Annotated in this window: 48 protein-coding genes and 2 pseudogenes (2 of these 50 running past the window's edge); 27 read left to right on the top strand and 23 right to left on the bottom strand. The window is 72.8% G+C overall.

From position 1 onward, the window contains the following. Window positions 1-627: the 3' portion of an N-acetylglucosamine kinase gene (locus IE185_RS20625; protein WP_138895575.1), read on the top strand. It extends 408 nt beyond the left edge of the window; the window shows 627 of its 1,035 coding nt (coding positions 409-1,035); the start codon falls outside the window, past its left edge; its stop codon occupies window positions 625-627. A gap of 95 nt (window positions 628-722) precedes the next feature. Then, window positions 723-1,646, top strand: coding sequence for a sirohydrochlorin chelatase (locus tag IE185_RS20620; RefSeq protein ID WP_138895576.1), 924 nt, complete (start codon window positions 723-725; stop codon window positions 1,644-1,646). 88 nt (window positions 1,647-1,734) lie between these two features. Here the strand turns inward: IE185_RS20620 and IE185_RS20615 are convergent, their stop codons facing one another. From IE185_RS20615 to IE185_RS20600, 5 genes and pseudogenes are all read right to left on the bottom strand, one after another. Beyond that, window positions 1,735-2,793: a lactonase family protein gene (locus IE185_RS20615; protein WP_229843612.1), complete on the bottom strand. Its 1,059-nt coding sequence runs from the start codon at window positions 2,791-2,793 to the stop codon at window positions 1,735-1,737. A gap of 124 nt (window positions 2,794-2,917) precedes the next feature. Continuing rightward, on the bottom strand, window positions 2,918-4,441 hold the full coding sequence (locus tag IE185_RS20610; RefSeq protein WP_138895578.1) for an FUSC family protein: 1,524 nt from the start codon (window positions 4,439-4,441) through the stop codon (window positions 2,918-2,920). A gap of 230 nt (window positions 4,442-4,671) precedes the next feature. Beyond that, window positions 4,672-5,089, bottom strand: a pseudogene (locus IE185_RS20605) (gas vesicle protein K). Continuing rightward, window positions 5,086-5,226, bottom strand: a pseudogene (locus IE185_RS33225) (gas vesicle protein); the annotation flags it as partial. The pseudogenes IE185_RS33225 and IE185_RS20605, both read right to left, overlap by 4 nt. Window positions 5,227-5,414: 188 nt before the next feature. Next, entirely contained in the window at window positions 5,415-5,717 is a 303-nt protein-coding gene (locus IE185_RS20600; protein ID WP_229843608.1) for a gas vesicle protein GvpO, read from the bottom strand. A gap of 136 nt (window positions 5,718-5,853) precedes the next feature. On the opposite strand from IE185_RS20600, the gene IE185_RS20595 reads away from it, so the two are divergent. The 3 genes from IE185_RS20595 (at window position 5,854) to IE185_RS20585 (ending at window position 9,194) form a co-directional block, all read left to right on the top strand. Next, on the top strand, window positions 5,854-6,336 hold the full coding sequence (locus IE185_RS20595) for an Lrp/AsnC family transcriptional regulator (protein ID WP_189715697.1): 483 nt from the start codon (window positions 5,854-5,856) through the stop codon (window positions 6,334-6,336). Window positions 6,337-6,600: 264 nt separating this feature from the next. Then, window positions 6,601-7,479 (top strand): D-alanyl-D-alanine carboxypeptidase family protein, encoded by an 879-nt coding sequence (locus IE185_RS20590; protein ID WP_138897042.1) that lies wholly within the window; start codon window positions 6,601-6,603, stop codon window positions 7,477-7,479. 104 nt (window positions 7,480-7,583) lie between these two features. Continuing rightward, window positions 7,584-9,194 carry an alpha-amylase family glycosyl hydrolase gene (locus tag IE185_RS20585; protein WP_138909083.1) on the top strand — a complete coding sequence of 537 codons (1,611 nt, stop codon included), beginning with the start codon at window positions 7,584-7,586 and terminating at the stop codon, window positions 9,192-9,194. Between the two features lie 18 nt (window positions 9,195-9,212). Here the strand turns inward: IE185_RS20585 and IE185_RS20580 are convergent, their stop codons facing one another. Further along, the gene (locus tag IE185_RS20580) at window positions 9,213-10,397 is read right to left on the bottom strand and encodes a zinc-dependent alcohol dehydrogenase (RefSeq protein ID WP_138897043.1); all 1,185 of its coding nucleotides are present in this window, start codon (window positions 10,395-10,397) and stop codon (window positions 9,213-9,215) included. A 181-nt stretch (window positions 10,398-10,578) separates the two neighbouring features. Between IE185_RS20580 and IE185_RS20575 the strand changes: the two genes are divergently transcribed. Further along, window positions 10,579-10,851: a WhiB family transcriptional regulator gene (locus IE185_RS20575; protein ID WP_138897044.1), complete on the top strand. Its 273-nt coding sequence runs from the start codon at window positions 10,579-10,581 to the stop codon at window positions 10,849-10,851. 30 nt (window positions 10,852-10,881) lie between these two features. Here the strand turns inward: IE185_RS20575 and IE185_RS20570 are convergent, their stop codons facing one another. Further along, window positions 10,882-13,464: an AMP-binding protein gene (locus IE185_RS20570; protein ID WP_138897045.1), complete on the bottom strand. Its 2,583-nt coding sequence runs from the start codon at window positions 13,462-13,464 to the stop codon at window positions 10,882-10,884. A 266-nt stretch (window positions 13,465-13,730) separates the two neighbouring features. On the opposite strand from IE185_RS20570, the gene IE185_RS20565 reads away from it, so the two are divergent. The 3 genes from IE185_RS20565 to IE185_RS20555 are packed head-to-tail and all read left to right on the top strand — an operon-like array spanning window position 13,731 to window position 17,397. Beyond that, window positions 13,731-14,750, top strand: a complete 1,020-nt coding sequence (locus tag IE185_RS20565) for an iron ABC transporter substrate-binding protein (RefSeq protein WP_138897046.1) — start codon at window positions 13,731-13,733, stop codon at window positions 14,748-14,750. A 5-nt stretch (window positions 14,751-14,755) separates the two neighbouring features. Next, on the top strand, window positions 14,756-16,354 hold the full coding sequence (locus tag IE185_RS20560) for an ABC transporter permease (RefSeq protein WP_189715695.1): 1,599 nt from the start codon (window positions 14,756-14,758) through the stop codon (window positions 16,352-16,354). Continuing rightward, the gene (locus tag IE185_RS20555) at window positions 16,351-17,397 is read left to right on the top strand and encodes an ABC transporter ATP-binding protein (RefSeq protein ID WP_138899170.1); all 1,047 of its coding nucleotides are present in this window, start codon (window positions 16,351-16,353) and stop codon (window positions 17,395-17,397) included. Before IE185_RS20560 ends, IE185_RS20555 begins: the two co-directional genes overlap by 4 nt. A 65-nt stretch (window positions 17,398-17,462) precedes the next feature. On the opposite strand, the gene IE185_RS20550 is transcribed toward IE185_RS20555, so the two are convergent. Beyond that, window positions 17,463-18,014: a DoxX family protein gene (locus tag IE185_RS20550; RefSeq protein ID WP_189715693.1), complete on the bottom strand. Its 552-nt coding sequence runs from the start codon at window positions 18,012-18,014 to the stop codon at window positions 17,463-17,465. A 191-nt stretch (window positions 18,015-18,205) separates the two neighbouring features. Here IE185_RS20550 and IE185_RS20545 point away from each other — a divergent pair, with 191 nt between their 5' ends. After that, window positions 18,206-18,628 (top strand): secondary thiamine-phosphate synthase enzyme YjbQ, encoded by a 423-nt coding sequence (locus IE185_RS20545; protein ID WP_138897106.1) that lies wholly within the window; start codon window positions 18,206-18,208, stop codon window positions 18,626-18,628. Window positions 18,629-18,781: 153 nt separating this feature from the next. Here IE185_RS20545 and IE185_RS20540 read toward each other — a convergent pair whose 3' ends face one another. After that, a complete protein-coding gene (locus IE185_RS20540; RefSeq protein ID WP_138897107.1) occupies window positions 18,782-19,072 on the bottom strand; it encodes a hypothetical protein in 291 nt (96 codons plus the stop codon). A gap of 75 nt (window positions 19,073-19,147) precedes the next feature. On the opposite strand from IE185_RS20540, the gene IE185_RS20535 reads away from it, so the two are divergent. Continuing rightward, window positions 19,148-20,317 carry an FAD-dependent oxidoreductase gene (locus IE185_RS20535; protein ID WP_138897108.1) on the top strand — a complete coding sequence of 390 codons (1,170 nt, stop codon included), beginning with the start codon at window positions 19,148-19,150 and terminating at the stop codon, window positions 20,315-20,317. 42 nt (window positions 20,318-20,359) lie between these two features. Here the strand turns inward: IE185_RS20535 and mltG are convergent, their stop codons facing one another. Together mltG and IE185_RS20525 are read right to left on the bottom strand one after the other, a co-directional pair. Next, complete coding sequence (gene mltG, locus IE185_RS20530) at window positions 20,360-21,181, bottom strand: endolytic transglycosylase MltG (protein ID WP_138897109.1); 822 nt, start codon at window positions 21,179-21,181, stop codon at window positions 20,360-20,362. A 369-nt stretch (window positions 21,182-21,550) separates the two neighbouring features. Then, entirely contained in the window at window positions 21,551-23,362 is a 1,812-nt protein-coding gene (locus IE185_RS20525) for an ABC transporter ATP-binding protein (protein ID WP_138897110.1), read from the bottom strand. Window positions 23,363-23,470: 108 nt separating this feature from the next. Here IE185_RS20525 and IE185_RS20520 point away from each other — a divergent pair, with 108 nt between their 5' ends. The 4 genes from IE185_RS20520 to IE185_RS20505 all read left to right on the top strand — a co-directional run bounded on the left by IE185_RS20520 (window position 23,471) and on the right by IE185_RS20505 (window position 28,511). Continuing rightward, the gene (locus tag IE185_RS20520) at window positions 23,471-23,923 is read left to right on the top strand and encodes a MarR family winged helix-turn-helix transcriptional regulator (RefSeq protein WP_138897111.1); all 453 of its coding nucleotides are present in this window, start codon (window positions 23,471-23,473) and stop codon (window positions 23,921-23,923) included. 15 nt (window positions 23,924-23,938) lie between these two features. Then, window positions 23,939-26,869, top strand: coding sequence for an FAD-binding and (Fe-S)-binding domain-containing protein (locus IE185_RS20515; protein WP_189715691.1), 2,931 nt, complete (start codon window positions 23,939-23,941; stop codon window positions 26,867-26,869). 86 nt (window positions 26,870-26,955) lie between these two features. Next, entirely contained in the window at window positions 26,956-28,035 is a 1,080-nt protein-coding gene (locus IE185_RS20510) for an NAD(P)H-dependent amine dehydrogenase family protein (protein ID WP_138896124.1), read from the top strand. Then, window positions 28,032-28,511, top strand: coding sequence for a carboxymuconolactone decarboxylase family protein (locus tag IE185_RS20505; RefSeq protein ID WP_138896125.1), 480 nt, complete (start codon window positions 28,032-28,034; stop codon window positions 28,509-28,511). Before IE185_RS20510 ends, IE185_RS20505 begins: the two co-directional genes overlap by 4 nt. 49 nt (window positions 28,512-28,560) lie before the next feature. Here the strand turns inward: IE185_RS20505 and IE185_RS20500 are convergent, their stop codons facing one another. Both IE185_RS20500 and IE185_RS20495 read right to left on the bottom strand, forming a co-directional pair. Next, entirely contained in the window at window positions 28,561-30,204 is a 1,644-nt protein-coding gene (locus tag IE185_RS20500; RefSeq protein ID WP_138896126.1) for a GMC oxidoreductase, read from the bottom strand. A gap of 62 nt (window positions 30,205-30,266) precedes the next feature. After that, window positions 30,267-31,952, bottom strand: coding sequence for a peptide-N4-asparagine amidase (locus IE185_RS20495; protein WP_229843607.1), 1,686 nt, complete (start codon window positions 31,950-31,952; stop codon window positions 30,267-30,269). 155 nt (window positions 31,953-32,107) lie between these two features. On the opposite strand from IE185_RS20495, the gene IE185_RS20490 reads away from it, so the two are divergent. Then, complete coding sequence (locus tag IE185_RS20490) at window positions 32,108-34,021, top strand: ABC transporter transmembrane domain-containing protein (protein WP_138896131.1); 1,914 nt, start codon at window positions 32,108-32,110, stop codon at window positions 34,019-34,021. Next, window positions 34,018-35,799 carry an ABC transporter ATP-binding protein gene (locus IE185_RS20485; RefSeq protein ID WP_138896127.1) on the top strand — a complete coding sequence of 594 codons (1,782 nt, stop codon included), beginning with the start codon at window positions 34,018-34,020 and terminating at the stop codon, window positions 35,797-35,799. The genes IE185_RS20490 and IE185_RS20485 overlap by 4 nt, the downstream gene beginning before the upstream one ends. Before the next feature lie 102 nt (window positions 35,800-35,901). Here IE185_RS20485 and IE185_RS20480 read toward each other — a convergent pair whose 3' ends face one another. The 5 genes from IE185_RS20480 to IE185_RS20460 form a co-directional block, all read right to left on the bottom strand. After that, a complete protein-coding gene (locus IE185_RS20480; protein ID WP_189715705.1) occupies window positions 35,902-37,398 on the bottom strand; it encodes a SulP family inorganic anion transporter in 1,497 nt (498 codons plus the stop codon). Window positions 37,399-37,415: 17 nt separating this feature from the next. Further along, the gene (locus IE185_RS20475; protein ID WP_138896129.1) at window positions 37,416-38,024 is read right to left on the bottom strand and encodes a carbonic anhydrase; all 609 of its coding nucleotides are present in this window, start codon (window positions 38,022-38,024) and stop codon (window positions 37,416-37,418) included. Between the two features lie 113 nt (window positions 38,025-38,137). Beyond that, window positions 38,138-38,524, bottom strand: a complete 387-nt coding sequence (locus IE185_RS20470) for a hypothetical protein (protein ID WP_189715689.1) — start codon at window positions 38,522-38,524, stop codon at window positions 38,138-38,140. 224 nt (window positions 38,525-38,748) lie between these two features. Further along, window positions 38,749-40,713: an L-glutamate oxidase LgoX gene (gene lgoX / locus IE185_RS20465; RefSeq protein WP_189715687.1), complete on the bottom strand. Its 1,965-nt coding sequence runs from the start codon at window positions 40,711-40,713 to the stop codon at window positions 38,749-38,751. A 69-nt stretch (window positions 40,714-40,782) separates the two neighbouring features. After that, window positions 40,783-41,574, bottom strand: a complete 792-nt coding sequence (locus tag IE185_RS20460) for a metal-dependent hydrolase (protein WP_189715685.1) — start codon at window positions 41,572-41,574, stop codon at window positions 40,783-40,785. A gap of 121 nt (window positions 41,575-41,695) precedes the next feature. Between IE185_RS20460 and IE185_RS20455 the strand changes: the two genes are divergently transcribed. The 3 genes from IE185_RS20455 to IE185_RS20445 are packed head-to-tail and all read left to right on the top strand — an operon-like array spanning window position 41,696 to window position 45,657. Further along, window positions 41,696-44,209, top strand: coding sequence for a DEAD/DEAH box helicase (locus IE185_RS20455; protein ID WP_138898936.1), 2,514 nt, complete (start codon window positions 41,696-41,698; stop codon window positions 44,207-44,209). Window positions 44,210-44,257: 48 nt separating this feature from the next. Further along, the gene (locus tag IE185_RS20450; protein WP_138906656.1) at window positions 44,258-45,136 is read left to right on the top strand and encodes an acyl-CoA thioesterase; all 879 of its coding nucleotides are present in this window, start codon (window positions 44,258-44,260) and stop codon (window positions 45,134-45,136) included. Window positions 45,137-45,192: 56 nt separating this feature from the next. After that, a complete protein-coding gene (locus IE185_RS20445; protein WP_138899564.1) occupies window positions 45,193-45,657 on the top strand; it encodes a VOC family protein in 465 nt (154 codons plus the stop codon). A gap of 30 nt (window positions 45,658-45,687) precedes the next feature. Here IE185_RS20445 and IE185_RS20440 read toward each other — a convergent pair whose 3' ends face one another. Both IE185_RS20440 and IE185_RS20435 read right to left on the bottom strand, forming a co-directional pair. Next, a complete protein-coding gene (locus tag IE185_RS20440; RefSeq protein ID WP_189715703.1) occupies window positions 45,688-46,659 on the bottom strand; it encodes a hydroxyacid dehydrogenase in 972 nt (323 codons plus the stop codon). A gap of 191 nt (window positions 46,660-46,850) precedes the next feature. Then, window positions 46,851-48,107: a metal-dependent hydrolase family protein gene (locus IE185_RS20435; protein WP_138896658.1), complete on the bottom strand. Its 1,257-nt coding sequence runs from the start codon at window positions 48,105-48,107 to the stop codon at window positions 46,851-46,853. 239 nt (window positions 48,108-48,346) lie between these two features. On the opposite strand from IE185_RS20435, the gene IE185_RS20430 reads away from it, so the two are divergent. Then, on the top strand, window positions 48,347-48,838 hold the full coding sequence (locus tag IE185_RS20430; RefSeq protein ID WP_138896659.1) for a glutathione peroxidase: 492 nt from the start codon (window positions 48,347-48,349) through the stop codon (window positions 48,836-48,838). Between the two features lie 61 nt (window positions 48,839-48,899). On the opposite strand, the gene IE185_RS20425 is transcribed toward IE185_RS20430, so the two are convergent. Next, on the bottom strand, window positions 48,900-50,126 hold the full coding sequence (locus IE185_RS20425) for an acyl-CoA dehydrogenase family protein (protein WP_138896660.1): 1,227 nt from the start codon (window positions 50,124-50,126) through the stop codon (window positions 48,900-48,902). A gap of 159 nt (window positions 50,127-50,285) precedes the next feature. On the opposite strand from IE185_RS20425, the gene IE185_RS20420 reads away from it, so the two are divergent. Further along, window positions 50,286-50,933 carry a TetR/AcrR family transcriptional regulator gene (locus IE185_RS20420; RefSeq protein ID WP_138896661.1) on the top strand — a complete coding sequence of 216 codons (648 nt, stop codon included), beginning with the start codon at window positions 50,286-50,288 and terminating at the stop codon, window positions 50,931-50,933. Between the two features lie 54 nt (window positions 50,934-50,987). Here the strand turns inward: IE185_RS20420 and def are convergent, their stop codons facing one another. Continuing rightward, on the bottom strand, window positions 50,988-51,533 hold the full coding sequence (def, locus tag IE185_RS20415; protein ID WP_138896662.1) for a peptide deformylase: 546 nt from the start codon (window positions 51,531-51,533) through the stop codon (window positions 50,988-50,990). A 149-nt stretch (window positions 51,534-51,682) separates the two neighbouring features. Here def and IE185_RS20410 point away from each other — a divergent pair, with 149 nt between their 5' ends. From IE185_RS20410 to IE185_RS20390, 5 genes are all read left to right on the top strand, one after another. After that, a complete protein-coding gene (locus IE185_RS20410; protein ID WP_138896663.1) occupies window positions 51,683-52,921 on the top strand; it encodes a Mur ligase family protein in 1,239 nt (412 codons plus the stop codon). Between the two features lie 31 nt (window positions 52,922-52,952). Then, window positions 52,953-53,681, top strand: a complete 729-nt coding sequence (locus IE185_RS20405; protein WP_138896664.1) for a type 1 glutamine amidotransferase — start codon at window positions 52,953-52,955, stop codon at window positions 53,679-53,681. Between the two features lie 137 nt (window positions 53,682-53,818). Next, a complete protein-coding gene (locus tag IE185_RS20400) occupies window positions 53,819-54,844 on the top strand; it encodes a 6-phosphofructokinase (RefSeq protein WP_138896665.1) in 1,026 nt (341 codons plus the stop codon). A gap of 107 nt (window positions 54,845-54,951) precedes the next feature. Beyond that, entirely contained in the window at window positions 54,952-55,911 is a 960-nt protein-coding gene (locus IE185_RS20395; RefSeq protein WP_138896666.1) for a cytochrome c oxidase assembly protein, read from the top strand. A gap of 79 nt (window positions 55,912-55,990) precedes the next feature. Continuing rightward, window positions 55,991-56,149 carry a hypothetical protein gene (locus IE185_RS20390; RefSeq protein ID WP_167518359.1) on the top strand — a complete coding sequence of 53 codons (159 nt, stop codon included), beginning with the start codon at window positions 55,991-55,993 and terminating at the stop codon, window positions 56,147-56,149. A gap of 64 nt (window positions 56,150-56,213) precedes the next feature. Here IE185_RS20390 and IE185_RS20385 read toward each other — a convergent pair whose 3' ends face one another. After that, a protein-coding gene (locus IE185_RS20385; RefSeq protein WP_138906665.1) for an SSI family serine proteinase inhibitor crosses the window boundary here: on the bottom strand, window positions 56,214-56,387 show its 3' end. It continues 228 nt past the right edge of the window; the window shows 174 of its 402 coding nt (coding positions 229-402); the start codon falls outside the window, past its right edge — the gene reads right to left on this strand; it ends in the stop codon at window positions 56,214-56,216.

Here is a 56,387-nt window from a genome sequence, read left to right as displayed (position 1 = left end):
CGGCCGGGGGCCGTGGTGGCGGCGGGCACCGGCATGATCGCGCTCGGTACGGACCTGGCCGGCTGGCGCAGGGCGGACGGCTGGGGCCATCTGCTCGGCGACTGCGGCGGCGGCGCCTGGATCGGCCGCGCCGGGCTGGAAGCGGCGCTGCGCGCCCATGACGGGCGCGGCGGGGGCTCGCCCGCGCTGCTGGCCCGCGTGGAGGCGGTGTTCGGTCCCGCGCCCGAGCTGCCCGGCCTGCTCTACCCGCGCACCGACCGCCCCGCCGTGCTCGCCTCGTTCGCTCCGGAGGTGGCCCGCTGTGCGACGGCCGCGCCGGGCGATCCGGTGGCGGCGGCGATCCTGCGGGAGGCGGCCGGGCACATCGCCGACGCCGCCGCCGCCGTCTGCCCGCCGTCCGGGGAGTGCGAGGTCGCCCTGACCGGTGGCCTGTTCACGATGGGGGACCCGCTGCTCGTCCCACTGCGGGCCGCGCTCGACGAGCGGCTGCCGCACGCGCGCGCCGTCCCGGCCGCGGGAGACCCGCTGGCCGGAGCCGTGCGCATCGCCGCCGCCCTCGCCACGGACGGCCTTCGGCTGCCCGCCGACGGCCGGCTGTTGCACGTACCGACAGAGCAGGGCAGTTGAACGCATAGCGACTCACGGGATAAATACGGACAGACACCGCTGCAATGCCCCCTCCCCGAACAGCCGAGCACACAAACCCAGTAGCATGCGGCGCCATGAGCTCCCCCACTGGGCCCGCATCCGGCCTGCCTGTACGAATGCCGCGACCACGACAGTCCGGACGGCACCGCCGGCCGGAGCCCGTGGTGGCTCCCGAGGGCGCGCCCGCGCTTGTCCTCGCCGTCCCCGGCACCCCGGGCAGCGCGTCGCGCAGCCTGGCGGAGGAAGTCGTCAGCATCGCCCGTTCCGAGCTGCCCGGCCTGGACGCCAGGATCGGGTACCTGGACGGCGACAACGACGCGTACCCCGCGCTGGAGAGCGTGCTGGCGCACACCGCCGCCGAGCGCACCGCCCGCTACGAGCAGGCGCTCGCCACGGGCCGCGAGGCCGCCGAGCCGCAGGGCCCGGCGGCGGTCGTGGTGCCGCTGCTCGCCGGCCCGGAGAACGCCCTGATGCGCCGGATACGGCAGGCGGTCATGGACAGCCGCGCCGCCGTCGAGCTGACCGACGTCCTCGGTCCGCACCCGCTGCTCGCCGAGGCGCTGCACGTGCGCCTGTCCGAGGCCGGCCTGTCCCGCGCCGACCGCGCCAGGCTGTTCACGGTCGCCACCGCGGCCGACGGCATCATCCTGGCCACCGTGGGCGGCGACGAGGCCGTGCAGGCCGCCGGCATCACCGGCATGCTGCTGGCCGCGCGGCTCGCCGTACCGGTGATCGCCGCCGCGCTCGACGAGGAGGGTTCGGTCGCCGCCGTGGCGGAGCAGCTGCGCGGTTCCGGCTCGACACAGCTCGCGCTCGCGCCGTACGTGATCGGCCCCGAGGTGCCCGACAGCCTGCTGGACGCGGCCGTCAAGGAGGCGGACTGCGCGACCGCCGAGCCGCTGGGCGCCTACCCGGCGATCGGCAAGCTCGCCCTGTCGCACTACACGACGGCGCTGGGCATCGCCCCGCAGCCGGCTCAGGGCATGCCCGCCCACTGAGCGGCCCCGAGCGACGCCCGAGGGCCCGCACCGGACGTCCGGTGCGGGCCCTCGGGCGCTTTCCGTGCGTCCGCCGCCCGGCCGGGTCTCAGCCGAAGACGACGCAGGACGCCGCCGGGGCCTCGAAGGCGCCCGCGCGGCGCGGTATGCCCGTCTCCGCGCCGATGTCGAACCACGTGACGTCCCCGGAGCGCTCGTTGGCGGCGTAGAGCCTGCGCCCCGACGGGTCGAGGGTGAGGTCGCGCGGCCAGTGACCGCCGCAGTCCACCGTCGTCACGAACTCCGCCTTCGCCCCGCTCTCGTCCAGCGCGAGCACGGCGATGCTGTCGTGCCCCCGGTTGGCCACCCACAGGAAGCGCCCGTCGGGGGAGACAACGGGCTCGGAGGGGTACGTCGCCGTGTCCGTCCCGGGCTCCACCACAGGCGCCTCACCGAGCGGTACGAGCACCCCCGACTCGGCGTCCCAGCGGCAGACGGTGACGGTGGGCTCCAGCTCGCCCAGTACGTACGCGTGCCCGCCCCGGGGGTGGAAGGCCAGGTGGCGCGGTCCGGTGCCGGGCCGCAGCGCGGTCTCGGTGTGCACCCGCAGGGTCCCGGTGGGCACGGCGAGGGCGCAGACCCGTACGGAATCGGTCCCGAGGTCGACGCTGAGCACCCACTGTCCCGTGGGGTCGGGCAGCACCTGGTGCGCGTGCGGCCCCGCCTGACGGTCCTGGTCGGGGCCGTTGCCCCGGTGGTGGAGTACGCCGGTGGCCGCCTCCAGGGCCCCGTCGGCGCCGACCGGGAGCACGGTGACGCTGCCCGAGCCGTAGTTGGCGGTGACCAGGTGCCCGGCGGCGAGCGCGAGGTGCGTGGGCGCGGCGCCGCCCACCGGGACCGGCTCGCCCGCCGGGAGCGGGGCGCCGTCGCCGGACACGTCGAAGGCCGCGGCGGCGCCGTCCTCGGTCTCGCTCACGGCGTACAGCACCGTCGCGCCGGGTGCGAGCGCGAGGAACGACGGGTCGGCGACGTCGTCGGCCGAGCCGAGCGCGGTGAGCGCGCCGGTCCGCGGGTCCACGGCGGCGGCGGTGATCCCGCGGCCGCCCGCCGAGGTGAACGAGCCGATGAACGCCCGGTGCGGCCGGCTGGACCTCCGCGCCCGTGGCACAACCGGTTCGGCCTCGTTGCTGCTGCTCACCGTGGAGCCCCTTTCCGCCATGCGATCGCGTACAGCCGTGCGAGCTGCGACAGCCTCGGTCACATTGTCCCGGGCGGCCTCGCGGCGTCGTGGGTCAGGACCGGACCAGCGGTGCGTCCGGGGCACTGTGCAGGGGCGTCGCCAGCTCGGTGAGCACCCGCTCCAGGCCGTGGAGGTGGCGCAGCGCGGCCTCCGCGGTCGGGTGGTGGTGCTGGGCGGACGCCGCCTGCGCTCCGGGGGCGGGGGCAGCGTCCGGCCGGCCGCCGGGCGAGACCAGGGCCTCGACCGCGGCCTCCACGCGCCAGCAGGCGGCCGCGAGACGCGCGTCGTGGGACGCCTGGGGGTCGGCCGCGACGGAGGCGAGTCCGCGCACCTCGCGGGCGCAGTCGTCCAGCAGGGCGAGGACCTGGCGGGCGCGGGCCTTGCGGGCCCGCAGCGGGTTCAGGGGATGCACCAGGGGGGCCAGGGAGAGCCGCGCCCGGCCGATCACCACCTCGAGCTGGGCGGCGAGCGGCGCCGGGTCGGCGTCCGGGTCGCCCGCCAGACGGCGCGCGGCCGTGGTGGTGCAGCCGTGCACGCAGTGCACGGCGCGCTCGATCCAGGCGTGGGTGGCGGAGTGCGTCGTGACCGGGAGGACGAAGGCGACGGCCAGCGCCGCGCCCAGGGCGCCGACGCCGGTCTCGGCGAGGCGCAGCGCGAGCAGGCTCGGCTCCAGGGCGCCCAGCAGCCCGTACAGCAGGGACACCATCAGGGTGACCGCGAGCATCATCCAGCTGTACGACACCGGGGCCGTGTAGAAGATCGCGAAGACGCACACCGCCACGAGCGCGGCCGTCGGGGCGAGCGCGCCGTGCAGCGGCACGGCGAGGAGCAGCCCGGCGACGATGCCGACGACCGTTCCCAGGACCCGGCGGAAGCCGCGGAGCAGGGTCTCACCGCGCGAGGCGGTGTTCACGAAGATCCACCAGGCGGCGCCGACGGCCCAGTACCAACGCCCCTCGGACAACACCTGGCCCACGACGAGGGCGAACGCGCCGGCGACGGCGACCTGGACCGCCTGGCGCGTCGTGATGCGCGCGAGGCCGGTGCCGCCGGGGAGCGCGGGGGCGGCGGGCGGTGGAAGGCGCCGCTCGTAGCACCACAGGCCGAAGCGGACCCCGGAGGAGGCGACCAGGGCCAGGGCGACAGCCGTGCAGAGGCCCGGCAGCTGTCCGGGGACGGTGTGCAGGAACTGCGCGACGAAGAACATCATGAAGGCGAACACGCCCAGGGCGTGGCCCCGGGGCCCCCAGCGCCTGGCGTACACCCCGAGCCCGGCGACGGCGAGGAACGCCACGTCACGCAGGACCGGGGTGTCGTGCAGCCCGGCCGCCAGAGCGAGGACCGGGAAGCCGACGGCGGGGAGCAGGGCGGTGCTGACCGCCTGGGCGCGGACGGTCGCGTCGGTGACGGTGAACAGGGCGAGGAGTGCCGCGAGGCCACCGGTGATGACCGCGGGGAGGGTGTGACCGGTGAGGCCGCAGACGGCCACGGCCAGGCCGACGCCGAAGACGGACCGGGTGGCGCTGCGCAGCCGCAGCCGGCCCGGGTCCGGCACCACGAACATCCTCTTCAGCACTGCTTTCCGCCCCGCCTTCGCCCTGACATCGTTCCGACATGAAAAAGGCGCCACGGAAGTCCGCGGCGCCATCGACCCACCCATCAGAACATCTGATGGGTGGGTGGCTCAAGTCGAGAGCCAGGTGCTGTGCCATTGGCACACTCGAGGCCGCCGATCTGCGTCCTGACCGGGGCCAACGGACCATGCCTCGGAAAGCACCCAGGGTGGCCGGGCCGACGCCTCCGCCGTCAGCCGGGCGGGTCGGCGGGCGGGAGGAGGGGGCCGAGGGGCCGAGGTCCAGGTTGAGGTCCCGCATGGTCAGGCCGTAGCGGGCGCAGAGGTCCGTCATCCGGTCGTGGAGGAGCATCAGCGTCACGCCCAGGCGTTCCTCCTCCCCGGTGAGGTCGCCGGCGTCCACGCGGTGCATGGCCTGGCGCTCCATGAGCTGGCGGAGGAGCTCGACGAGCGTGAGCACCAGCTTCATCAGGTCGCGCTCGACGGTGTCGGGGTCGGTGTTGATCCTGGCGCCCGGCCTCGGCGCGCGGTCGTGCCCCGGCCGGGGGAGGTCCTGCGGGGCCGCGGGAAGAGGCGGAAGGCGCGGCCGGCCGCGTCCGCCACTTCGTCGTAGCGGCTCCGGGGGTCCGGCGGTGTGGCGTCCGGTGTCATGACGGGGGGAGCCGGTCGCCGGGCGGCAGTACGGAGGCCGGACCGCCGCGCGGCCATGGAGCCGGCACCTCCGCGCTGATGGAGGTGATGAGCGCGCGCAGGGAGATCCGGACGAGGTCGATGTCGGCGATCGACAGGGTCGATCAGTTCGAGGACGTCGTACAACGATCCGGAACCGCCTCCGCCACCTTGGGCCACGCCGCCTCCGCCACCTTGCGGCACCACGGTCATGGCGCCTCCCTTCGCGGGCGACACCGCTGGTGCGCCCCGTCCCACCGTGTTCACCTGCACGGCACGGACACCGTCGGGCGCGATGGCCGGGCCGTCAGGCTCGTCGGTCGGTCTGACCGCGCGTGTACCGGCGGACCCGCTCGTACGACATGAGTTCACCCTCGGCGTCGAGCGTGACCCGGTAGCCGGCCATCACGCTCGTCGTCTCGGGAATGCGCTCGATCTCCAGTACTTCGACCTCGGCCTCCCACCCGTCGCCGATGGGCCGCACCGCCGATACGGACTCGGGGGCCCTGCCCAGCAGACCTTCCAGCTGATCCGTCGCCGACCGCATGACCCGGGGCGCCGAGAGCCGCTTCGGGCGCCTTTCGCGAGCGCCCTCGCGCGGGCGTTCCACGCCCTCGCCCCGTTCGTCCCGATCCCGCGCCACGCCCTACCCAAATCGGACATATGGGATCACCTGCTCGGCGGGAGCCGCTGCCGCTCTGTAGGGTCTACGGCCGGACGGCAGGGCCGGAAGGAGACCGACGGACATGGCAGTGGACGAGCTCGACACCCGCATCCTGCGGCTGCTCATCGAGCAGCCGCGCACGAGTGTGCGCGAGTACGCCCGTCTCCTCGGCATCGCGCGCGGGACGCTCCAGGCCCGCCTCGACCGGATGGAGCGCGACGGCGTGATCACGGGTACGGGCCCCACCCTCTCCCCCGCCGCCCTCGACCACCCCGTACTCGCCTTCGTCCACGTGGAAGTCACGCAGGGGCATCTGGACGCGGTGGGCGACGCGCTCGCGGCCGTACCCGAGATCATCGAGGCGTTCTCCATCACCGGCGGCGGCGACCTGATGACCCGGGTGGCGGCGCGCGACGCCGGGCACCTGGAGGACGTCATCCAGCGGCTGATCCAGATTCCCGGCGTCGTACGGACACGGACCGAGGTGGCCCTGCGCGAGCGGGTCCCGCACCGGCTGCTCCCGCTGGTGGAGTCGGTCGGCCGGTCGGCCGCGGCGCAGCGGTGACCCACCCCCTATTCCCGTGCGGCGGGGGCGAGTTCAGGACGCGGGCCGCACAGACCTGACTCCGGCCGGAACCGGGACGTGGGCGCGCCGCGTCCTTCCGCAGGCACCCGGCGGGGCGGGAACCGGTCACCACATGTTCACGCACACCCCACCGTTCCCGCACCGGGTACCTGATGCGAACATGCCGTTCGACAGTATTTGCGCGGTTGAGGGAATGGAGACACATACGTGAGACCTGGGGGCATAGCAGTCCGCCGATGGGGGATGACGCTGGTGGCGTCCACGGCGGCATTCGCGGTGGTCACACCGACGACGGTCGCGCAGGCGGCCACCGGTCCCACCGTCAGCGCCAAGGGCGCCTTCCTGCTCGACAGCAAGCCCAACAAGACGCTGTGGAGCAAGTCCGCCGACACCAAGCGGCAGATGGCCAGCACGACGAAGGTCATGACGGCCGTCGTGGTGCTGGAGACGAGCGGGGTCAACCTCAACAAGCTGGTCACCGTCAAGCAGAGTTACCGCGACTACGTCGCCCGTAACGGTGCGAGCACGGCCGACCTCAAGCGGGGCGACAAGCTCACGGTGCGTCAGTTGCTGTACGGGCTGATGCTGCCGTCGGGCTGCGACGCCGCGTACGCCCTCGCCGACACCTTCGGCACGGGCACCACCGAGACGGCCCGCAAGAAGTCGTTCATCTCCAAGATGAACAAGAAGGCCGCCTCGCTGGGCATGACGAACACCAAGTACGACTCCTTCGACGGCATCTCGGCGGCGGGCAACAACCTCACCACGCCCCGCGACTCGGCCAAGCTGGCCCGTCGTGCGCTCGGGAACTCGACCTTCGGGGCGGTCGTCAAGGCGAAGAGCACCAAGCAGACGGCCACCAACGGCCGGGTCTACACCTGGTACAACACGAACCAGCTCCTCGGTTCGTACAGCGGCGCCATCGGCATCAAGACCGGCACGGGTTCCGTCGCGGGTCCCTGCCTGGTGTTCGCCGCCAAGCGGGGCGACCGGACGGTCGTGGGGGTCGTCCTCAACGACGCGAACCGCTACACGGACGCCAAGAAGATGCTCGACTGGGCGTTCAACACCAGCACCACGATGAAGCTGCGTACGCTCCCCTCGGGCGCACAGCAGGACTAGTTCCAGGCGGTACCGACGCCCCGGCCGGGCACTTCCCGGCCGGGGCGTCGCGGTGTCATGGTCGGTGTCGGCGCACTGACCACGAGGGAAGGAAGCCCCGGCTCATGACATCGTTCCGACCCGCCCCGGCCTGGTTGGCCGACGCCGTCTTCTACCAGATCTACCCGCAGTCCTTCGCCGACTCCGACGGGGACGGCATCGGCGACTTCAACGGCATCACGCGGCACCTCGACCACCTCGCCTGGCTGGGCGTCAACACCGTCTGGCTGAACCCGTGCTTCGCCTCGCCGTTCCGGGACGCCGGCTACGACATCAGCGACTACTTCTCCGTAGCCCCCCGTTACGGCACCGAGGACGACCTCGCCGCGCTCGTCGAGGAGGCGCGCCGGCACGGCATCCGCGTCCTCCTCGACCTCGTCGCGGGGCACACCTCCGACCAGCACCCGTGGTTCACCGCCTCCGCCGACGATCCCGAAGACGACCGGTACATCTGGACCGACGGCACGCGGCCTGCCCCGGCGGGCTTCGTCGCGTCGCCCGGCGCCCGTCCCGGCGCGTACCTGCCGAACTTCTTCGACTCCCAGCCGGCACTCAACTTCGGATACGCCCGCACGCATCCGGCCGAGCCCTGGCGCCGGCCCGTCGACGCCGAGGGCCCCCGCGCGAACCGCGCCGCCCTGCGCGCCGTCATGGACCACTGGCTCGGGCTCGGCCTGTCCGGCTTCCGCGTCGACATGGCCGCCTCCCTCGTCAAGGACGACCCGGGCACGATGGAGACGTCCAGGATCTGGACCGAGACGCGCCACTGGCTGGACGCCGCCCATCCCGAAGCGGTCCTGCTTTCGGAGTGGGGCGACCCGGCGGTGTCCGTACCGGCGGGCTTCCACGGCGACTTCTTCCTGCAGTTCGGCGGCCCCACCGTGGGCCGCCCCCTGCGCTCCCTGTGGAACAACCGGGAGGGGACCGACGCCGACGAGTGGGACCCCGTCGACTGCTTCTTCGATCCCTCGGGCAAGGGCTCGCCCCGCCCGTTCCTCGCGGCGTGGCAGGAGGCGTCCGCCGTCGTCGCCGGGCGCGGTTTCGCCGCCCTGCCCACCGCCAACCACGACTTCGCCCGCCTCAACTGCGGCCCCCGCACCCGGCGGCAGCTCCCCGCCGCGTTCGCCTTCCAGCTGACCTGGCCGACGCTTCCCGCCATCTACTACGGCGACGAGATCGGCATGCGCTTCGTCCCCGGCCTCCCCGACAAGGAGGGCAGCGTCCTGGGCCCGCGCTACAACCGCGCCGGCTCCCGTACCCCCATGCAGTGGGACACCGGCCCGGGGGCCGGGTTCTCCACCGCCCCGGCCGACCGCTTCTACCTGCCGCTGGACCCCGACCCGGACCGGCCCACCGTGGCCGCCCAGCGGCGCGACGAGGACTCGCTGCTGCACCTGGTCCGCCGCCTGATCGCCCTGCGCCACGCCACTCCGGAGCTGGGCAGCGCGGGCACGGTGGCCGTCCTGCACGACGGCCACCCCCTCGTCCACCTCCGGGGCGGGCGCTATCTGGTCGTCGTCAATCCGCGGCGCGACACGGCCACCGTCGCCGCGCCCGCCGCCGTGCGCGGCGGTCCGCTCCGGCCCCTGGAGGTCTCGGGCGTACGCGTCGACGAGCACGTCGTCACGGCCGACGGATTCGGGTACGGCGTCTTCGACCTGGGCCCGCTCGCCTGAGAGACCGACGGCCGGCCCTCAGGGCTTGAGCAGCGTCTTCACCATGCCGTCCTGCTTGGCCTGGAACGTCTCGTACGCCTTCGGGGCGTCCTCCAGCGGCACGGAGTGGGTCGCGAACCCCTCGACGCCCAGCGGGTCGGTGTCGTCGAGGAGCGGCAGGATGTCGTCCACCCAGCGCTTGACGTTGGCCTGGCCCATCCGCAGCTGGATCTGCTTGTCGAAGAGGGTCAGCATCGGCATCGGGTCCGCCATGCCGCCGTAGACGCCGGACAGGGAGATGGTGCCGCCCCGGCGCACCACGTCGATCGCGGTGTAGAGGGCGTGCAGGCGATCGATTCCGGCGTTCTCCATCAGCCGTTGCGCGACGGCGTCGGGGAGCAGGCCGGTCACCCACTGGGCGGCCTTGGCGACGGGCGCTCCGTGGGCCTCCATGCCGACGGCGTCGATCACGGAGTCGGTGCCCCGGCCGTCGGTCAGGTCCCGAATGGCGTCGGGGAGGTTCTTTCCGTAGCTGCTCAGGTCGAGCGCCTTGACCCCGCGGGCCGCCGCGCGGCTCAGCCGCTCCGGCACCAGGTCGACACCGATGACCAGGCTCGCGCCCCGGTGCAGGGCGATGCGGGCCGCCATGTCGCCGATGGGGCCGAGGCCGAGTACGGTCACGGTGCCGCCGGGCGGGATCGCGGCGTACTCGACGGCCTGCCAGGCGGTGGGGAGCACGTCGGACAGGTAGACGAAACGCTCGTCGGGCGGTCCCTGCGGCACCTTGATCGGCAGGCTGTCGCCGAACGGGACGCGGAGGAACTCGGCCTGCCCGCCGGGGACCTGGCCGTACAGCTTGGTGTATCCGAAGAGCGACGCGCCCATGCCGCGTTCCCGGACCTGGGTGGTCTCGCACTGCGAGTGCAGGCCCTGTTCGCACATGAAGCAGTGCTGGCAGGAGACGTTGAAGGGGATCACCACCCGGTCGCCGGGCGCGAGTGCGGAGACGCCCGCGCCGACTTCCTCGACGATGCCCATGGGCTCGTGGCCGAGGATGTCGCCCGCGTCGAGATAGGGCCCGAGCACCTCGTACAGATGCAGGTCGGAACCGCAGATGCCGGTCGAGGTGATGCGTACGATCACGTCGGTCGGCTCTTTGATCTGCGGGTCGGGAACCGTGTCCACCCGTACGTCCCGTCGTCCGTGCCAGGTCAGTGCGCGCATCGTCGTCTCCTCCCAGCCGGGTCCCTACGACGCTCCGGGTCCCCCCTGCGGGGGCGGCCATTCCGATGTGGTCCCACAAACCACGATCACACGGAGACGCGCCCGCTGCGCGATGTGCCGGAACCGGGGGGATGCCGGGGAGGCCGGTTTGACCCCGGGCGGCCCGGGCACCCGGCGGCCCATGGATGTGCTCCCGTTGGACGAGAGGTGGTTGAGCAGGGCGGCCTGCGCGGACACCGACCCGGAACTGTTCTTCCCCGTCGGGGCCAAGGGCCCCGCCCTGGACGAGCAGGCCGCGGCGAAGGAGGTGTGCGGGCGCTGCCCCGTCACCCGGCAGTGTCTCGCGTACGCCCTGCGCTCCGGGCAGCGCTCGGGGGTCTGGGGCGGCCTGAGCGAGGAGGAGCGCTCGCCGCTGCACCGGGCCAGAGCCCGGTCCCTCCGCAAGGCGGGCTGAAGCCGGGGCCGCACCTTCGTCGGACCGCCGTCACGCCGCCCGACGGGCTCGGAGGGACGCCTTGCGGGCACGGTGCGAGGAGCGCCACCGGGTCGCGACCCGGGTCGCCAGGGCGGCGTACGCGATGCCGACCAGGAGCGAGGCGAGCGTGGCGAGCAGCTTCGACCGGTCTTCCAGGTAGGGGAAGACCTGCCAGTGCGTCACGTAGATGTAGAGCGAACTGCCCGCGAGTACGCCCGCGACGCGGTTGACGGAGGCGAGGCTCGGCAGGTTACGGACCCAGATCAGCAGGGTCAGGCCGGCCATGACGACCGCCTCACGGGCCGGCTCCCCGCTGAAGAAGCCGGGCACAGCGGCCAGGACCACGGCGTTCACCAGCAGCCGCTGCCGCACGGTGGCGGCCCTGGCGGCGGTCCAGCCCAGGGCGAAGAGCCAGAAGACCGTGGCGACCAGCGGGACGTGCATGCGGTCGTCGAGGCCGAAGAGGGCGTAGCGGCCGACGAGTCCCAGGGCCAGCAGGCCGGCGGGCAGGGCGAACGGGAAGCGGCGCTCGGCGCGGTCCATCCGGGGCACGGCGAGCAGCGCGGCGACGGCGAGCAGCATGTAGAGGAGGACTTCGATGAACCAGAAGCCGTCGTTGGGGCCGAGGAGGCTGGTGAGCAGCAGGACGCCGGTGAGGTCGTAGTCGTCGGTGACGAGCAGCATGAGCGCGAGCCACGCCGTGCTCGGCACGGCGATCCTCGCGGCGCTGCGGCCGACGTTGCGCAGGCGCTCGCGGCGGTCGGCGGAAGTGAGGTGGAAGCGGGCGAAGTTGTAGCCCGCGACACCGAGCAGGACATGGGCGCCGCCCTTGACCCAGAAGAGGTGGATGTGCGAGCCGACGATGAGCACGATGGCCACGGCGCGCAGCGCGACGCTCATCTCCAGCGTGCGGCGGCGAAGTCCGTTCCGGCGCCGGGCGGGTGGGGCGGAAGGTTGCCGGAGTTCACGTATGGGGAGGGTGTGCCAGTGGTCGGGCAGGCGCCCCAGCGCGTCTTCGAGGTGCAGTGACATCTCGACGTACGACAGGGAGTCGCCGCCGAGGCCGACGAAGCTGCTGTCCTCGGTGACGTCGTCCCGGTCGAGGAGCCGCGCGTACAGCCCGCACAGGTCGACGGCGGCGGGCACGGATGCCGCCGCGCCTGGGCCGGGGACGGGGGCCTCGGGCACGGGCCGGGTGAGTTCACGTATCGCCCGGTAGTCGGGCTTTCCCGTGGCGAGCCTGGGGAGTTCGGCCAGGACGCACACGCGTACGGCGCGCGCCGGCAGCCCGCATTCGGCGGTCACCAGCCGCCGCACCTCGGTGCGGCCGACGGCGTCCGGGGCGCCCGTGACCGCCACGACCAGTTCGTCGTCGTCACCGGCGCAGCAGGAGGTGACGCCGTGCTTCTCCAGCATCGCCTCCACCCGCTGCGGGTCGATCCGCAAACCGAGTATCTTCGCGAACCGGCTGCGACGGCCGATGAGTTCGTACAGGCCGTCGGGGGCGCGCCGGGCGACGTCGCCGGTGTGCAGCTCGTCGACGGTACGGCCGAGCCCGAGGTCCGCCGGGCATTCGGCGTAGCCGAGCATGACGTTGGGCCCCGTGTACACCAGCTCGCCGGTGGCCTCGCCGGGCCAGTCCGCGAGCGGCTGGATCCGGAAGGAGCCGCCGGGGACGGCGACTCCGGCCGCCTGGGGGCGGGTGGCGGCGAGTTCCGGCGGCAGGTAGGCCATGCGGGCGGTGGCCTCGGTCTGGCCGTACATGACGAACAGGTCCCAGCCGGCGGCCCGTCCCATGGCGGCGTACCGCTTGACCCGGTCGGGCGCCAGCCGTCCTCCGGCCTGGGTGACGTAGCGCAGGTGGGGCAGGTCCATCGCCTCGAAGCCGACCCGGTCGAGCAGGTCGAAGGTGTACGGGACGCCGGACAGGCTCGTCCCGCGGGCGGTGCGGAACAGCTCCCAGAAGCAGGCGTCGGTGACCGAGAGGCCGGTGAGGATCACGGCGGCGCCGCGCAGCAGGTGGCTGTGGACGACGGAGAGGCCGTAGCAGTAGTGCATCGGCAGGGTGGCCGCGGCGCGGTCGGTGTCCCGGATGTCGAGGTACGCGGCGATGGACTCCGCGTTGGCCTGGAGATTCTCGTGCGAGAGCCGGACGAGCTTCGGCGATCCGGTGGAGCCGGAGGTGCTCAGCAGCAGCGCGAGGTCCGGGTGCAGGGTGTGGGCGGAGGCGGGCCGCCGCTCGTCGAGCACCCACCGGCCGCCGTCGGCGTGCGCCACGATGTCGGGGTCGTACGCGCGGGTCAGCGACCGCACGGCCTCGGGGTGGTCGCCCGGCACCAGCAGCACGGGGTGGCCCGCCGCGAGGGCCGCGAGGTGGACCACGAGCGCGTCGACGGTGTTGGACGCGACGAGCAGGATCAGGCGCCGCTCCCTGCCGAGGCGGCGGGCGGTGGCGTCGACCCGTACGGCGAGCTCGCGGTAGGACACCGGGCCGTCGGCGGTGATGACGGCCGTACGGTCGCCGTGGGCCGCGAGGCCGACGGCGAACGGGACGCTCTTGGTGCCTGGGAGCAGGCCGGAAGGGGCTTTCACGAGCGCATCGTAGGAAAGCCTTACCTTCTTGGGTAGTCACAGGCACATCACAGGTGATCCACTGTGCGTGCACGGATAAGGGCCGGGTAAGGTCGGCTCCGCCGCACTCCCGGCAGGGCTGAAATGTTACGTACATCACCCTTGACGTTTAGGTAAGCTTTACCTTATTCATTGGGCGTCCCCAGGTCTCCCCGCGGCCCCGCTACGCCGCTCGCTCCCTGACGACGCGACACGCGGCGCAGGTGAGCCATGCAGAAAGGCTTCGCATGCGACGCCCCCTGATCCGACGTCTGACCGCGCTCGGCGCGGCAGCGGCCCTCCTCGCCACGGTCGCCGGCTGCGGCAACCCCGAGGACGACGCCGGTCTCGTGATCTACTCCGGTCGCAACGAGAACCTGGTCAAGCCGCTCCTGGAGGACATGGAGAAGGCCATCGGCACCACGATCGCCGTCCGCTACGGCGACAGCGCCGAGATGGCCGCCCAGATCCAGGAGGAGGGCGACCGGACCAAGGCCGGACTGTTCTTCTCCCAGGACGCCGGGGCCCTCGGGGCGCTGTCGAAGAAGGGGCTGCTGAAGAAGCTCCCCCAGTCCTCCCTCGACCGGGTGGACCCCTCCTTCCGCGGCGGCGCGGGCGACTGGGTCGGCACCTCGGGACGCGTGCGCGTCCTGGCGTACGACCCCGACCAGGTCACCAAGGCGCCGGACAGCGTGCACGAGCTGACGAAGCCCGCATGGAAGGGCAAGGTCGGGTACGTACCGACCAACGCCTCCTTCCAGGCCTTCGTCACCGGCATGCGCGTCCTGGAGGGCGACGACGCCACCCGCGACTGGCTCAAGGGTTTGAAGGCCAACGAGCCGAAGGTGTACGAGAACAACCTCAAGGTGCTGGAAGCGGTCGGCGCCGGCGAGGTCGCCCTCGGCCTCGTGAACCACTACTACTGGTACGAGCAGGTCGCCGAGAAGGGCGAGGACAAGGTCGGCGCGAAGATCCACTTCCTGCCCGGCGGCGACCCCGGCTCGCTTGTCAACGCGGCCGGAGTCGGCATCCTCAAGGGCAGCGACCAGGCCCCCGCGGCGCAGAAGGCCGTCGACTTCCTGCTGTCCGAGAAGGCGCAGAAGTACTTCGCCGACGACACCAAGGAGTACCCGCTGGCCGCCGGCGTGACCAGCACCGTCGAGGACCTGCCGCCGCTGGACTCGCTCGACGCCCCCAAGATCGACCTCGGCAGGCTGGAATCGCTTCAGGAGACCCTGAAGATGCTCCAGGACGTCGGGATGGTCTAGCCGTCATGACTGCCCCGGATCCCGTCGCACCGGCGGGACCGGGCGCCCTCCCGCCCCGCCCGTCCGGCCCGCACGCGCCGGCCGGGCGGCTGCGCGCCGAGCGCCGCCCGCCCGCCGTCCTCCTCGTTCCCGCCGTCGTCGCGGCGGTGTTCGCGCTGCTGCCGCTCGGCTACCTCGCGGTCCGCTCCCTGGAGCGCGGCCCCGCCTTCGCCTGGCAGGTCGTCGCGAACGAGCGCACGGCGCAGCTCCTCGGCCGCAGCCTCACGCTCGCCGCCGTCGTCGTCACGGCCAGCCTGCTGCTGGGCGTCTCGCTGGCCTGGCTGACCGTACGGACCGCCCTGCCCGCCGCCCGGGCCTGGTCCGTACTGGTGACCCTGCCGCTCGCGGTGCCCAGTTATGTGGCGGCGTTCGCGTGGCTGTCCGCCTTCCCGGGCCTCGCGGGCTTCACCGGGTCGGCTCTCGCACTGACCCTGGTGAGCTTCCCGTACGTCTACCTGCCCGTCACGGCCTCGCTGCGCGGCGCGGACCCGGCGCAGGAGGAGGTCGCCCGGTCGCTGGGCACCGGGCCGTTGCGGACCTTCTGGCGCGTGACGCTGCCCCAGGTGCGGCCCGCGGCGGCCGGGGGCGCGGTGCTGGTGGCCCTGTACGTGCTGTCCGACTTCGGCGCGGTGTCCCTGATGCGGTACGACACCTTCACGCGTGGCATCTACACCTCGTACCGGGCCAGTTTCGACCGCACTCCCGCCGCCGCGCTCAGCGTGGTCCTGGTCGTCATGACCGTCGCGCTGGTCGCCGCCGAGGCGCGGACGCGCGGACGCGCGGGGCACGCCAGGACGGGCGGCGGGACGGCGCGGCCGGCCGTCCCCGTCCCCCTCGGCCGGTGGCGCGTACCCGCGCTTGCCTGGTGTGCGGCGGTCACGGCCGTCGCCGTCGTCACTCCGCTGGGCACGCTCGGGTACTGGCTCGCCGTCGGCAACTCCGCGACCTGGGACCCGGCCCGGCTGCTCGACACCGCCGCCGCGACCCTGGGCGTCGCCGCGGCCGGCGCGCTGCTGACCAGCCTGCTCGCCCTGCCCGTGGGGGTGATCGCCGCGCGGCACCGGGGGCGGGCCGCGCACCTGCTGGAGCAGTCGGCGTACGCGGGCCACGCGCTGCCCGGCATCACCGTCGCCCTGTCGCTCGTCTTCTTCGCGGTCCGTTACGCCGAACCGCTGTACCAGGCCTACCCGTTGCTGGTCTGCGCGTACGCCGTGCTCTTCCTGCCCGTCGCGGTGGCCGCCACGCGGGCCGCCGTGCTGCAGTCCCCGCCGGTGCTGGAGGACGTCGCCCGCTCGCTCGGCCGTGGTCCGCTGCGCGTGCTGCGCGAGGTCACCGTGCCGCTGGCCGCGCCGGGGGTCGCCGCCGGGGCGGCGCTGACCTTCGTCGTCTGCATGAAGGAACTGCCGGCGACCCTGCTCCTGCGCCCCACCGGCATGGACACCCTCGCCACCCGGCTGTGGACGGAGACCGGAACCGGGTCGTTCGCCGCCGCCGCGCCGTACGCGGCGGCGCTGATCCTGCTCGCCGCCGTCCCCTCCTACCTCCTCGGGAGGCACCGCACATGAACGATCTGCGGATCACCGGAGTGTCCAAGGGCTACGGCCCGGACGCGAAGGTCCTCGACGGACTCGACCTGCACGTCCCCGGCGGCGCGCTGGCCGCCGTGCTCGGCCCTTCCGGCTGCGGCAAGACCACCCTGCTGCGCGTGATCGCCGGCTTCCTGCGGGCGGACGCGGGCACCGTCGCGGTCGGCGGGCGCGTCCTGTCCGCCCCCGGCGCGCACCTGCCTCCGGAGAGCCGCCGGGTCGGGATCGTGCCCCAGGAGGGCGCGTTGTTCCCGCACTTGAGCGTCGCGCGCAACGTGGCCTTCGGCCTGACCGGCCTCCCCCGCGCCGAACGTCGCGCCCGTACGGAGGAGATGCTCGGACTCGTCGGCCTCGGCGGGTACGGCGACCGCATGCCGCACGAGCTGTCGGGCGGCCAGCAGCAACGCGTCGCCCTGGCCCGCGCCCTGGCGCCCCGGCCCGCGCTGGTCCTGCTCGACGAGCCGTTCAACGCCCTCGACAGCGCCCTGCGCACGGGGGTGCGGGCCGACGTACGGGCAGCCCTGCGGGCCACCGGCGCCACCGGCGTCCTGGTCACCCACGACCAGCAGGAGGCGCTGTCCATGGCGGACCTGGTCGCGGTCGTTCGGGACGGCAGGGTCGCCCAGTGCGACACGCCCCAGGAGGTCTACCGACGCCCCGCCGACACCTGGGTGGCCCGCTTCGTCGGCGACGCGGTGCTGCTGCCCGGCACGGCCGGCGCCACCGGCGACGACACCGCCACGACCGCCCTGGGCCGCCTCCCGCTGGCCGCACCGGCCGGGGGCCCGAGCGACGGCACCGTCCTGCTGCGCCCCGAGCAGCTGCGGCTGCGGCCCGCCGCGAACGCGCCGGCCCGGGGCACCGTGACGGACGTGGCGTACTACGGGCACGACGCCATGGTCACCGTCACGGTCGACGGCCTGCCGGCCCCGGTCGGCGTCCGCGTCACCGGCCCGGTGGCCGTGCGTCCGGGCCAGCGGACCGGCATCGAGGTCACGGGCGACGCGACGCTGCACCCCTAGCCGGGCGGGGCGCCGCACGGTCGCCGCCCCGTACCTCCCGGCCCGCGCGGGCCGCCACGTCCCTGTCAGCCGACGGGAAGCCGGTCCCGTACGGAGCCGGCCGCCGACTGGACACTGTGCGCGGCGTCGGAGACTGCCGACCCCACGTCGCGCCCGGCGCGACGGGCCCGCCGGCGGCCGGACGACGCCGCGGTGCGCGAGCGGTAGGCGAGCGACGGCTTCCCGTGGGTGTCGGCGGCGGCGAGCAGCAGCCCGCCCAGGAGAGAGACGTTCTTGACGAACTGGACGCGCTGACGGGCTCGTTCGTCGGGGTCCTCGCTCTTCCACCAGGCGTGACCGGCCAGGGTCGTCGGCACGAGCGAGGCGGCCAGCGCGAGGGCGGAGGTGCGCGGGAACCGGCCGATCGACAGCAGCAGGCCGGCCCCCAGCTGGACGGCGCTGTTGATCTGGACAAGTCGCGCCGTCTCGTCCGGGAGCTGCGGTACCCGTTCCGTCACGGGCTGGGCCACGGGGTCGGCGGCGGGAGCCACGGACCGCGGGTCGCGCAAGGTACGGAGTCCGCCCGAGACGAAGACGGAGGCGAGCAGGGGGCGAGCGGCTTTCCTCAGAATAGGCATGCCGTCCGCGTGCCCCGAGTCGGGGCGCTCACGCCTGCCGCGTCGCGCGACGAAGCGGCCGGACGGGGCCCGGTGGGGCCGGCACGCGCAGACCGCCTGCCGGAGTACGGCCGCCCCGGCCGCCCGGGACCGGATGCGACGCAGGCCCTTCGCAGCGCCCCCAGGAGCGGTCGGGGCGCGAGGATGGGCGTATGACCGACAACTTCAGGACGCGAATCATCAGCGTGACGACCGGCTCCGACGAGACCGTGTGCGATGTGACCGACATGTGCGCGACGTTCCTCCAGGAGGAGGCTCAGGGCCGCGACGGCCTGCTCAACGTCTTCACACCGCACGCGACCGCCGGTCTCGCCGTCATCGAGACAGGGGCGGGAAGCGACGCCGACCTCCTGGCAGCCCTTCACCAGCTGCTCCCCGCGGACAACCGCTGGCAGCACCGGCACGGCTCCACCGGTCACGGCCGGGACCACGTGCTCCCCGCCATCGTCCCGCCGCACGTGACGCTTCCCGTGATCGGCGGAGCCCTGGAGCTGGGGACGTGGCAGTCCGTGGTCCTGGTCGACACCAACAAGGACAACCCCCGGCGCCAGATCCGCCTGTCGTTCCTGGGGTGACTGCCGGCGGCGCGGCCACCTGCCCCGCCGGGGCGATCAGTGCGGCCGCGTTCCCGCGTCACGCAGCCGCCGGGCGGCTGGTCCGTACGGGTGGGGCGTTGGGCCGGACGGGCACCGGCGGCAGACCGGGGCCCGGCCCGCTCCCTGCCGGGTCTACGCGCCCGGCAGGGTGTCCAGGTCCGGCTGGACCTCCACCGTGCATTCGGCGTCCTCGGGACCCAGGCCCTCCGCGTCGCGCCACACGCAGATCCGCACGTGGTGGACGCCGGAACCCTCGTGATCCCACTGGGTCGCAAGGTCACGCACCACCACCGCCGCCACGAACTCGGCGTCCTCGGGCTGGGTGGCGGTGGTGATCGTGCCTCGGTAGCGGGAGCCGAGGGGGCGCCATCCGGCGCTCCCGGCGGGGGCGTCCACGCGGTACACGTATGCGACGGGCGTCATTCCGGCACCGTACCCACATCCCCGGGAATTACGTGGGGCGGGAAGATCCGCACCTGCGCCCCTGTTGGTAGAACCATGAACAACACTGCGGTGCGGGACGTGGACGTCGTCGTCATCGGTGCGGGCCAGGCAGGGCTGTCCAGCGCCTACCACCTGCGGCGCGCGGGCCTGGAGCCCGGGCGCGACTTCGTCGTCCTCGACCACGCGCCCCGGCCGGGCGGCGCGTGGCAGTTCCGGTGGCCGACCCTGACGTACGGCAAGGTCCACGGCATGCACGCGCTGCCGGGCATGGAGCTGACCGGCGCCGACGGGAGCCGCCCGTCCTCCGAGGTCGTCGGGGAGTACTTCGCGTCGTACGAGCGGACCTTCGGCCTGCGGGTACGGCGCCCCGTCGACGTGCGGGCGGTCCGCGAGGGGGAGCACGGCCGGCTGCGCGTCGAGACGTCGGAGGGCGTCTGGTCGACGCGCGCGCTGATCAACGCGACAGGCACCTGGGACCGCCCCTTCTGGCCGCGCTACCCCGGGCAGGAGAGCTTCCGCGGGCGGCAGCTGCACACCGCGCACTATCCGGGACCGCGGGAGTTCGCCGGGCGGCGGGTGGTGGTCGTGGGCGGCGGGACCTCCGGCGTACAGCACCTGATGGAGATCGCCTCCGTCGCGGCCGCCACGACGTGGGTGACGCGGCGCCCGCCGGTGTTCCGCGACGGACCGTTCGGCGAGGAGCAGGGGCGGGCGGCGGTCGCGCTCGTCGACGAGCGGGTACGGCGCGGGCTGCCGCCGCAGAGCGTCGTGTCGGTGACCGGACTGGCCGTGACGGAGGCCGTCGCACGGGCCCGCGCGGAGGGAGCGCTGGACCGGCTGCCGATGTTCGACAGGGTGACGCCGGGCGGGGTGGCCTGGGCCGACGGACGCACGGTCGACGCGGACGTGATCCTGTGGGCCACCGGGTTCCGTGCCGTGATCGACCACCTCGCGCCGCTCAGGCTGCGTGAAGCGGGTGGCGGCATCCGCGTGGACGGCACGCGCGCCGCGCGCGACGAGCGGATCCATCTGGTCGGGTACGGGCCTTCGGCCAGCACCATCGGGGCCAACCGTGCGGGGCGCGCGGCCGTACGGGGGGTCGTGCGGCTGCTGGAGCGGACGCCGGCGGGTGCGGATCCAGCAGCGGCGACGGCGGGAAGCGGGGCAGCGGTGGCGGCGCTCCCGGTCACATCGGTGACAGAGCCGGTTCCGGTCGCGGGCTGAGGGCGCCGTACCGGGCGCGTCCAGCAGTGCGCCGCCCGGCGGTCAGCCGCCGTTCTTGCTCGTGCCCCGGCGGTTCGCGTTGAACTCCGCGACGTTCTCGCGTTGTTCGGCGTAAGTGTCGGTGAAACGGGTGTCCCCGGGCGCGACGGTGACGAAGTACAGCCACTTCCCGGGCGGCGGGGTGAGCGTCGCGTTCATCGCCTGGCGGCCGGGGTTGCCGATCGGCGTCGGCGGCAGGCCGGCCCGTTCGTACGTGTTGTACGGGGTGTTGATCCGCGTGTCCGCGTGCGTGGTGTCGAGCGTCGAGCGCTTGAGGGCGTAGTTGATCGTCGAGTCCATCTGGAGCGGCATGCCCCGCGCCAGCCGGTTGTCGATGACGCGCGCGACCTTCCCCATGTCCTCGGCCGTGTCGGCCTCGGCCTGCACGATGCTGGCGATGACGACGCTGCGGTAGTCCGCGCGGGTGATCCCGAAGTTCTTGCCGGCCGTGTCGACCATGTACGAGAGCAGGCTCGCCGGTGTCGCCCTCTCGTCGACGGGATAGGTCGCGGGGAAGAGGAAGCCCTCCGGGTTGCCCCGGGCCGCGGGCGGCAGCTTCAGTCGCGCCGTGCTCGCCGCCTTCTCGGTGGTCCGCGGTGCGACGCCGAGCGCCTTGTCGACCGCGGCGTACACCTGGGAGGCCCGCCAGCCTTCCGGGATCAGCAGGCTGCGCGGCTCGCGCCGCTCCTGTCGGAGCAGCAGCAGCGGCACCAGGACCGCGGCGGTCGCCACGGTGGCGGCCATGGCGACGATCAGCAGCAGCCGGCCACGGCGCGTCAGGCGGGGACCGTGCGCGGGCCGCTTCGGTGCGGGCTCGTTCTCCATGCGGGCACGCTAACCCGCTCCGGCCGCCGTTCCCGGGATGTCGTGGAGCGGCGATGGTCCATCCAGGGCGACGCGAACACGCGAACAGGGGCCCGCTCGAACGCGTAGCCGATCGACGTTCGTCGCCCCTTCGCCGCGCGGCGCACGATGCTTACGGTGCGCGAGCGACGGGCTGCAGACCGCCACCGCGCTGTCCCGAAGGCACAAGCACGCAGCACAAGGAGACCCACGCTCATGAACCTCATCACCGACCTTCTCGCCGGCGCCTTCCACTTCCTGGGCCGGCTGGTCTGACCGAGGTCCCGCCGGCGCCGCTTCTCCCCCGTCCCAGGGGAGGGACGGCGCTGTCGTGTCCGGACGGCCTGACGCTCAGGTCGCGGCGGAGGAGACCCGCTCGTCCCTGCGCACGAGCGCCGCGTACCGGCCCTCCCGGGCGAGCAGTTCCTCGTGCGTGCCGCGCTCGACGGTTCTTCCGCCGTCGAGAACGACGATCTGGCCGGCGTCCCTGACCGTGGAGAGCCGGTGCGCGATGGTGATGGTCGTACGGCCCGCCGAGAGCGCGTCGATGGCCTGCTGCACGGCGTGCTCGGTACGGGTGTCGAGCGCGCTCGTCGCCTCGTCGAGGATGAGGACGGGCGGGTCGCGCAGGATGGTGCGGGCGATCGCCAGGCGCTGCTTCTCGCCGCCGGAGAAGCGGTACCCCCGCTCGCCGACGAGGGTGTCGTACCCGTCGGGGAGTGAGGCGATGTGGTCGTGGATCTGTGCCGCCTCGGCGGCGGCACGCAGCTCCTCGTCGGTCGCGTCCGGCTTCGCGAAGCGCAGGTTCTCGGCGACGGAGGCGTGGAAGAGGTACGTCTCCTGGGAGACCACGCCGACCGCGCGGGCCAGCGTGTCGAAGTCCAGGTCGCGCACGTCGACGCCGTCGAGGGTGACGCTGCCGTCCGTCACGTCGTACAGCCGGGGCACCAGGTAGCTGAGGGTGCTCTTGCCGGAGCCGGTGGGGCCGACGATCGCCAGACTGCCGCCCGCCGGGACGGTGATGTCGATTCCGGTGAGCGTGGGCCCGTTCTTCTCGTCGTACGTGAAGTGGACGTCGTCGAAGCGCACTTCGCCGCGGATCTTCTCCAGCCGGACCGGCTTCCGGGGCTCGGTGATGTCCACCGGCAGGTCGAGGTACTCGAAGATCCGCTGGAAGAGGGCGAGCGAGGTCTGCATCTGCACACCGGTCGACAGGAGGCTCACGGCCGGGCGGAAGAGGCCCTGCTGGAGCGAGACGAAGGCGACGAGCGTACCCAGCGACACGGCCGCCCCGCCCGTGCTCATGGTCAGGCCGGCGGCCCAGTAGATGACGGCCGGCATGGCGGCCATCACGATGCCGATGGTGGACATGCGCCAGCGTCCGGCCATGTTGGAGCGCACTTCGAGGTCGACGAGGCGCTCGGACTCGTCGGCGAAGGACTTGGTCAGGGAGTCGGCCCGGCCCATGGTGCGGCCGAGGAGGATGCCGCTGACCGACAGCGACTCCGTGACGGTGGCGGCCATCGAGGCCATCTGCTTCTGCCGCTGCGTGGTGATCTTCTTGCGCTCGCGGCCGACCCGGCGGCTGATCCACACGAAGACCGGCAGCAGGAGCAGGGACACGACGGTCAGCCGCCAGTCGAGGGCCAGCATGGCGACGACCGTGGCCACCACGGAGGTGAGGTTCGAGACCAGCGAGGTGGCGGTGGAGGTGACCGTCGCCTGCATGCCGCCGATGTCGTTGGCGATGCGGGACTGCACCTCGCCGGTGCGGGTCCGGGTGAAGAAGGCCAGCGGCATGCGCTGGAGCTGGGCGTAGACGGCGGTGCGCAGGTCGTGCATGACGCGCTGGCCGACCGTCGTGGAGATCAGGGTCTGGAGCACGCCGAAGACGCTCGTCACCACGGCGGTCAGGATCATGCCGAGGGCGAGCAGGCTCAGCAGCCCCGTGCGTCCCTGCGGGATCGCGGTGTCGAGGATCTCCCTGAGCATGAACGGGGAGGCGACGGCGACCAGGGAGGAGGCCGCGACGAGCAGGCCGACGACGGCCAGCCGGCCCCGGTAGGGCCGGAAGAGCCGGAGGATGCGGCGCACCTGCGCGGGCTCCTCCGGCTGGGCGGGATCGCGGGCCGGTGGTGTCCACGTGGGCCGATCGGGGTGCATGGGCTCCTTCGCGGGGGTGAGACGACGATTCTGCGAGCCTAGCTCATTGTTACCTGTGCTCACAATGACCCTGTTCACAATGAGCGTGGTCCTGATAATGTTCCCGCTATGAGCACCTCAGACGCCGACGGCCTGCTCGCCGAGCAGCTTCTCCGGCTGACGCGCCGGCTTCACCGGATCCAGCGTCAGCAGATGGAGCCGATCGGCATCACGCCCGCCCAGTCGCGCCTGCTGCGCACCGTCTCGCACTACGACCTGCACGACCGGCCACCGCGGATGGCGGACCTCGCCCAGCGCCTGGACGTGGTCCCCCGCGCCGTGACCACCCTGGTCGACGGCCTGGAGGCGAGCGGCCGGGTGCGCCGGGTGCCGGATCCCACGAACCGGCGTGTCATCAGGATCGAGCTCACCGACACCGGCCGCGCGACGCTCCGCGCGCTGCGCAGCGCGCGCCGGGACGCCGCGGAGGACATCCTGGCCCCATTGACCGCCGGGCAGCGCGAGGTGCTCGGGGGCCTGCTGTCCGCTCTGGTCGACGGGATGCCGGAGCGCCGCTGCTGAACCGAGGGGGACCGGATGCCTCTGCTGGAGCCCGAGCCGGGATCGCTGCGCCCCGCGGCCCCGCCGCCGCCCGCGCCCGACCGGGTGCCGGACGCGCTGGCCGGCGGCACGCCGGAACCGCTGCGCGGTGAGCTGACCGCGCTCCTCGGGGCGGGCAAAGTGCTGTGGAAGGTCTCCGACCTCGTGCGGTACGCGTCGGACGCCAGCCCGTACCGCTTCGTCCCCCGGGTCGTCGTGGTGGCCGAGGACGTCGACGACGTCTCGGCGGTCCTCGCGTACGCGCGGGCCAAGGGCCGCGAGGTCGTCTTCCGGGCGGCGGGCACCTCGCTCAACGGCCAGGCCCAGGGCGAGGACATCCTGGTCGACGTACGCCGGCACTGGGCGGGCGTCGAGGTCCTGGACGGCGGCGCGCGCGCCCGGATCCGGCCGGGCACCACGGTCGTACGGGCCAACGCCGCCCTCGCCCGCCACGGCCGCGTCCTCGGCCCCGACCCGGCGAGCGCCATCGCCTGCACGGTCGGCGGTGTCGTCGCGAACAACGCGTCCGGCATGACGGCGGGCACCACCCGCAACTCCTACCGCACCCTGGCCTCCCTCACCTTCGTCCTGCCGAGCGGCACGGTCGTCGACACGGCGGACCCGGCGGCGGACGAGAAACTGGCCCGCGCGGAGCCCGGTCTGTGCGCGGGGCTCATGGCGATCAAGGCGGAGATCGAGGCGGACGCGGAGCTCACCGCCCGTGTCCGCGCGAAGTACGCGATCAAGAACACCAACGGCTACCGGCTCGACGCCTTCCTCGACGGTTCGACGCCCGTGGCGGTCCTGCGCGGTCTGATGGTCGGCTCCGAAGGCACCCTCGGTTTCCTCTCCGAGGTCGTCTTCGACACCCTGCCGCTCGACCGCGTGCTCACGACGGCGCTGCTCTTCTTCCCCACGCTGTCCGCCGCTGCCGCCGCCGTTCCCCGCTTCAACGACGCGGGGGCCGTCGCGGTCGAGCTGATGGACGGCAACACGCTGCGCGCCTCGGTGAGCGTCGAGGGCGTCCCGGCGGACTGGGCGCGGCTGCCGCAGGAGACGGCGGCGCTGCTGGTGGAGTTCCGGGCGCCCGACGAGGCGGCTCTGGAGCGCTGCGAACGAGCGGCGGACGAGGCACTGAGCGGGCTCGAAGTCGTCGCCCCGGTCGCGTCGGTGACCAATCGGTTCACCCGGGACGCCCGGACGATCACGGGGTACTGGAAGGCGCGCAAGGCGTTCGTCACGGCGGTGGGCGGCGCCCGTCCCGCCGGCACGACCCTGATCACCGAGGACTTCGCCGTGCCCCCGTCGCGGCTCGCCGAGGCGTGCGAGGCGCTCCTGGAGCTCCAGCGGGAGCACGGGTTCGACGCGGCGGTGGCCGGTCACGCGGCGCACGGCAACCTGCACTTCCTGCTGGCCTTCGACGCCGCCGACCCCGCGGACGTCGCGCGCTACGCCGCCTTCATGGACGCGTTCTGCCGGCTGACGGTCGGGCGTTTCGACGGGTCGCTCAAGGCTGAGCACGCCACCGGGCGCAACATCGCGCCCTTCCTGGAGCTGGAGTGGGGCCCGAGGGCGACGGAACTGATGTGGCGTACGAAGCGGCTCGTCGACCCCGGTGGCGTGCTCGCCCCGCGCGTCGTCCTGGACCGCGACCCGAAGGCGCATCTGCGCGGCCTCAAGACCATCCCCGGGATCGAGCCGGTCGCCGACCCGTGCATCGAGTGCGGCTTCTGCGAACCGACGTGCCCGAGCTCGGACCTGACGACCACTCCGCGCCAGCGCATCGTGCTGCGCCGGGAGATGATGCGCCAGGCCACCGGTTCGCCGGTCCAGGACGGGCTGCTCGACGCGTACGGGTACGACGCGGTCGACACGTGCGCCGGGGACTCGACGTGCTCGCTCGCCTGTCCCGTCGGTATCGACACCGGCGCGCTGATGAAGGACTTCAGGCACCGCCGGCACGCGCCGCGCGAGGAGCGGATCGCCGCGCTGACCGCCGAGCACTTCGGCGCGGTCGAGGCGGCGGCACGCCTCGCGGTGGCCGCTGCGGACCGCGCCGGGGACCGGCTGGTCCGGGCGGTCACGGGCCTCGCCCGCAGGGCCGTACGTCCCGACCTGGTGCCGCAGTGGCTGCCGGAGATCCCCGGCGCGGCCGCCCGGCCCCTCCCCCGCACCGCGCGCACCGGAGCGCACGCCGTCTACTACCCGGCGTGCGTCAACCGGATCTTCGGTGAGCCGGAGCGTTACCGGGGCCCGTCCCTGCCGCAGGCGGTCGTCGCCGTGTCGGAGCGGGCGGGGAGGCCGGTGTGGATTCCCGCCGACGTGGCGGGCACCTGCTGCGCGACGATCTGGCACTCGAAGGGGTACGAGGCGGCCACCGCCGTCATGGCGAACCGCGTGGTGGAGGCCGCCTGGGGGTGGACGGCGGGCGGCACGCTGCCCCTGGTCGTCGACGCGTCCTCCTGCGCGCTGGGCCTCGCGCGCGAGGTGGTGCCGTACCTCACCGACGCGAACCGCGAGTTGCACGGCGAGCTGACCGTGGTCGACTCGGTCGTCTGGGCCGCCGACGAGCTGCTCCCCCGCCTCCGGGTTCTGCGCAGGGCCGGGTCCGCCGTCCTGCACCCGACCTGTTCGATGCGGCACCTGGGCGACGCGGCGGCGCTGATCGCCGTCGCCGAGGCGTGCGCCGAGGAGGTCGTCGTACCGGACGACGTGCGGTGCTGCGCGTTCGCCGGGGACCGGGGCATGCTGCACAGGGAGCTGACGGAATCGGCCACGGCGCGCGAGGCCGCGGAGGTCCGGGCGCGCGAGTACGACGTGTACCTCTCGGCAAACCGGATGTGCGAGGTGGGCATGGAGCATGCCACGGGTCGCGGCTACCGGTCCGCGCTGCTGGAGCTGGAGCGTGCGACCCGCCCGGTAACCTGACACTGCGTCAGATCGTGTGCCGGGACCGGCATTTGCTGCGGTCACATCTCTGGGAAGTGACAGGCCCGGGCGCTACCCTCCGCCGCATGATTTCCACGGTTGTCTGGGGAACCGGCAACGTCGGCCGTGCGGCCGTCCGTGCCGTCGACGCCCATCCGGCACTGCGCCTGTCGGCCGTTCTGGTGCACGACCCGGCCAAGGCCGGCCGCGACGCGGGCGAGCTCTGCGGGCTCGACCGCGACCTGGGGGTCGCGGCGACCGACGACATCGCGTCGGTACTGGCCGCCGGCCCCCGCGCCGTGGTGTACGCGGCGTCGGGCGACATCCGCCCCGACGACGCGCTCGCCGACATCGTCCGGGCGATCCGGGCCGGGGCCGTGGTCGTCACCCCCTCGCTGTACGCGCTGTACGACCAGCGCAATGCCCCGCCGGAGCTGCGCGAGCCGGTGCTGGCCGCCGTGGCCGAGGGCGGCGGCTCGCTGTTCGTCTCCGGGGTGGACCCGGGCTGGGGCAACGACGTACTGCCCCTGCTGATCAGCGGACTGGCCACGACGGTGGACATGATCCGCTGCCAGGAGATCTTCGACTACTCCACGTACGACCAGCCCGACTCCGTCCGGTACCTGGTCGGCATGGGGCAGCCGATGGACTACGAGCCTCTGATGCTCGCACCGACGGTCCCGACGATGGTGTGGGGCGGTCAGATACGGCTGATGGCCAGGGCCCTGGGCGTCGAACTCGACGACATCCGCGAGACGCTGGACCGGCGCCCGCTCGACGCCACGGTGACCACACGGACCATGGGCGAGTTCGAGGCGGGCACCCAGGGTGCGGTGTGTTTCGAGGTGCAGGGCATCGTCGCGGGCGAACCGCGCATCGTCATCGAGCACATCACCCGGATCCACCCGTCCTGCGCCCCGGACTGGCCCACCCCGCCCGACGGCGCCGGGGCCCACCGGGTCGTCATCGAGGGCCGCCCGCGCATCGAGGTCACGGTGGAGGCCACCGACGAGGGCGAGAACCGGTCGGCGGGCGGGAACGCCACCGCCGTGGGCCGCCTGGTGGGCGCGGTCGACTGGCTCGTGGAAGCGAAGCCGGGTCTCTACGACGCGCTGGACGTCCCCCTGCGCCCGGCGGTCGGCAAGCTCGGAAGGAGCCAGTGGTGAACATCGACATCCCCGAGGGCAAGAACCCCATCGAGTACGTGTGGGGTGAGATGGTCCCGGGTATCGGGGTCGCCGCCTCGGAGTTCTCCCTCGCGGTGTACGCCCACACCACCCTGGGCCTGCGGGAGTTCGAGGCCGCGCGGCTGCGGATCGCGCAGATCAACGGGTGCGCCTTCTGCCTCGACTGGCGGACCGAGCGGGACGGGCAGAAGGTCGAGGAGGAGTTCGCCGAGGCGGTGGCCCGGTGGCGCACGACCGACGCCTTCGACGACCGCACCCGCCTGGCCGCCGAGTACGCCGAGCGGTACACCCTGGACCACCACGGCCTCGACGACGCGTTCTGGACGCGGATGACGGCGCACTACAGCCAGCTCCAGATCGTGGAACTGACCATGAGCATCGGGTCCTGGCTGGCGTTCGGCCGGCTCAACCGCGTACTGGGGCTCGACACCGTGTGCGTGCTGCCGGGGCACTGACGGAGCCGGGGCCTGCCGGTGGTCCCGGCCGGCCCCGGCGCGGGGGTCCCTACAGGTCAGTGGCGATGATCCTCTCGATGTTCCGTTCGGCGAGCGCCGTGATGGTGACGAACGGGTTGACGCTGGCGTTGCCGGGGATCAGCGAGCCGTCGATGACGTACAGGCCGGGGTGGCCGTGCAGGCGCCCGTAGTTGTCGGTCGCCCGGTCCAGCACGACGCCGCCGAGCGGGTGGTACGTGAGGTGGTCGCCCCAGATCTTCGAGCCGCCGAAGAAGTCGCTCCGGTAGATCGTCCCCTCCTTCGCGTTGATCTTGTCGAAGATGGTCCTGGCGGCGTCGATGGACGGCTGCTTCCAAGCGGTCTGCCAGCTGAGGTCCGTCCTGCCGGCCGCGGCGTTCCAGGAGAACTCGGCGCGGTGCGGGTTCTTGGTGATCGACAGGTAGAGCGAGGCGTAGGTCTCGATCCCGGTGGGCAGCGGCGCCACCTCGGCGAACGCGCCGCCGGCCGCCCAGTTGTCGATGCCGGCGGTGGGCATGGACGACTGGACCTTGCCCGTCGCGTCCCACATGTGGTTGGCGCGGCCGCACATGACGTTGCCGTTGTCGCCCCAGCCCTTGCCGACCTCGTTGTTCAGGCGGGGCAGCGCGCCAGTGGCCTTCAGCCTGGTCAGCAGCTTGCTGGTGCCGACACTGCCGGCCGCGAAGAACACCTTGTCCGCCGTGACGGTCTTGGTGGCCGTGGTGTCACCGGTGGTGTTGATCTGCTCGATGACCACCGTGTATCCGCCGCCGGCCGCCGGCGCGACCGACGTGACCCTGTGCAGAGGGGAGATGGTGACCTTGCCGGTCGCCCCGGCCCGCGCGAGGTAGGTCTTCTGGAGCGACTTCTTCCCGTAGTTGTTGCCGTAGAGGACCTCGCCGTCCAGCGCCGACTTGGGCACGGCTCCGGCCGCCTCCTGCTTCATGTAGTCCCAGTCGTACACGTTGGGCACGAAGACGAACGGGAAGCCGGAACGCTGGGCGTGCTTGCGGCCGACCCTGGCGTACTGGTAGCAGGCGGCGCTCTCCCACCAGGCCGGGTCGACGTCGCTCACGCCGAGACCGGCGTTGGCGCGCGGGTAGTAGACGTCGTACATCTCGGCGGCGTTCACCGACGGCAGGACGCCGCCGAAGTTCTCCCGTCTGGGCGTGACCGCCATGCCGCCGTTGACGAGCGACCCGCCGCCGACGCCCCGGCCCTGGTAGACGGTGATGCCGCTGAACTCCTCGGCGTCCAGGATCCCGGTGTGGCGGGGGATGTCCTTGTCGAGCGGGAAGCCGAGGAAGTTGCTGAGGGGCTGTTTGGTCTTCGTACGGAGCCAGAAGGAACGGTGGTCGGGTTTGGTGGTGTTGGCGAAGATCTTGCCGTCCGGGCCGGGGGTGTCCCAGGACATCCCCATCTCGATCATGTGTACGTCGACGCCCGCCTGGGCGAGTCGCAGGGCGGCGACGGAGCCGCCGTACCCGGTGCCGACCACCAGAACCGGGACGCGGGCGCCGGGGGCGATCGCGGCGGCGGGCGCGGCGCCCGGGCGGACGGCGGCGGTGGCGCGGCTCCCGAGGGCGGCGACTCCAAGAATAGAACCGGTTCCAGCGATGAACCCTCGGCGTGAGAAGCCCCTGGAACCGGGGCCCGACGTGGAGTTGTTGCTCATGTGACATTCCTCACTCAGAGGCGAACGGGAACAGGTTCTACTGCCGTCGGCATGCGAAGTCACTACATACCTCCAGGTAATTTCCGGCCGCAGCGCAGCCGGTCCCGCGTCACCGTCCCCTGCGCGGTCTCGACGGTGCGGTCGTGGCAGCCCGCCGTCCCGTACAGCCGGTAGCGCTCGCTCGACGTGCCGACCGCGTGCCGCTGGTCGCGCGGCACGTTCGCGGTGTACGTCGCGTCCCCCTCGTACGTGTCGTCGAGACGCGACCAGGACAGCCGCTTCCCGGCCCGCTCCACGGCGGTGCCGGCGCGGTCGCCGAGGGCGAGCACGGTGCGCAGCCGGTCGTCGGCGCCGAGCGTCGTCGTACCGTCCATGGTGTACGTGCGGTGGGCGCGCACGGCGGTGGCCGGGCCGCGCCCGTCGGTGGTGACGCGCTCGCGGTCCGTCCAGGTGCCCTTGAGCGCGTCGGTGTTGACGGTCCCGCCGTCGGTCCAGCGGTGCACGGAGGTGTGGGCGAGCGTGCGGTCGACGGTGGTGACGACGCGGCCGCGCGAGGTGTTCAGATGGCCGGAGACGGTGAGCCGGTGCCCGCCCCGGGTGTCGACGCGGTGCTCGGAACCGGGCGTGTAAGCGGACGAGTTGGCCGGGACCCCGTTGTCGTGCCGGGTCAGCGCGCCGGTGACGACCTCGCTCCCCCGGTCCTGCCACACGAGCACGTTGACGGGCGTGCTCCAGCCGGTCTGCCCCTCGGGCACACCGACGACGGAGACCTCCACGCGGTGCGGGCGGCCGTCGTTGAGCCGGCCGGCGAAGGGCGTCAGGTCGTACTGGACGGGCTTGACGTCGAAGGCCCGGGGGCCGGGGATCACGTACCAGAGGAAGGGGTTGGACCAGCCGCCCGTCCACACCGTGGGGAACGGCGCGGCGATGCCGGCGAGCTGCCCGTCGACCTTGATCTGCACCTCGCGGTAGGGGCCGTCCGGCGTCCGGCAGGAGTACGGCGCCCCTTCGGGGACGGACAGGTACCAGTACTCCTCGCAGCCGCCGCCCGAGCCCGTCGCGTACACCTCGGCGACGACGCGCTCGGAGTTGCGCGGGGTGGTGAGCCACTGGCCGTCGAGGGTCAGGACGCGGTCAGGGGTGGCGGCCGGCCGGGTGCGGCCCTCGGCGGCGTAGAACGTCAGCGTCGCCTCGACGTCGATGACCCCGGTGTACGTCTCGTCGACCACGTTGCCGATGAGCATCTCGACCGGCTGGGCGCGGCGCAGGATGTCGCTGTAGCGGGTGACGTCCTTCTCCACGGACCAGGTGATGCCTTCGGGCGAGGGCTGCGGGGTGGAGGTGCGCAGTACTTCCACCCCGCCGATGTGCAGGTGGCCGAGCCGGTCGTACTGCCGCCCGGCGACCTCGCCCTCAAGGCGCAGGACCACCTTGCTCCAGCGGTCGCCGCAGCCCTTCGGGGGCGCGTATCCGCCCTTGTACGGCGTGAAGTCGCGGAACCGGGCGTGGGCGACCTTCACCTCGCAGGACCGGGTGCCGGGGGTCGCGACGGGCGGGGCCGCGGTGACGGGATCGTGCCAGTCGTTGCCGAACTCCCGGGGCGGCTCGGCGGCGGCCGCCCCGGCCCCGTGGGTCGCCGCGGCCGCTTCCGCCGCCGGGGTAGCCGCGCCGGCCCGACCGGCCCCGGTCACCGGCAAGGCGGCCAGGACCAGTGCGAGGAGCGTGCCCATGACGTGTGGTCGTCTCATGCGTCAGGAGTGAAGCCCGGGGTGGCCGCATACGCCACCGGAATGTGCGATCTTGGCGCGTTCTGTGCCTCGTAGCCCATAAATCGATTGCCATGGCCGGTGGAAAAAAGCGAACCTTGCACGGTTTCAGCCAGTACACCGAGCCGTGGGACGTCATGCAGATTCGCGATCTTCCGTATCCCGATCCGGGCGTCCCCGACGTCCGGTCCGGGCCCCGATTCCTCTACTGGCTCGGGCGGAACCAGCTGGGCGGGCAGCTGAAGTCGCTCTCCTGGGGGCTGCTCCACCAGTGCGGCGTCGCCGGCCTGCCGCTGGGCGTGGGCCTCGCCGTACAGGCCGTGGTCGACAGATCCGGCCGGTCGCTGGCGCTCGCCGCCGGACTGATCGCCCTGCTGGGTGCGGCCGTGGCGCTCGGGGACACCATGCTGCACCGGACCGCCGTCACCAACTGGATCACCGCCGCCGCGCGCGTGCAGCAGCTGCTGGCCCGCAAGACGGCGGAGCTGGGTTCGGCGCTCACGCGCAGGGTCGCGGCGGGCGAGGTCGTCGCGGTCTCCACCGGAGACGTCGAGAAGATCGGCTGGTTCGTCGAGGCGCTGTCGCGCTTCGCGGCGGCGGCCCTGACCCTCGTCGTGGTGTGCGTGGGGCTGCTGGTCTATCAGCCCGCCCTCGGCGTCGTCGTGGCGATCGGGGTGCCCGTGCTGGCCCTGGCCGTACTGCCGTTGCTGCCGAAGGCGACCCGGCGTGCCGACGCCCAGCGTGAACTGGCGGGCAAGGCCACCGAGCTGGCGTCCGACACCGTCGCGGGTCTGCGTGTCCTGCGCGGCATCGGCGGCGAGGACCTGTTCCTCGGCCGCTACCGCGACGCCTCGCAGCAGGTCCGCAGGGCCGCCGTGCGCAGCGCGCGCATGTGGGCGCTCATCTCGGCCGTCCAGGTCCTGCTGCCGGGCCTGCTGCTGATCACGATCGTGGTGTACGGCGCGAAGCTCACCCTCGACGGGCGCGTCACGGTCGGCGAACTGGTCACCGTCTACAGCGCGGTGACGCTGCTGCTGTATCCCTTGCGGCACTTCGAGGAGATCGCCATGGCGTACTCCTTCTCGCGACCCTCGGCCCAGCGCGCGGCGCGGGTGCTGTCGCTGGAGCGCACGGCGCCCGCGCCCGGCGACGAGGCACCGGCACGGACACCGGCGCTCGTTCCCGACGAGCCGCCGTCCGGTGACCTGTACGACCCGGCCACCGGGCTGCTCGCGCCGGCGGGCCTGTTCACCGCCGTGGTGTGCGGCGACCCCGACCTGGCGGGCCGGCTCGCGGAGCGTCTCGGCGGCCACGCCACGTCGGACACCGCCGCCCCGGACACCGCCGCCCCGGACACCGCCACGCCGGACGCCGCCACCGATGCCGACGCCCCCGGCGGGACGCCGCCTTCCGCGCTGCTCGGCGGGGTCGCGCTCGACGACGTGGCGCTGATCACCGCGCGGGGCGCCGTCCTGGTCCAGGACAAGGACCCGGTGCTGCTCTCCGGCACGCTCGCCGAGCTGCTCGACGTACCGGCGTCGGGGCACGTGTCGGCGGCGGACGCGCTGGACGCGGCGCAGTGCGAGGACGTACTGGCGGCGCTCGCGCAGACATCCGCCGACCGCGCCGACGACCCGATGCGCACCCGGATCACGGAGCGCGGGCGCTCGCTCTCCGGCGGCCAGCGCCAGCGCCTCGCGCTGGCCCGCTCGCTGGTGACCGACCCGGAGGTGCTCGTCCTGGACGAGCCGACCTCCGCCGTCGACTCGCACACCGAGGCGCGGGTCGCCGCGGGCGTGAAGCGGCTGCGTTCAGGGCGGACGACGGTCGTCTTCGCCTCGTCGCCGCTGGTGCTCGACCAGGCCGACCAGGTGGTGCTCGTGCACGAGGGCGAGGTCGCGGCGGCCGGCACGCACCGCGAACTGCTGCACACCGACCCGCGCTACCGCGCGGTCGTCACCCGCGAGACAGCCGCCGAGGACGCCGCGAAAGCCGCGATCCCCGGGGCCATGGAACACGGCGTACGGGAAGAAATCGAGGAATCGGCATGATCGGCGTGGCACCACCGTCCTACGATCCGGCGGCACCGGAGTCGGCGACGACCCTGCCCGTCGGGAGCCCCGCCACCGTACGGACCTACGTGCGCGAGCTGATGAGCCGGCACCGCCGGGCGTTCGCCGTGCTCGTGTCGTTCAACGCGGTCGCCGTCATCGCCTCGATGGCCGGCCCTTACCTGCTCGGCTCGCTCGTCGAGGATCTGGCGGACGGGGCGCGCGAGCTGCACCTGGAGCGCACGGCGGCGGTATTCGCGCTCGCTCTGCTCGTCCAGACCGTCTTCACCCACCGGATGCGGCTGCGGGCCGCGATGCTCGGCGAGGAGATGCTGGCCGACCTGCGCGAGGACTTCCTCGTACGGTCGGTCGGCCTGCCACCGGGCGTGCTGGAGCGGGCGGGCACCGGCGACCTGCTGTCGCGCATCACCACCGACATCGACCGGCTGGCGAACGCGATGCGCGAGGCCGTGCCGCAGCTCGCCATCGGCGTGGTGTGGGCGGGGCTGCTGATCGGCGGCCTCACCGTCACCGCGCCGCCGCTGGCGCTGGCCGTCCTGGTGGCCGTTCCGGTGCTGGTCACCGGGTGTCGCTGGTACTTCAAACGGGCGCCGTCGGCGTACCGCTCGGAGTCGGCGGGCTACGCGGCGGTCGCCGCGATGCTCGCGGAGACCGTGGACGCCGGGCGGACCATCGAGGCGCACCGCCTGGGCGAGCGCCGGGTGGCCCTCTCGGAGCAGCGCGTGCGGGAGTGGACGGCGTGGGAGCGGTACACGCTGTGGCTGCGGTCGGTGCTCTTCCCCGTCATCAGCGTCACGCACATCACCGTCCTGTGCTCGGTGGTGCTGATCGGCGGCGTCTTCGTCCTGGAGGGCTGGATCGACGTCGGCCAGCTGACGACGGGCGCGTTGCTCGCGCAGATGCTCGTCGACCCGGTCAACCTCATCCTGCGCTGGTACGACGAACTCCAGGTGGCGCAGGTGTCGCTGGCCCGGCTCGTCGGCGTACGGGAGATCGAGCCGGACGCCGGCGACCGGCTGCTCGCACCGGACGGGCGTGCCGTGCGGGCGGACGCGGTGCGTTTCGGCTACCGGGAGGGCGTCGACGTCCTGCACCGGGTGACGCTGGACGTGGCGCCGGGGACGCGGATGGCCCTGGTCGGCCCCTCGGGCGCCGGGAAGTCCACCCTGGGCCGGCTGCTGGCCGGGATCTACGCACCACGCACGGGCGAAGTGTCTCTGGGCGGAGCGCAGTTGTCCCGGATGCCGGCCGAGCGGGTGCGCGAGCACGTGGCGCTGGTCAACCAGGAGCACCACGTCTTCGTGGGCTCGCTGCGCGACAACCTGCTGCTGGCCCGTACGGGCGCCGACGACGCGGAGCTGTGGGCGGCGCTCGGCGCGGTCGACGCGGACGGCTGGGCCCGGGCGCTGGAGGGCGGCCTCGACACCGGGGTCGGCTCGGGCGGCCATGTGCTGACCCCGGCGCAGGCCCAGCAGATCGCGCTGGCCCGCCTGGTGCTCGCCGATCCGCACACGCTGGTACTGGACGAGGCGACCTCGCTCCTGGACCCGCGCGCGGCGCGCCACCTGGAGCGGTCGCTGGCCCGGGTCCTCGACGGCCGTACGGTCGTGGCGATCGCGCACCGGCTGAACACGGCGCACGACGCGGACGTGATCGCGGTCGTCGAGGAGGGCCGGATCAGCGAACTCGGCAGCCACGACGAGCTCGTGGCGGCGGACGGGGCGTACGCGGCGCTCTGGCGCTCCTGGCACGGGTAGCCGGGAACGACCGGGGCCCCCGCCTGCCCCTTCGGTGCGCGAGCGCCCCGCAGGAGGCTCCTGGCCTCCTGCGGGGCTACGCGTGCGGCGGACGGGCGGAGGTCAGGCCGCCACTTGTACGGGTTTGACGCCCGTCTCGTTGTGCCGGTCGGTCCAGTTCCGCAGGGCCGCTGCGCACGCGTGGTCCATGTGGCGCAGGCCCGTCAGGTCGAGCTCGATCGGACGGTCGCGGGGCAGCGCCTCCAGTTCGTCGAGGAGCTTCGGCAGGCGCAGGAAGGTGGCGTTGCCCAGCACCCGCACGCGCACCGGCGCCGAATCGGGCGCGTCCGCTTCGGCGGGGGCGACCTCCACGTGGACGTGGGAGGTCTCCCACGCGGTCTTCGCGACCGCCAGCAGCAGACCGATCAGTACCCCTTCGAACATGTTGGTCACCACGATCGCGAGCGCCGTGGCCATCAGCACCACTGCCTCGCCCCGGTGTTCGCGCCACAGCGGAGCCAGTTCCCTGACCGGGATCAGCTTCCCGCCCGCGTGCACCAGCACACCGGCCAGTGCCGCCACGGGGATCACGCCCAGCGCCGCCGGGAACAGCACGGCGAAGACGAGCAGCCACCCCCCGTGCAGCACGCGGGACGCCTTCGTGCGCGCCCCCGCCCGCACGTTGGCGGCGCTGCGTACGATCACCGCCGTCATCGGCAGCGCGCCGAGCATCCCGCACACCGCGTTGCCCGCGCCCTGGGCGACGAGCTCCTTGTCGTAGTCGGTCCTCGGCCCGTCGTGCAGCCGGTCCACCGCGGCCGCGCTGAACAGGCTCTCGGCCGAGGCGATCAGGGTGAACGCGATCACCGTGCCCAGCAGGCCGACCTCGGCCAGCCGTCCGAAGTCGGCCCCGCCGGGCGGCTGTACGGCGTCGAGCAGGCCCCGCACCTCGACCCGGGCGACCGGCGGGTCGAGAACCACCGCGGCCAGGGTCGCCAGCGCCACCGCGGCCAACGGGGCGGGCAGGACGCGCGCCGCCGCCGGGATCCTCGGCCACAGCACCAGCACCGCCACGGTGCCGGCCCCGATGCCGAGCGCCGCGAGAGCCGGCCCCGACGCGAGGGTGCCGGCCACCAGGCCCGGCAGGCCGGCGATCTTGTCGAGCCCGCCGGCCGGAGCCTGGGCGTCGACCAGCGCGTACAGCTGGCCCGCGATGAGCACCAGGCCGATGCCCGCGAGCATGCCCTGCACGACCGCGATCGAGATCGCCCGGAACCAGCGGCCCAGCCGCAGGGCTCCCATGGCGAGCTGCAGCAGTCCGGCGCCCAGCACGATGACGCCGAGCGCGCTGAGGCCGTACGCCCGCACGGCCTCGTACACGAGCACCGTCAGGCCGGCCGCCGGGCCGCTGACCTGGAGGCTGCTGCCGGGCAGCAGTCCGGTGACGAGGCCGCCCACGATGCCGGTGACCAGGCCGAGTTCGGCGGGTACGCCGGAGGCGACGGCCACCCCCACGCACAGCGGCACCGCCACCAGGAAGACGACGAGCGAGGCGGTGAAGTCGGCGCGGAGGTCGCCGGAGCCGCGTCGCCCGAGGAGTTTCGCCACGGTCCTGGTCACGGGGTTCACGCCGGCGCTCACAGCGGGAGGAAGGTGTCGGCGGCGGGGTCGTGGGCGAGGACCCGGCCGGTGTCCACGGCGTAGAACCAGCCGTGCAGCCTCAGTTGCCCGGCGGCCGTCCGCTCGGCCACGCCAGGGTGGGCGCGCAGCCGTTCCAGTTGGTCGCGGACGTTGCGCTGGACGGCGGCCGCCACCTCCGTGTCGGCGTCGGCGTGGAGTCCGTTCAGGTCGTCGGGCAGCTGGCTGTCCAGCCATCCCGCGACCGCCGGTACGGCCCGCAGGTCCTCGCCCCGTACCCGGGCGCCGATCGCCCCGCAGTGGGAGTGCCCGCAGACCACGATGTCGGGGACCCGCAGCACGCTCACGGCGTACTCGATGGTCGCGGCCTCACCGCTGGGCCGGTCCGGGTGGTAGCCGGGCACCGCGTTGCCGGCCGTGCGCAGTTCGAACAGTTCGCCGGGACGCGCGCCGGTGATCAGGGAGGGGACGACGCGGGAGTCGGAGCAGGTGATGAAGAGCGCCTGCGGCGACTGGCCGGCCGCCGGCCGTCCGAACCAGGCGCGGTGCTCGTCGTGCGCGGCTATGCGTTCGCCCAGCGAGCGGGCATGGTCGATGAAGGTCTGCATGGGGGGATCGCCTCCAGGAGCGAGGGCAGGGCCGTGATGACGTATCGGTGCGTAGTACGGGAATTCATCCCGTACCGCTCAGCGTGTACGGATCTTGGGTCCGTACGGCCGTGTCAGCAGCGGAAGACCTGGAGGGCGACGGGGAGGTCCCCGGATCTGGACGGCGCGTGGCTGTGCGGCGCGCCGCCGTCGGTCGCGACGGCGTGCCGCGGCGGTTCCACGGGCGGGGGGACCGGGGCGTGGGCCGCGCGAACGACGGCGTGGGGGGCGCCCGTCTGCGGCCGCTGGGCGCGACGCGCCTGACCGGGGTGGGCGGTGACGTCGGAGCCGGGGGGCGAGCAGGAGCCCTGCCCGGCCACGGGGGGCGCCGCCTCGGGCTCGGTGACGGACACGGGTCCGGCGGCGGGCGCGGCGGCGGAACCGCCGGTCGCGACCGCGAGGGACAGCAGGGCGAACACCGCCAGCAGCAGCGCCTTGGCGGCGGCGGTGATCCGCAGCACGTCTCCCCCTCCCCCGGACGTCGTGGCGGCACGGTGCCGGTGCGATGCGCGACGGGTGTCGCGGCACCCTGTCGAGCACCGGCACCATTGTGTTCAGGAGTAGGCGCCGAACAGCAACTCGGCCCATTACAACGGCGTTAACTCTCCCCGAACAGGGACACATCGCGCCCACGGTGAGGCCGGCCGGGTGACCCGCCGGCCGGTCTCACCGCGAGGTGCGGCCGTCAGCGACCGCCCCCGTGCACCTCCAGTGCCGCGCGGACCGCCGACTCCAGCGCCCCCTCGATCCAGGCGGGCTTCAGCGAGGTGTGACACCCCGCGAAGTGCAGCGGGCCTTCCGCGGTGCGCATGTCCGGGAAGATCTCCGTGTGCTGCCCCGGCAGGAGTACGGACGCCTCGCCGTACGCGTACGGGTCGCGCTGCCAGCTCTGGGTACGGCCGGCGCCCGTGAAGAAGACCTCCAGCCGCTGCCCGTACACCTCCTGCATGCCGCGCAGCGCCAGCGCGTACCGGGCCTCGTCGTCGTAGGAGTCCCAGCGACGGGCGTCGTCCGCCCAGCTGTACGAGGCGAGTACGACGCCCCCGTCGCTGCCCGGCACGGGGTGCGACGGGTTGAACATGAAGCGGTTCGGGTTGTCGGTCACCGACCCGCCGCCGATCACCTCCGCCGCCTCCGGCTGGTCGCGGGAGACCCAGCAGTGGGCCGCGTAGTGCGTGCGCTGCTCGTCCGACAGGTGACCGGGGGGTACGGAGGGGTGGGCGCCGAGCAGCCGCCCGTCGTCCGGGACCCGGCCCTTGCGGTAGGCGTCGTACAGCCCGGGGTCCATGGCGTTCAGCTCGCGCTTCCAGTCGTCCTCGCTCATCTCCCACCAGCGGCGGCTGAATTCGAGGAGGACCTTGGTGGCGCTGTCGTAGTGGACCTCGCACACGGCTCGGCGCTTCTCGTACGAGAGCTGGGGCGAGACCTGTACGTGCCGCAGACCCGAGAAGGGGATGGTGACGATGGCGGTGTCGCCGGAGAACTCCTCGCGCACCACGCGCCCGTCGCGCCCCTCGGAGACGGTGTGCAGCCGCACGCGGGGGCCCGGGGCTCCTTCGCCGCGCGTCTCGATGCGGGTGACGCGCCGGTCGAAGCGCACCTCGTCGCGCACGTCGTCGAGGAGGGCGTCCGCGAGGACCGCCGTCCCGCCGGTCAGCTCGTAGAACTTGGTGCCGGGGCTGATCAGGGACGCGCCCATGAAGCTGTGCATGAACGACAGCGGCAGCCGGGACGTCATGTTCTCCAGCGTCCCGACGAGGTCGATCGTGCGGGTGTCGAGCTTGGCGTGCTCGGTGAGGAAGCGGTACATCGACCAGTCGCCGAAGCGCTGGATGATCCGGGCCCAGCCTTCGACCAGCTCGGGCATCGGCTTGTTGACACGGGTGCCGTCGGGACGCCGGGTGCTGTACTCGTCGCGTACCGGGTCCAGGGCCTGCCGGACGATCTCGGAGGCCGGGACGTCGACGTATTCCCGCGGCACCCCGAAGGACCGGTTGATCGCCTGCGGGTTCTTCGCGTAGTCGGCGCGCCGCGCCCTGATCCCGTTGACGCGGATCCAGGTGCGGTACGCCGGCTTCCCGTCGGGGTCGGTGTCGATGTAGTGGAAGGGCCGGCGCTCGATCCCCAGGTGGTCGATGAGCCCGATGACCAGCGGGTGGCTGCCGGGGATGCGCATGGCGCCCGCCTCGGCGTACTGCTTCGGGTCGGCGAACGGCGGCTGCGCGTTCTCGTGGCCGCCGGTGCGGAACGTCTTGATGCGGCCGCCGGCGCGGTTTCCGTTGGCCTCGACGATCGTGACGCGGTGGCCCGCGCGCTTGAGCAGGGACGCGGCGACCATGCCGGAGGGTCCGGCACCGATGACCAGTACCTTCTTCGGCGTGCCGGCTCTCGGCAGCCCGTCGCCGAGAAGGACCTTCTCGTAGCGCGGCACCAGGGGCTTGTTGTCCTCGTCGACCACCAGCAGGGCGCGGGCGACGGCGAGGCAGGTCTGCCAGTCGGCGGTGGAACGGGGAGCGGCGGGCGCCGAGGGCGCGGCGGCGGCCGCGTCGAGGGGGGCTGCCGTCCCCGCGACGGTGGTGACGGCAGCGGCGGCGGCCACCGTCCCGGTACGGGCAGTGAACTGACGGCGCGTCAACTTTAAGGGTTCCATGGCCTGAGGAACCGGATCTTGGTGCGCCGGGCAGCGGGTCCGGGCCTCAATTCACCCGAACGGAAAGTGTCAGATGAAGTTGAGCGCCGCCGCGCCGCCCACTCCCCCGAGCAGCATGAACGCCGGCATCAGCACCTTCAGCTCGACCCAGCTGCCCGCGCGGAACCGCAGCGCCTTCGGCGGCCCGACCGGGTACCAGCGCTTGCGGCCGATCGGGATGGGCCACAGGATCGGGCAGCCGGAGACCGTGAGCGCGTCACCGATGTCGTGGACCAGCGCGCCGAGCACGATCGGCAGCCCGAGCCAGAGGTACTCCTGGCCGTCGCCGGTGAACAGCCAGTCGGCGCCGTTGCCCGGTTGGTCCAGTACGCCCGCCAGGATCCACGCGCTCGTGGCGCCGAGCAGCCACACCAGTATGTCGCTGGACACCCGGGCGGCCCGCCACAGCAGGCCCTCCACCGCCAGCACCAGGTGCACGAAGAGGAGGACGAGCACCGCCCAGCGGCCACCCGTGTACGCCGCGAGCGACGCGCCGCCGCCGGTCATGACCGCCCAGAGCCAGGTGTGGGTGAGCGTGCGGTGGCCGCCGGACCTGCGCGGGTCGCCCTGCTTCTTCGTGGCCTTGTAGACGGCGTACGACAGCTTGTCGACGATCTCGCACATGCCCCTCGACACGGGACCGAAGGCGCGCGAGATGGTCGCGGACTTGTGGTCGAGGTCGGGGGCCAGAGCCGCGCCCGCGCAGATCAGGGCGCCGACGACGAGCACGGGCCAGGGCATCGGATGTCCGGCCGCGGCCGCCGCCGCCCCCACCCCCAGCCAGGCCGCTGCCCCTGACAGTGAGTGCGCCGGTCCCATCATGGTCGTTCCCCGCCCGTTTGCTCTTGTGGTGTGCCCCCGCCGACACGGCAGCGTATCGCTCGTGATCTTCGAACGGCCGACCGGTTCCGTGTTCAGGGGGGAAGCCAGGCAAGATGGGGGCGTGACCCTTATCGATCAGATGCCCCCGACCGCCGACCCCGATGCCCTCTTCGAGGCTTTCACCTCTTGGGCCGAGGGCCAGGGCATCACTCTCTATCCCGCTCAGGAGGAGGCGCTGATCGAGGTGGTGTCCGGTGCGAACGTGATCCTCTCCACGCCCACCGGCTCCGGCAAGAGCCTGGTCGCGGCGGGCGCGCACTTCGCCGCCCTCGCCCAGGACAAGGTCACCTTCTACACCGCGCCGATCAAGGCGCTGGTGTCGGAGAAGTTCTTCGACCTGTGCAAGCTCTTCGGCACCGAGAACGTCGGCATGCTGACGGGCGACGCGTCCGTCAACGCCGACGCCCCGGTGATCGCCTGCACGGCGGAGGTGCTCGCCTCCATCGCGCTGCGCGACGGCAAGCACGCCGACATCGGCCAGGTCGTGATGGACGAGTTCCACTTCTACGCCGAGCCGGACCGCGGCTGGGCGTGGCAGATCCCGCTGCTTGAACTGCCGCAGGCGCAGTTCGTCCTCATGTCGGCGACCCTCGGCGACGTCGCCATGTTCGAGAAGGACCTGACCCGCCGCACCGGCCGCCCGACGTCCGTCGTGCGCTCCGCGACCCGGCCGGTCCCGCTGTCGTACGAGTACCGCCTCACGCCGATCACCGAGACGCTGACCGAGCTGCTGGAGACCAAGCAGGCACCGGTCTACATCGTGCACTTCACGCAGGCGGCGGCCGTCGAGCGGGCGCAGTCGCTGATGAGCATCAACATGTGCTCGCGCGAGGAGAAGGACCAGATCGCGGAGCTGATCGGCAACTTCCGCTTCACCACCAAGTTCGGCAAGAACCTCTCGCGGTACGTGCGGCACGGCATCGGCGTCCACCACGCGGGCATGCTGCCGAAGTACCGCAGGCTCGTGGAGAAGCTCGCGCAGGCGGGCCTGCTGAAGGTCATCTGCGGTACGGACACCCTCGGCGTCGGCGTCAACGTGCCCATCCGCACGGTGCTGTTCACGGCGCTCACGAAGTACGACGGCACGCGCGTGCGCACGCTCCGCGCCCGTGAGTTCCACCAGATCGCGGGCCGCGCGGGCCGGGCCGGCTTCGACACGGCGGGTCTGGTCGTCGCGCAGGCGCCGGAGCACGTCGTGGAGAACGAGAAGGCGCTCGCCAAGGCCGGCGACGACCCGAAGAAGCGCCGCAAGGTGGTCCGCAAGAAGGCTCCCGAGGGCTTCGTCGCCTGGTCCGAGACGACCTTCGACAAGCTCATCGGTTCCGACCCCGAGCCGCTGACCAGCCGCTTCCGCGTCACGCACACCATGCTGCTGTCGGTCATCGCCCGTCCCGGCAACCCCTTCGCCGCGATGCGCCACCTCCTGGAGGACAACCACGAGCCGCGCAAGGCGCAGCTGCGGCACATCCGCCGGGCGATCGCCATCTTCCGCTCGCTGCTCGACGGCGGTGTGGTGGAGATGCTGGAGACCCCGGAGGCGGACGGCCGTACCGTACGGCTGACCGTCGATCTCCAGCAGGACTTCGCGCTCAACCAGCCGCTGTCCACGTTCGCGCTGGCCGCCTACGAGCTGCTGGACCCGGACTCCCCTTCGTACGCCCTGGACATGGTGTCCGTCGTCGAGTCGACCCTCGACGACCCGCGCCAGATCCTCGCCGCCCAGCAGAACAAGGCGCGCGGCGAGGCGGTCGGCCAGATGAAGGCGGACCGTGTCGAGTACGAGGAGCGCATGGAGCGGCTCCAGGAGATCAGCTACCCGAAGCCGCTGGAGGAGCTGCTGTGGCACGGGTACAACGTCTACCGCAAGAGCCACCCGTGGGTCGGTGACCACCCGGTGTCCCCGAAGTCCGTGGTGCGCGACATGTACGAGCGGGCCATGACCTTCGCCGAGTTCACCTCGCACTACGAGCTCGCCCGTACCGAGGGCATCGTGCTGCGCTACCTCGCCGGCGCGTACAAGGCGCTCGAGCACACGATCCCGGACGACATCAAGTCCGAGGACCTGGAGGACCTGATCGCCTGGCTCGGCGAGCTGGTGCGCCAGGTCGACTCCAGCCTCCTCGACGAGTGGGAACAGCTCGCCAACCCCGAGGTGGAGACCGCGGAGCAGGCGCAGGAGCGCGCCGACCAGGTCAAGCCGGTCACGGCCAACGCGCGGGCCTTCCGGGTGCTCGTGCGCAACGCCATGTTCCGCCGGGTCGAGCTGGCCGCCCTGGACAACGTCCGCGAGCTGGGCGAGATGGACGGCGAGTCCGGCTGGGACGAGGACAAGTGGGGCGAGGCCATGGACGCGTACTGGGACGAGTACGAGGACCTGGGCACCGGGCCGGACGCGCGCGGTCCCAAGCTGCTGATGATCGAGGAGGACGCCGAGCACGGCCTGTGGCGCGTCCGCCAGGCGTTCGCCGACCCCAACGGCGACCACGACTGGGGCATCAGCGCGGAGGTCGACCTCGCCGCCTCCGACGAGGAGGGGCGGGCGGTCGTCCGCGTCACCTCGGTCGGCCAGCTGTAGCAGACGGCCCCGGCCGGTGCCGAGAAGAAACCCAAGGAGAAACGTCCCGTGACGACGAACCCCGCCGAACGGCTCGTCGACCTGCTCGACCTGGAGCAGATCGAGGTCAACATCTTCCGCGGCCGCAGCCCGCAGGAGTCGCTGCAACGCGTCTTCGGCGGGCAGGTGGCCGGCCAGGCGCTGGTCGCGGCCGGGCGTACGACCGAGGGCGACCGGCCCGTGCACTCGCTGCACGCCTACTTCCTGCGCCCCGGCCGTCCCGGGGTGCCGATCGTCTACCAGGTGGAGCGGGTGCGGGACGGCCGTTCCTTCACCACGCGGCGGGTCACGGCGGTCCAGCAGGGCCGGACGATCTTCAACCTGACCGCGTCGTTCCACCAGCCGGAGGAGGCCGCCTTCGAGCACCAGCTGCCGCCCCGCCTGGACTTCCCGGACCCGGACGCGCTGCCGACGGTGGTGGACGAGATCCGCGAGCACCTCGGGGAACTGCCGGAGGCGCTGGAGCGGATGGCCCGCCGCCAGCCGTTCGACATCCGGTACGTCGACCGGCTGCGCTGGACCGCCGAGGAGATCAAGGAGGCGGACCCGCGCAGCGCGGTGTGGATGCGCGCGGTCGGCCCGCTGGGCGACGACCAGCTCGTGCACACGTGCGCGCTGGCGTACGCGTCCGACATGACCCTGCTCGACGCGGTCCGGATCCCGGTGGAGCCGTTGTGGGGGCCGCGCACGTTCGACATCGCGTCGTTGGACCACGCCATGTGGTTCCACCGGCCGTTCCGCGCCGACGAGTGGTTCCTGTACGACCAGGAGTCCCCGGTGGCGACGGGCGCGCGAGGGCTGGCGCGGGGGCGCATCTACGACCGGGCGGGCAACCTGCTGGTGTCGGTGGTGCAGGAAGGGCTGTTCCGCCGGCTGCCGTCCGCCTGACCTTCCCGCCCCTCCCCCGCGCGGGGGGCGCGGGACGCATTGGCGACAATCGCACCATGACCTCTTCTCCGGGCGCCCCGCCCGCCACCTGGCCCGAGCATCTCGACGTGGGGGCGGTGCGGTTCGCCCGCCCCACGGCGCGCTACGACGACGTCCTCGCCTTCTACCGGGACGACCTGGGGCTGCCGGTCCTGGGTCAGTGGCGCGGCCACGAGGGGTACGACGGGGTCCTGTTCGGCCTGCCGGGGACGCCGGTGCACATGGAGATCACCCAGCACGGCGCGCCGCCCCGGATCCCCGAGCCCCATCCGGAGAACCAACTGGTGCTGTACGTACGGGGTGCGGCGGCCGTGGACGCGGCGGTACGACGACTGCGGGAGCGCGGCCACCAGCCCGTTGAGGCGGCGAATCCGTACTGGCCGGACCGGGGCGCGGTGCTGTTCGCCGACCCGGACGGCTGGATCGTGGTGCTGGCGCCGTGGGTCTTCGGGGAGGACCCGGTGCCGGTGCCGGGCGGGTAGGCGCCGCGCGGTGGCGGGCGGCGCCGGGCCTCAGGCGATGCGGGGCAGGTCTTCCGCCCGTACCTCTCCCAGCAGCCGCTCGCCCGCCGCGAACCGCTCGGCCTCCGCCACCGCGAACTCCCCAAGGAGTCGCACCTCCGTGCCCATGGCCCCCGCGACATGCGGTGTGACCAGCACGTTGGGCAGGCGCAGCAGCGGGTGCCCCGGTGGCAGCGGCTCCGGGTCGGTGACGTCCAGTACGGCGTCGATCCGTCCCCGCGCGCAGTGCTCCGTCAGCGCCTCCGTGTCGACGAGGCCGCCGCGCGCGGTGTTGATGAGCACCGCGCCGTCCCGCAGCAGCCCCAGCGCCCGCGCGTCGACGAGGTGGCGGGTGGCGGGCAGCAGCGGCGCGTGCAGCGAGACGATGTCCGAGGCTGCCAACAGGGCGTCCAGGCCGACCTGTTCGGCGGCCGGCGCGGCCGCCTCCGGCGCCGCCAGGTACGGATCGTGCACCAGCAGCCGCACCCCCGTGCCGGCCAGCCGCTCCAGCACCAGCCGCCCGGTCCTCGACGCGCCGACGATGCCCACCGTACGGTCGAGGAAGCCGGTCTCCTGGGACACGGTCAGGTCGCGGGACCGGCCCTCCCGGTACTCCCCCGCCGCCCGGAACGCCCGCTTGGCCGACAGGTGGATCGCGGCGACCGTGTAGTCGGCGACCGGCCCGGCGTTGGCGGGCGCCGCCGACGAGACGGTGATGCCCCGCTGCCAGACCTCGGGGGCCAGGACGTGCTTGACGGAGCCGGCCGCGTGCATGACCGCCCGCAGGCGCGGGGCGCCGGCGAGCACCCCCGCGTCGACCGGCGGGCACCCCCACCCCGTGATGAGCACCTCCGTACGGGACAGGGCCTCGCGCGCGCCGGGACGGCCGAAGTCGTCGGCCACCAGGTCCGGTACGTCGAAGCGCGCGGCCAGCCGCGCCCGTACACCGGGGAGCAGGGCCAGGGCGGCCACGTCACGGCGCATGGCGACGAGCGCGGTGAGCGGGGGTGGCGTCGGGGGTGACACGGTGCGGTCCGCCTTTCCTTGGACCGGCGGGGGCCGCCGGCCGGGTCCGGGCGTCATGCCCGCGAACGGCCGGCCCCACTCGCCTCGTCGTACCGGATCCGGTGCTTGTCCGTCAGCCGCTCGCTCGTCGCGGGGCGGCGCGGACCGGGTCAGGTCATGAGCCCGTCGAGGTCCTTGAAGACGACGCCGTCCTTCATGACGAGCACGACATGGTCCGGCCTGCCGAGGGCCGTGATGTCGGTCAGCGGATTGCCCCGGGCGACGACGAGGTCGGCCCGCTTCCCGGCTTCGAGGGTGCCGATCTCGTGGGCGAGGCCGAGGAGTTCGGCTGCCTCGGCGGTCCCGGCGCGGATCGCGCCCATCGGTGTCATCCCGCAGGCGACGAGGTGCTCCAGCTCCCGCAGGTTGGTGCCGTGCTCCGCGATGCCGCAGTCGGTGCCCATGGCGACCCGCACGCCGCGCGCGACGGCGTGCGGAACGTGCCGTCGGGCGACGGCCTGCCAGTGCTTCTTCTTCGCGTACGCCCAGCCGGCCGCCTTCTGGGGGTCGGGATCGGTGTTCGCGGTGGTGAGCGTCGGCACCAGGAACGTGCCGCGCTCCAGCATCAGGTCGATGGCCTCGTCGTCGATCTCGTAGCCGTGCTCGACGCTGGCGACCCCGCCGCGCACGGCGTTGAGGATGCCGCGGCGCCCCTGGGCGTGGGCGGCCACCTTGCGGCCCCCGTGCCCGGCCGCGATCTCGGTGATCGTCCGGATCTCGTCCTCCAGGAAGCCCTCGTCGCCCGGCTGGTCCGTCGGGCTCCACACCCCGCCGGTGGCCGCGATCTTGACGCAGTCCGCGCCCTGGCGGAGCACCTCGCGCACGGCCCTGCGACACCCCGTGACGCCGTCGGCGAGCTGCCCCATGACGGGGTCGTTCGCGCCGTCGTCGTGGGCCGCCCGGAAGTCGCCGTGGCCGCCGGTGGGGCTGAGCATGGCGACCGCCACGAGCAGGCGGGGCCCCGGGAGCAGCCCCGACTCGACCGCCTCGCGGTGGCCGGCGTCCGCGCCGCCGAGGTCGCGGGCGGTGGTGACGCCGGCGTCGAGGGTGAGTTTCATGCGCGGCGCGGCGAGGAAGACCCGCAGGGAGGCGGGCATCGCGGCGATCTCGGCGTGGCTGAGGGCGCCACCGGGCGCCGCCATGTGGACGTGGCAGTCGATGAAGCCCGGCAGGATCGTCCGGCCGCGTACGTCGACGCGCCGGACCGGCCCGGCGGCCTGCGGCCGCGCGTCCAGCTCGTCCGAGGGGCCGGCCCAGCGGACGAGCCCGTCCTCGACGAGCACCGCCCCGTCCGCGACCGGCTCGCCCCCGGTGCCGTCGATGAGGAGTCCGTTGTGAAGGAGTACGGGGGTGCTGCGGCCGGTCATGGCGCGGTTCCTTCCCAGGAGGCGAGAATGGCCGCCGCGACGGCGCTCAGAACCGGGAGAGCCGCGCGGCGCCACCACACGGTGGTACAAGCGTCCTCGGCCGATCCGGCGGCGCCCTTGAGGGCCCGCGGACACGGAAGGCAGGGCCGTCGGCCGCGCCGCGCCCGGGCTCTGGAACAGTACGGAGCAGTGACCGACGGCCGGCCGTGACCGGCCGCCCCCATCCCGAGGAGACGGCGATGAGCCTGTACGACATCCCCCTGCGCACCCTGACCGGCGAGCCCACCACGCTGGCGGCCTACGAGGGCAAGGCGGTGCTCGTGGTCAACGTGGCGTCCAAGTGCGGACTGACGCCGCAGTACGCGGGCCTGGAGCGGCTGCAGAAGACGTACGAGGACCGGGGCTTCACGGTCCTCGGTGTACCGTGCAACCAGTTCGCGGGCCAGGAGCCGGGCAGCGCGGAGGAGATCGGGACCTTCTGCTCGGCGACCTACGGCGTGACCTTCCCGCTGCTGGAGAAGGTCGAGGTGAACGGGGAGCACCGCCACCCGCTGTTCGTCGAGCTGACCGCCGCGAAGGACGAGGCCGGCGAGGCCGGGGACGTCCAGTGGAACTTCGAGAAGTTCCTGGTCAGCGCCAAGGGTGAGGTCGTCGGCCGGTTCCGTCCGCGGGTCGAGCCGGAGGCCGCCGAGGTCGTCGCGGCCATCGAGGCGCAGCTCCCCTCCGCCTGACGACGCACGCGGGCGCCGTCCCCCGTCGTACGGGGAACGGCGCCCGCGGCGCGTCGCGCGGCTAGCGGATCGGCATGCCCGACAGGGTGCGGGCGATGACCAGGCGCTGGATCTCGCTGGTGCCTTCGAAGATCGTGTAGATCGCGGCGTCGCGGTGCATGCGCTCCACCGGGTATTCGCGCGTGTAGCCGTTGCCGCCGAGGACCTGCACGGCCTGCGCGGTGACCTCCTTGGCCGTCTCGCTGGCGAAGAGCTTGGACATCGAGCCCTCCGCCGAGTCGAACGGCTTGCCCGTCGTCGCCATCCACGAGGCCCGCCACACCAGCAGCCGCGCCGCGTCGATCCGGGTGCGCATGTCGGCGAGCTGGAACGCCACGCCCTGGTTGTCGATGATCGGGCGGCCGAACTGCTCGCGGGTCTTGGCATAGTCCAGGGCCACCTCGTACGCCGCGCGGGCGGTGCCCACCGCCATCGCGCCGACGGCCGGGCGGGACGCCTCGAAGGTGGCCATCGCGGCGTTCTTCACGCGCTCGCCGCCCTTGCGCGCGCGCTCACGGGCCCGCGCGAGGCGCTCGTCGAGCTTCTCCTTTCCGCCGAGCAGGCAGTGACCGGGGACGCGGACGTCTTCCAGTACGACCTCTGCGGTGTGCGAGGCGCGAATGCCGTGCTTCTTGAACTTCTGGCCCTGGGACAGGCCGGGCGTGGCCGGCGGCACGATGAACGAGGCGTGTCCCTTGGAGCCGAGCTCCGGGTCGACGAGGGCGACGACGACGTGGACGTTGGCGATGCCGCCGTTGGTCGCCCAGGTCTTGGTGCCGTTCAGGACCCACTCGTCCTTGGCCTCGTCGTAGACGGCGCGGGTGCGCATCGCGGAGACGTCGGACCCGGCGTCCGGCTCGGAGGAGCAGAAGGCGGCGACCTTGACGTCGTCGGGGTCGCCGTACATCTGCGGGATCCAGGTGCCGATCTGCTCCTCGGTGCCGTTGGCGAGGACGCCGACGGCGGCGAGGCCCGTACCGACGATGGACAGGCCGATGCCCGCGTCGCCCCAGAAGAGCTCCTCCATCGCCATGGGGATGCCGAGGCCCGTGGGGTCGAAGAACTGCTGGGCGTAGAAGTCGAGCGAGTAGATGCCGACCTTGGCCGCTTCCTGGATGACGGGCCAGGGGGTCTCCTCACGCTCGTCCCACTCGGCGGCGGCCGGGCGCATCACATCGGCGGCGAACCCGTGGATCCAGTCGCGGACCTGCTTCTGGTCATCGTTGAGTTCGAGCGTGAACTCGGCCATGTCCCCTCCAGCACTGCGTACGAACTGCTCAGGCGTTACTTGCGGTAACAGGAGTCTGTTACCGGCGCGTAGGCCATGTCAACCGCGGCAGCGCGGCACCCGGCCTTGGTGTTACGTTTCCCAGGCGTCACGCAATCGCATTGGGCGGGGAGAAACACCATGGACACCACACACACGGACGAGCAGCAGAGATCCGCTGCCGCACGGCGCCGGCGGGACCTGCTCGAAGCGGCGGACCGCGTGGTGCTCCGGGACGGTCCGCAGGCTTCCATGAACGCGATAGCCGCCGAGGCCGGAATCACCAAGCCGATCCTCTACCGGCACTTCGGCGACAAGGGCGGCCTCTACCGCGCGCTGGCCAAGCGCCACACCGACGCGCTGCTGTCGGCCCTGCGGACGGCGCTGGACGCGCCCGCCGAGCGGCGCGAGCGGGTCGAGGCGACGCTCGACACGTACCTCGCCGCGATCGAGGCGCTGCCGGAGGTGTACCGGTTCCTGATGCACCCCTCGGAGGACGCCCACCAGCCCGAGCAGGGCTTCGACGTCGGCCGCCACTCGGCGCCGCTGCTGCGCCGGCTCGGGGAGGAACTCGCCACGGTGATAGCGGAGCGCATCGATCTGGGACCGGGCAGCGAGCAGCTGGCGCGGGTGTGGGGTCACGGCATCGTCGGGATGATGCACGCGGCCGGCGACTGGTGGCTGGGCGAACGCCCCTGCTCGCGGCAGCAGTTGGTGTCCAGCCTCGCGGACCTGCTGTGGGGCCGGCTGGCCGCCGCGGACGACCGCGCGGACGGCCCCGGCTTCTAGCCCCGGCCGCACGGGCCGCGCGCGGCCCGGACGGGGCGGGCAGGAGAGCTCGCCCTACTCCCGGCCGTGCCACGGCGCGCGCCGCGCCGCCCGCAGGACCCTGGCCCGGCGCCAGCCGGTCAGCCGGTCCGTGTAGACCAGGCCGGACAGGTGGTCGCACTCGTGCTGGAGGCACCGGGCGAAGAATCCGGTGCCCTCCACGCGCACCGGCTCGCCCGTCAGCGACACACCCTCCACCACCGCCCGGTCGAACCGTTCGGTACCCGCCTCGACACCCGGCAGCGACAGGCACCCCTCGGGACCGCGTACGGTGATGCCGTCGGCCTCGACCAGGCGTGGGTTGACGATGTGACCGACATGCCGGACATCCTCGTCGTCCGGACAGTCGTAGACGAAGACGCTCAGCGGTACGCCGACTTGGTTGGCCGCGAGGCCGACTCCCTCGGCGGCGTACATCGTCGCGAACATGTCCTCGACGAGGCGGACGAGCGAGGGACCGAAGTCGCTCACCGTCCCACAGGGCGCGTGCAGCGCCGGGTCACCGAGCAGTGTCATGGGTCGTACGAGCCCGGAACTGCCGGGAATCGGGCGGTGTCGCATGGCGGCAAGCGTACGTTCCGACGGGGGCCGCGGCGCCCCCGGCGGTGCCGGGGTGCGGGGGCCCGGCTTGTTCTCGATAGGCTGAGCCCCGACGTTGACCGGTGGACCTGGGGCAAATGCGGCGCCGGATGCAAGGAGGATCAGTGACGATGGCAGGCAACACGGAGCCGTTGTCGCCGCGGGCCAAGCTGGCCGTGACGGCAGGCAAGGCCGCGGCGGCGGTGTCCCGCGCCGCGGGACGCGGCAGCGGATCCGTGATCGGCGGCAAGGTGGCGCTCAAGCTCGACCCCGACCTGCTCGGGCGGCTCGCCCAGCATCTCGACGTCGTGCTCGTGTCCGCGACGAACGGCAAGACGACGACCACCCGGCTCATCGCCGAGGCGCTGCGGGCCAGCGGCCCCGTCGTCTCCAACGCACTCGGCGCCAACATGCCGGCGGGCATCACCTCCGCCCTGGCGGGCGGCTCGGACGCGAAGTACGGCGTGATCGAGGTCGACGAGAAGTACCTCGCCGGGGTCGCACGCGATGTGACGCCCAAGGCGATCGCCCTGCTCAACCTCTCGCGCGACCAGCTCGACCGGGCCGCCGAGACCCGGATGCTCGCGGAGAAGTGGCGTGAGGGCCTCTCCGGCACGAAGGCCGTCGTCATCGCGAACGCCGACGACCCGCTGATCGTCTGGGCCGCGTCCTCCTCCCCCAACGTGGTGTGGGTGGCGGCGGGCCAGGAGTGGAAGGACGACGCCTGGTCCTGCCCGTCCTGCGGCGGTGTCATGCAGCGCCCCGGCGACGACTGGTTCTGCGGCGAGTGCGGCTTCCGCCGCCCCGCCCCGAGCTGGGTGCTGAGCGGCGACCACGTCGTCGACCCGCACGGATCGGCCTGGCCGATCCACCTCCAGCTGCCCGGCCGCGCCAACAAGGCGAACGCCGCCACCTCCGCCGCGGTCGCGGCCGTGTTCGGTGTGCCGCCGCAGGTGGCGCTGGAGCGGATGTACGAAGTCCAGGCTGTCGCAGGCCGGTACGACGTCGTCCAGTTCCAGGAGCGCGAGCTGCGGCTGCTGCTCGCGAAGAACCCGGCGGGCTGGCTCGAAACGTTTTCCCTCATCAACCCGCCGCCCACACCGGTCATCCTGGCCGTCAACGCGCGCGGCGCGGACGGCACGGACACCTCCTGGCTGTGGGACGTCGACTACACCCGGCTGGCGGGCCACCCGATCTTCGTGCTCGGCGACCGCAAGCTGGACCTCGCCGTGCGCCTGGAGGTCGCGAACCTGGAGTTCCGGGTCTGCGAGACGCTCGACGAGGCCGTGCAGCTGGCGCCGCCCGGGCTGATCGAGACGATCGCCAACTACACCGCGTTCCAGGACCTGCGCCGCCGCGTCGGCAACTAGGCCCGCGTACACCGGAAAAGGACAAGCAAGCATGAGCGACAACAGCCTGCGCCTGGTGTGGATCTACCCGGACCTGCTGAGCACGTACGGCGACCAGGGCAACGCCCTCGTCGTGGAGCGCCGGGCCCGTCAGCGCGGCCTCGACGTCCACCGTGTGGACGTACGCAGCGACCAGCAGATCCCCACTTCGGGCGACATCTACCTGATCGGCGGCGGTGAGGACCGCCCGCAGCGCCTCGCGGCGGAGCGGCTGCGCCGCGACGGCGGTCTGGAACGCGCGGTCTCCAACGGGGCGATCGTCTTCTCGGTCTGCGCCGGGTACCAGATCCTCGGCCACGAGTTCATCAACGACCTCGGCGAGCGCGAGCAGGGCCTCGGGCTGCTCGACGTGGTCAGCACGCGCGGCGAGGGCGAGCGGTGCGTCGGCGACGTCCTCGGGGACATCGACGAGCGCCTCGGCCTGCCGCCGCTGACGGGCTTCGAGAACCACCAGGGCATCACCCATCTGGGCCCGACGGCCCGGCCGTTCGCCCGGACGCGCATCGGCAGGGGCAACGGGACCGGCGACGGCACGGAGGGCGCGTACAACGACACCGTCTTCGGTACGTACATGCACGGCCCCGTGCTGGCCCGCAACCCGCTCATCGCGGACCTGCTGCTGAAGCTGGCCCTCGACGTCAACGCGCTGCCGCCGACCGACGACCGCTGGTACGAGGCGCTGCGCGCCGAGCGCATCGCCTCGGCGACGCAGCCGGCCTGACGCGGTTCGTACACCTTTGTGGTGTCCAGCTGACGGACTGCCGGTTCGGCCCCGTCACCCCGCGCGAGTAGGGTGACGGGGATCCAACCGGACGACGTGGTCCGGTCTCCGGCCCACGTTGCAAAGGTATTCCGGGCATGCGTATTGGTGTACTCACTTCCGGCGGCGACTGCCCCGGTCTGAACGCTGTCATCCGTTCCGTCGTGCACCGCGCCGTCGTCGACCACGGCGACGAGGTCATCGGCTTCCACGACGGCTGGCGGGGCCTTCTGGAATGCGACTACCGCAAGCTCGACCTCGACGCGGTGGGCGGCATTCTGGCCCGTGGCGGCACGATTCTCGGCTCTTCCAGGGTCCAGCCCGCGCATCTGCGCGACGGCGTCGAGCGGGCCCGCGGCCATGTGGCCGACCTCGGACTCGACGCGATCATCCCGATCGGCGGCGAGGGCACGCTGAAGGCGGCGAACCTGCTGTCCGAGGCGGGGCTGCCGATCGTCGGCGTACCGAAGACCATCGACAACGACATCGCGTCGACCGATGTCACTTTCGGGTTCGACACGGCCGTCGGGGTCGCGACCGAGGCCCTCGACCGGCTGAAGACCACCGCCGAGTCGCACCAGCGGGTGCTGATCGTCGAGGTCATGGGGCGGCACACCGGCTGGATCGCGCTGCACTCCGGCATGGCGGCCGGCGCGCACGCCATCGTGGTGCCGGAGCGGCCCTTCGACATCGGTGAGCTGACCGAGCTGGTCGGCAAGCGGTTCTCGGCCGGCAAGCGGTTCGCGATCGTCGTGGTCGCCGAGGGCGCCAAGCCGCGCGAGGGCTCCATGGAGTTCGACATCGGCGGCAAGGACATGTACGGGCACGAGCGCTTCGCGGGCGTGGCCAGGCAGCTGTCCGTCGAGCTGGAGGAGCGCCTCGGCAAGGAGGCGCGGCCGGTCATCCTCGGCCACGTCCAGCGCGGCGGCACCCCGACGGCGTACGACCGCGTCCTCGCCACCCGCTTCGGCTGGCACGCGGTGGAGGCGGCGCACCGGGGCGAGTTCGGGATGATGACGGCGCTGCGTGGCACCGACATCGTGATGGTGCCGCTGGCCGAGGCCGTGGAGACCCTGAAGACCGTTCCCGGTGAGCGGTACGCCGAGGCCGAGTGCGTGCTGTGATCCTGTCGCCCGTGTGACGGACTGCCCCCGGCCGCGAGCGCGGCCGGGGGCAGTTCTACTCTGTACCGGACAACCGTTACGAATGGGCAGTCCTCGGGAGTACACAGATGGATCACAGCGGGCACGGCAGCGGCATGAACATGGATCTGCCGCCGTTCACGCTGGGACGGGGGCTGGAGTTCTCCCCCGACCTCTTCTTCCTGGTGGGCTGCCTGGCGGGGCTCGCCCTCTACGGGTGGGGCGTGGTGCGGCTGCGGCGGCGCGGCGACGGCTGGCCGGTGGGGCGGACGGTCTTCTTCGTCGTCGGCGTGCTGAGCGTGGCGCTGGTGATGTGCACCAAGCTGAACGACTACGGCATGGTCATGTTCAGCGTGCACATGGTGCAGCACATGGTCATCAGCATGCTCTCGCCGATCCTGCTGCTGCTCGGCGCCCCGGTGACCCTCGCGCTGCGCGCCCTGCCGGTGGCGGGACGCGGGAACCGCAAGGGGCCGCGCGAGGTGCTGCTGATGCTGCTGCACAGTCGGTACATGAAGATCGTCACGCACCCGGCGTTCACGATCCCGTTGTTCATCGCGAGCCTGTACGCGCTCTACTTCACGCCGGTCTTCGACTTCCTGATGGGGAGCAAGCCGGGTCACATCGGCATGATGGTCCACTTCCTCGCCGTCGGCCTGGTCTTCTTCTGGCCGATCATGGGCGTCGACCCGGGGCCGCACCGGCCGGGCTACGTGATGCGGATGCTGGAGCTTTTCGCCGGCATGCCGTTCCACGCGTTCTTCGGCATCGCGCTGATGATGGCGACCCAGCCGATGATCGGCACGTACGCGAACCCGCCCGCGTCGCTGGGCATCGACGCGCTGAGTGACCAGAACGCGGCGGGCGGCATCGCCTGGGCGTTCTCGGAGATCCCCTCGGTGCTGGTGCTGATCGCGCTGGTCTTCCAGTGGTACCGGTCCGAGCAGCGGGTCGCGCGGCGCGCGGACCGGGCGGCGGACCGCGACGGCGACAAGGAGCTGGTGGCGTACAACGCGTACCTCGCGTCGCTCCAGGCGCGCGGGCGCTAGATCGCCGGTAACGTCGGCACGGTAGCGCGGGAGCTCCGCAGGGGTGACGATGGCCCTCCATCAGAAGGAGGGGGCGCGCATGCCCGGTTCTACGAAGTCGATGGGGGTGCTCACCGTCAGTACGCTGGTCGTCATATCGGCGTACACGGCGGCACTCGGCAGCAACGGCTGGCTGTGGTTCGGCTGGGTCGTGCTGGGGCTGGTCACCGTGGGGATGGCCGCGTCGCGCAGCCGGTGAGCGTCCGGCGGGCGCCTGCGCAAACGTATCCGCACGACGGCGGTACGGCACCCGGCGCCCGGGGTCAGAAGCGGAAGACGGGGCCCGTGGCGGTGTCGAGCACGCACGCGTTCGGGTAGGTCTTGCGCCAGGCCGTCGGGACTCCGCCCCAGGTGCCGGCGGCGCTGACAGTGACCGGTTCGTACTGCTTGGTGCACGCGCGCGGGTTCCCCGGCAGCTTGTCGAAGTCGCCGTTCGC

This window comes from Streptomyces chryseus (genome assembly GCF_014650755.1).
Taxonomy (GTDB): Bacteria; Actinomycetota; Actinomycetes; order Streptomycetales; family Streptomycetaceae; genus Streptomyces; species Streptomyces chryseus.
Note: the sequence above shows the minus strand (reverse complement) of the source record. Positions and strands in the feature narration are given on the sequence as shown.

What these genes read in the sequence shown, in the direction of transcription:
- IE185_RS20515 (WP_189715691.1), top strand. Translation starts at nt 23,939, where the DNA reads ATGCCTCTGCTGGAGCCCGAGCCGGGATCGCTGCGCCCCGCGGCCCCG.
- IE185_RS20585 (WP_138909083.1), top strand. Translation starts at nt 7,584, where the DNA reads ATGACATCGTTCCGACCCGCCCCGGCCTGGTTGGCCGACGCCGTCTTC.
- IE185_RS20550 (WP_189715693.1), bottom strand. Translation starts at nt 18,014, where the DNA reads ATGCCTATTCTGAGGAAAGCCGCTCGCCCCCTGCTCGCCTCCGTCTTC.
- IE185_RS20540 (WP_138897107.1), bottom strand. Translation starts at nt 19,072, where the DNA reads ATGACGCCCGTCGCATACGTGTACCGCGTGGACGCCCCCGCCGGGAGC.
- IE185_RS20595 (WP_189715697.1), top strand. Translation starts at nt 5,854, where the DNA reads ATGGCAGTGGACGAGCTCGACACCCGCATCCTGCGGCTGCTCATCGAG.
- lgoX (WP_189715687.1), bottom strand. Translation starts at nt 40,713, where the DNA reads ATGGAACCCTTAAAGTTGACGCGCCGTCAGTTCACTGCCCGTACCGGG.
- IE185_RS20580 (WP_138897043.1), bottom strand. Translation starts at nt 10,397, where the DNA reads ATGCGCGCACTGACCTGGCACGGACGACGGGACGTACGGGTGGACACG.
- IE185_RS20390 (WP_167518359.1), top strand. Translation starts at nt 55,991, where the DNA reads ATGCCCGGTTCTACGAAGTCGATGGGGGTGCTCACCGTCAGTACGCTG.
- IE185_RS20510 (WP_138896124.1), top strand. Translation starts at nt 26,956, where the DNA reads ATGATTTCCACGGTTGTCTGGGGAACCGGCAACGTCGGCCGTGCGGCC.
- IE185_RS20500 (WP_138896126.1), bottom strand. Translation starts at nt 30,204, where the DNA reads ATGAGCAACAACTCCACGTCGGGCCCCGGTTCCAGGGGCTTCTCACGC.
- IE185_RS20555 (WP_138899170.1), top strand. Translation starts at nt 16,351, where the DNA reads ATGAACGATCTGCGGATCACCGGAGTGTCCAAGGGCTACGGCCCGGAC.
- IE185_RS20445 (WP_138899564.1), top strand. Translation starts at nt 45,193, where the DNA reads ATGACCTCTTCTCCGGGCGCCCCGCCCGCCACCTGGCCCGAGCATCTC.
- IE185_RS20475 (WP_138896129.1), bottom strand. Translation starts at nt 38,024, where the DNA reads ATGCAGACCTTCATCGACCATGCCCGCTCGCTGGGCGAACGCATAGCC.
- IE185_RS20545 (WP_138897106.1), top strand. Translation starts at nt 18,206, where the DNA reads ATGACCGACAACTTCAGGACGCGAATCATCAGCGTGACGACCGGCTCC.
- IE185_RS20490 (WP_138896131.1), top strand. Translation starts at nt 32,108, where the DNA reads ATGCAGATTCGCGATCTTCCGTATCCCGATCCGGGCGTCCCCGACGTC.
- IE185_RS20420 (WP_138896661.1), top strand. Translation starts at nt 50,286, where the DNA reads ATGGACACCACACACACGGACGAGCAGCAGAGATCCGCTGCCGCACGG.
- IE185_RS20535 (WP_138897108.1), top strand. Translation starts at nt 19,148, where the DNA reads ATGAACAACACTGCGGTGCGGGACGTGGACGTCGTCGTCATCGGTGCG.
- IE185_RS20405 (WP_138896664.1), top strand. Translation starts at nt 52,953, where the DNA reads ATGAGCGACAACAGCCTGCGCCTGGTGTGGATCTACCCGGACCTGCTG.
- IE185_RS20440 (WP_189715703.1), bottom strand. Translation starts at nt 46,659, where the DNA reads ATGCGCCGTGACGTGGCCGCCCTGGCCCTGCTCCCCGGTGTACGGGCG.
- IE185_RS20460 (WP_189715685.1), bottom strand. Translation starts at nt 41,574, where the DNA reads ATGATGGGACCGGCGCACTCACTGTCAGGGGCAGCGGCCTGGCTGGGG.
- IE185_RS20395 (WP_138896666.1), top strand. Translation starts at nt 54,952, where the DNA reads ATGGATCACAGCGGGCACGGCAGCGGCATGAACATGGATCTGCCGCCG.
- IE185_RS20425 (WP_138896660.1), bottom strand. Translation starts at nt 50,126, where the DNA reads ATGGCCGAGTTCACGCTCGAACTCAACGATGACCAGAAGCAGGTCCGC.
- IE185_RS20495 (WP_229843607.1), bottom strand. Translation starts at nt 31,952, where the DNA reads ATGAGACGACCACACGTCATGGGCACGCTCCTCGCACTGGTCCTGGCC.
- IE185_RS20485 (WP_138896127.1), top strand. Translation starts at nt 34,018, where the DNA reads ATGATCGGCGTGGCACCACCGTCCTACGATCCGGCGGCACCGGAGTCG.
- IE185_RS20590 (WP_138897042.1), top strand. Translation starts at nt 6,601, where the DNA reads ATGACGCTGGTGGCGTCCACGGCGGCATTCGCGGTGGTCACACCGACG.
- IE185_RS20560 (WP_189715695.1), top strand. Translation starts at nt 14,756, where the DNA reads ATGACTGCCCCGGATCCCGTCGCACCGGCGGGACCGGGCGCCCTCCCG.
- def (WP_138896662.1), bottom strand. Translation starts at nt 51,533, where the DNA reads ATGCGACACCGCCCGATTCCCGGCAGTTCCGGGCTCGTACGACCCATG.
- IE185_RS20520 (WP_138897111.1), top strand. Translation starts at nt 23,471, where the DNA reads ATGAGCACCTCAGACGCCGACGGCCTGCTCGCCGAGCAGCTTCTCCGG.
- mltG (WP_138897109.1), bottom strand. Translation starts at nt 21,181, where the DNA reads ATGGAGAACGAGCCCGCACCGAAGCGGCCCGCGCACGGTCCCCGCCTG.
- IE185_RS20430 (WP_138896659.1), top strand. Translation starts at nt 48,347, where the DNA reads ATGAGCCTGTACGACATCCCCCTGCGCACCCTGACCGGCGAGCCCACC.
- IE185_RS20400 (WP_138896665.1), top strand. Translation starts at nt 53,819, where the DNA reads ATGCGTATTGGTGTACTCACTTCCGGCGGCGACTGCCCCGGTCTGAAC.
- IE185_RS20525 (WP_138897110.1), bottom strand. Translation starts at nt 23,362, where the DNA reads ATGCACCCCGATCGGCCCACGTGGACACCACCGGCCCGCGATCCCGCC.
- IE185_RS20620 (WP_138895576.1), top strand. Translation starts at nt 723, where the DNA reads ATGAGCTCCCCCACTGGGCCCGCATCCGGCCTGCCTGTACGAATGCCG.
- IE185_RS20575 (WP_138897044.1), top strand. Translation starts at nt 10,579, where the DNA reads ATGGATGTGCTCCCGTTGGACGAGAGGTGGTTGAGCAGGGCGGCCTGC.
- IE185_RS20565 (WP_138897046.1), top strand. Translation starts at nt 13,731, where the DNA reads ATGCGACGCCCCCTGATCCGACGTCTGACCGCGCTCGGCGCGGCAGCG.
- IE185_RS20410 (WP_138896663.1), top strand. Translation starts at nt 51,683, where the DNA reads ATGGCAGGCAACACGGAGCCGTTGTCGCCGCGGGCCAAGCTGGCCGTG.
- IE185_RS20435 (WP_138896658.1), bottom strand. Translation starts at nt 48,107, where the DNA reads ATGACCGGCCGCAGCACCCCCGTACTCCTTCACAACGGACTCCTCATC.